At 36.8% G+C, this 57,671-nt stretch carries 49 protein-coding genes, 1 tRNA gene and 2 pseudogenes; 24 read left to right on the top strand and 28 right to left on the bottom strand.

Going from position 1 to position 57,671, the window contains the following annotated elements; all coding sequences use genetic code 11:
• Nucleotides 1–1,150: 1,150 nt before the first annotated feature.
• The 3 genes and pseudogenes from H7U22_RS18260 to H7U22_RS18250 all read left to right on the top strand — a co-directional run bounded on the left by H7U22_RS18260 (nucleotide 1,151) and on the right by H7U22_RS18250 (nucleotide 2,672).
• A complete protein-coding gene (locus H7U22_RS18260) occupies nucleotides 1,151–1,678 on the top strand; it encodes a VOC family protein (RefSeq protein ID WP_248284798.1) in 528 nt (175 codons plus the stop codon).
• A 4-nt stretch (nucleotides 1,679–1,682) separates the two neighbouring features.
• Nucleotides 1,683–2,138, top strand: a pseudogene (gene arr, locus H7U22_RS18255) (NAD(+)--rifampin ADP-ribosyltransferase).
• Between the two features lie 60 nt (nucleotides 2,139–2,198).
• Nucleotides 2,199–2,672: an SRPBCC family protein gene (locus H7U22_RS18250; protein ID WP_187072781.1), complete on the top strand. Its 474-nt coding sequence runs from the start codon at nucleotides 2,199–2,201 to the stop codon at nucleotides 2,670–2,672.
• Nucleotides 2,673–3,691: 1,019 nt separating this feature from the next.
• Here the strand turns inward: H7U22_RS18250 and H7U22_RS18245 are convergent.
• The 3 genes from H7U22_RS18245 to H7U22_RS18235 all read right to left on the bottom strand — a co-directional run bounded on the left by H7U22_RS18245 (nucleotide 3,692) and on the right by H7U22_RS18235 (nucleotide 9,955).
• Nucleotides 3,692–5,110 (bottom strand): hypothetical protein, encoded by a 1,419-nt coding sequence (locus H7U22_RS18245; RefSeq protein ID WP_187072780.1) that lies wholly within the window; start codon nucleotides 5,108–5,110, stop codon nucleotides 3,692–3,694.
• A gap of 211 nt (nucleotides 5,111–5,321) precedes the next feature.
• A complete protein-coding gene (locus tag H7U22_RS18240) occupies nucleotides 5,322–7,841 on the bottom strand; it encodes a KAP family P-loop NTPase fold protein (protein WP_187072779.1) in 2,520 nt (839 codons plus the stop codon).
• 1,337 nt (nucleotides 7,842–9,178) lie between these two features.
• Complete coding sequence (locus H7U22_RS18235) at nucleotides 9,179–9,955, bottom strand: SDR family oxidoreductase (RefSeq protein WP_187072778.1); 777 nt, start codon at nucleotides 9,953–9,955, stop codon at nucleotides 9,179–9,181.
• 121 nt (nucleotides 9,956–10,076) lie between these two features.
• Here H7U22_RS18235 and H7U22_RS18230 point away from each other — a divergent pair, with 121 nt between their 5' ends.
• The 3 genes from H7U22_RS18230 (at nucleotide 10,077) to H7U22_RS18220 (ending at nucleotide 12,675) form a co-directional block, all read left to right on the top strand.
• Complete coding sequence (locus H7U22_RS18230; protein WP_187072777.1) at nucleotides 10,077–10,412, top strand: winged helix-turn-helix transcriptional regulator; 336 nt, start codon at nucleotides 10,077–10,079, stop codon at nucleotides 10,410–10,412.
• A gap of 930 nt (nucleotides 10,413–11,342) precedes the next feature.
• Nucleotides 11,343–12,194, top strand: a complete 852-nt coding sequence (gene bla, locus H7U22_RS18225; RefSeq protein ID WP_187072776.1) for a subclass B3 metallo-beta-lactamase — start codon at nucleotides 11,343–11,345, stop codon at nucleotides 12,192–12,194.
• 256 nt (nucleotides 12,195–12,450) lie between these two features.
• Nucleotides 12,451–12,675, top strand: a complete 225-nt coding sequence (locus H7U22_RS18220; RefSeq protein WP_187072775.1) for a hypothetical protein — start codon at nucleotides 12,451–12,453, stop codon at nucleotides 12,673–12,675.
• A 3-nt stretch (nucleotides 12,676–12,678) separates the two neighbouring features.
• Here H7U22_RS18220 and H7U22_RS18215 read toward each other — a convergent pair whose 3' ends face one another.
• The 5 genes from H7U22_RS18215 to H7U22_RS18195 form a co-directional block, all read right to left on the bottom strand.
• Entirely contained in the window at nucleotides 12,679–13,905 is a 1,227-nt protein-coding gene (locus tag H7U22_RS18215) for a tyrosine-type recombinase/integrase (RefSeq protein ID WP_187072774.1), read from the bottom strand.
• Nucleotides 13,906–14,135: 230 nt separating this feature from the next.
• A tRNA-Ala gene (locus tag H7U22_RS18210) sits at nucleotides 14,136–14,209 on the bottom strand.
• Nucleotides 14,210–14,414: 205 nt separating this feature from the next.
• Nucleotides 14,415–14,621 carry a hypothetical protein gene (locus H7U22_RS18205; RefSeq protein ID WP_187072773.1) on the bottom strand — a complete coding sequence of 69 codons (207 nt, stop codon included), beginning with the start codon at nucleotides 14,619–14,621 and terminating at the stop codon, nucleotides 14,415–14,417.
• Between the two features lie 38 nt (nucleotides 14,622–14,659).
• Nucleotides 14,660–15,307, bottom strand: a complete 648-nt coding sequence (locus H7U22_RS18200; RefSeq protein ID WP_187072772.1) for a chloramphenicol acetyltransferase — start codon at nucleotides 15,305–15,307, stop codon at nucleotides 14,660–14,662.
• Nucleotides 15,304–15,999 (bottom strand): HAD family hydrolase, encoded by a 696-nt coding sequence (locus H7U22_RS18195; RefSeq protein WP_187072771.1) that lies wholly within the window; start codon nucleotides 15,997–15,999, stop codon nucleotides 15,304–15,306. The genes H7U22_RS18200 and H7U22_RS18195 overlap by 4 nt, the downstream gene beginning before the upstream one ends.
• Before the next feature lie 77 nt (nucleotides 16,000–16,076).
• On the opposite strand from H7U22_RS18195, the gene H7U22_RS18190 reads away from it, so the two are divergent.
• Nucleotides 16,077–16,697 (top strand): Crp/Fnr family transcriptional regulator, encoded by a 621-nt coding sequence (locus H7U22_RS18190; protein WP_187072770.1) that lies wholly within the window; start codon nucleotides 16,077–16,079, stop codon nucleotides 16,695–16,697.
• 18 nt (nucleotides 16,698–16,715) lie between these two features.
• Here H7U22_RS18190 and H7U22_RS18185 read toward each other — a convergent pair whose 3' ends face one another.
• From H7U22_RS18185 to hemA, 11 genes are all read right to left on the bottom strand, one after another.
• Nucleotides 16,716–17,873, bottom strand: coding sequence for a hypothetical protein (locus H7U22_RS18185; RefSeq protein WP_187072769.1), 1,158 nt, complete (start codon nucleotides 17,871–17,873; stop codon nucleotides 16,716–16,718).
• Nucleotides 17,874–18,230: 357 nt separating this feature from the next.
• Entirely contained in the window at nucleotides 18,231–18,797 is a 567-nt protein-coding gene (locus H7U22_RS18180) for a CopD family protein (RefSeq protein WP_187072768.1), read from the bottom strand.
• A 27-nt stretch (nucleotides 18,798–18,824) separates the two neighbouring features.
• A complete protein-coding gene (locus H7U22_RS18175; protein WP_187072767.1) occupies nucleotides 18,825–19,094 on the bottom strand; it encodes a hypothetical protein in 270 nt (89 codons plus the stop codon).
• An 81-nt stretch (nucleotides 19,095–19,175) separates the two neighbouring features.
• On the bottom strand, nucleotides 19,176–20,201 hold the full coding sequence (hemE, locus tag H7U22_RS18170) for a uroporphyrinogen decarboxylase (protein WP_187072766.1): 1,026 nt from the start codon (nucleotides 20,199–20,201) through the stop codon (nucleotides 19,176–19,178).
• A 206-nt stretch (nucleotides 20,202–20,407) separates the two neighbouring features.
• Nucleotides 20,408–20,923 carry a hypothetical protein gene (locus H7U22_RS18165; protein WP_187072765.1) on the bottom strand — a complete coding sequence of 172 codons (516 nt, stop codon included), beginning with the start codon at nucleotides 20,921–20,923 and terminating at the stop codon, nucleotides 20,408–20,410.
• Nucleotides 20,923–21,627, bottom strand: a complete 705-nt coding sequence (locus H7U22_RS18160; RefSeq protein WP_109926856.1) for a response regulator transcription factor — start codon at nucleotides 21,625–21,627, stop codon at nucleotides 20,923–20,925. Before H7U22_RS18160 ends, H7U22_RS18165 begins: the two co-directional genes overlap by 1 nt.
• A gap of 8 nt (nucleotides 21,628–21,635) precedes the next feature.
• Nucleotides 21,636–22,502 (bottom strand): sensor histidine kinase, encoded by an 867-nt coding sequence (locus tag H7U22_RS18155; protein WP_187072764.1) that lies wholly within the window; start codon nucleotides 22,500–22,502, stop codon nucleotides 21,636–21,638.
• A gap of 427 nt (nucleotides 22,503–22,929) precedes the next feature.
• A complete protein-coding gene (hemL, locus tag H7U22_RS18150; RefSeq protein ID WP_187072763.1) occupies nucleotides 22,930–24,303 on the bottom strand; it encodes a glutamate-1-semialdehyde 2,1-aminomutase in 1,374 nt (457 codons plus the stop codon).
• Nucleotides 24,304–24,399: 96 nt separating this feature from the next.
• Entirely contained in the window at nucleotides 24,400–25,368 is a 969-nt protein-coding gene (gene hemB, locus H7U22_RS18145; protein WP_187072762.1) for a porphobilinogen synthase, read from the bottom strand.
• 290 nt (nucleotides 25,369–25,658) lie between these two features.
• Nucleotides 25,659–27,239, bottom strand: a complete 1,581-nt coding sequence (hemC, locus tag H7U22_RS18140; RefSeq protein WP_187072761.1) for a hydroxymethylbilane synthase — start codon at nucleotides 27,237–27,239, stop codon at nucleotides 25,659–25,661.
• Nucleotides 27,240–27,663: 424 nt separating this feature from the next.
• Nucleotides 27,664–28,890 carry a glutamyl-tRNA reductase gene (hemA, locus tag H7U22_RS18135; protein ID WP_187072760.1) on the bottom strand — a complete coding sequence of 409 codons (1,227 nt, stop codon included), beginning with the start codon at nucleotides 28,888–28,890 and terminating at the stop codon, nucleotides 27,664–27,666.
• A gap of 124 nt (nucleotides 28,891–29,014) precedes the next feature.
• Here hemA and H7U22_RS18130 point away from each other — a divergent pair, with 124 nt between their 5' ends.
• Complete coding sequence (locus tag H7U22_RS18130; RefSeq protein ID WP_187072759.1) at nucleotides 29,015–29,395, top strand: DoxX family protein; 381 nt, start codon at nucleotides 29,015–29,017, stop codon at nucleotides 29,393–29,395.
• A gap of 378 nt (nucleotides 29,396–29,773) precedes the next feature.
• Nucleotides 29,774–30,601, top strand: coding sequence for an alpha/beta hydrolase family protein (locus H7U22_RS18125; RefSeq protein WP_187072758.1), 828 nt, complete (start codon nucleotides 29,774–29,776; stop codon nucleotides 30,599–30,601).
• A 152-nt stretch (nucleotides 30,602–30,753) separates the two neighbouring features.
• Here the strand turns inward: H7U22_RS18125 and H7U22_RS18120 are convergent, their stop codons facing one another.
• Together H7U22_RS18120 and ispG are read right to left on the bottom strand one after the other, a co-directional pair.
• A complete protein-coding gene (locus H7U22_RS18120) occupies nucleotides 30,754–32,028 on the bottom strand; it encodes a mechanosensitive ion channel family protein (RefSeq protein WP_187072757.1) in 1,275 nt (424 codons plus the stop codon).
• Between the two features lie 127 nt (nucleotides 32,029–32,155).
• A complete protein-coding gene (gene ispG / locus H7U22_RS18115; RefSeq protein WP_187072756.1) occupies nucleotides 32,156–34,135 on the bottom strand; it encodes a (E)-4-hydroxy-3-methylbut-2-enyl-diphosphate synthase in 1,980 nt (659 codons plus the stop codon).
• 184 nt (nucleotides 34,136–34,319) lie between these two features.
• Between ispG and H7U22_RS18110 the strand changes: the two genes are divergently transcribed.
• Entirely contained in the window at nucleotides 34,320–35,516 is a 1,197-nt protein-coding gene (locus H7U22_RS18110) for an ATP-binding protein (protein ID WP_187072755.1), read from the top strand.
• A 98-nt stretch (nucleotides 35,517–35,614) separates the two neighbouring features.
• Here the strand turns inward: H7U22_RS18110 and H7U22_RS18105 are convergent, their stop codons facing one another.
• The 4 genes from H7U22_RS18105 to H7U22_RS18090 form a co-directional block, all read right to left on the bottom strand.
• Nucleotides 35,615–36,223, bottom strand: a complete 609-nt coding sequence (locus H7U22_RS18105) for an RDD family protein (RefSeq protein ID WP_187072754.1) — start codon at nucleotides 36,221–36,223, stop codon at nucleotides 35,615–35,617.
• Between the two features lie 63 nt (nucleotides 36,224–36,286).
• Nucleotides 36,287–37,270 (bottom strand): LiaF transmembrane domain-containing protein, encoded by a 984-nt coding sequence (locus H7U22_RS18100; protein WP_187072753.1) that lies wholly within the window; start codon nucleotides 37,268–37,270, stop codon nucleotides 36,287–36,289.
• 5 nt (nucleotides 37,271–37,275) lie between these two features.
• Nucleotides 37,276–37,968 (bottom strand): PspC domain-containing protein, encoded by a 693-nt coding sequence (locus tag H7U22_RS18095; RefSeq protein WP_187072752.1) that lies wholly within the window; start codon nucleotides 37,966–37,968, stop codon nucleotides 37,276–37,278.
• Between the two features lie 40 nt (nucleotides 37,969–38,008).
• Nucleotides 38,009–38,698: an SDR family oxidoreductase gene (locus H7U22_RS18090; RefSeq protein WP_248284796.1), complete on the bottom strand. Its 690-nt coding sequence runs from the start codon at nucleotides 38,696–38,698 to the stop codon at nucleotides 38,009–38,011.
• A gap of 147 nt (nucleotides 38,699–38,845) precedes the next feature.
• Here H7U22_RS18090 and H7U22_RS18085 point away from each other — a divergent pair, with 147 nt between their 5' ends.
• The 8 genes from H7U22_RS18085 (at nucleotide 38,846) to msrA (ending at nucleotide 44,691) form a co-directional block, all read left to right on the top strand.
• Nucleotides 38,846–39,580, top strand: a complete 735-nt coding sequence (locus tag H7U22_RS18085) for an MlaE family ABC transporter permease (RefSeq protein WP_109926842.1) — start codon at nucleotides 38,846–38,848, stop codon at nucleotides 39,578–39,580.
• Nucleotides 39,580–40,332, top strand: a complete 753-nt coding sequence (locus H7U22_RS18080) for an ABC transporter ATP-binding protein (protein ID WP_187072750.1) — start codon at nucleotides 39,580–39,582, stop codon at nucleotides 40,330–40,332. The genes H7U22_RS18085 and H7U22_RS18080 overlap by 1 nt, the downstream gene beginning before the upstream one ends.
• A 20-nt stretch (nucleotides 40,333–40,352) precedes the next feature.
• A complete protein-coding gene (gene vapB / locus H7U22_RS18075) occupies nucleotides 40,353–40,595 on the top strand; it encodes a type II toxin-antitoxin system VapB family antitoxin (protein WP_187072749.1) in 243 nt (80 codons plus the stop codon).
• Nucleotides 40,595–40,978, top strand: a complete 384-nt coding sequence (locus H7U22_RS18070; RefSeq protein ID WP_187072748.1) for a type II toxin-antitoxin system VapC family toxin — start codon at nucleotides 40,595–40,597, stop codon at nucleotides 40,976–40,978. The genes vapB and H7U22_RS18070 overlap by 1 nt, the downstream gene beginning before the upstream one ends.
• 3 nt (nucleotides 40,979–40,981) lie before the next feature.
• Entirely contained in the window at nucleotides 40,982–41,863 is an 882-nt protein-coding gene (locus H7U22_RS18065) for a class I SAM-dependent methyltransferase (protein ID WP_187072747.1), read from the top strand.
• A gap of 100 nt (nucleotides 41,864–41,963) precedes the next feature.
• On the top strand, nucleotides 41,964–43,007 hold the full coding sequence (locus H7U22_RS18060; protein ID WP_187072746.1) for a hypothetical protein: 1,044 nt from the start codon (nucleotides 41,964–41,966) through the stop codon (nucleotides 43,005–43,007).
• A gap of 43 nt (nucleotides 43,008–43,050) precedes the next feature.
• On the top strand, nucleotides 43,051–44,052 hold the full coding sequence (locus H7U22_RS18055; protein ID WP_187072745.1) for a hypothetical protein: 1,002 nt from the start codon (nucleotides 43,051–43,053) through the stop codon (nucleotides 44,050–44,052).
• A 96-nt stretch (nucleotides 44,053–44,148) separates the two neighbouring features.
• Nucleotides 44,149–44,691, top strand: coding sequence for a peptide-methionine (S)-S-oxide reductase MsrA (gene msrA / locus H7U22_RS18050; RefSeq protein ID WP_187072744.1), 543 nt, complete (start codon nucleotides 44,149–44,151; stop codon nucleotides 44,689–44,691).
• Here the strand turns inward: msrA and H7U22_RS18045 are convergent, their stop codons facing one another.
• On the bottom strand, nucleotides 44,692–45,780 hold the full coding sequence (locus H7U22_RS18045; protein WP_187072743.1) for an acyl-CoA dehydrogenase family protein: 1,089 nt from the start codon (nucleotides 45,778–45,780) through the stop codon (nucleotides 44,692–44,694).
• Between the two features lie 26 nt (nucleotides 45,781–45,806).
• Complete coding sequence (gene pnuC / locus H7U22_RS18040; protein ID WP_187072742.1) at nucleotides 45,807–46,463, bottom strand: nicotinamide riboside transporter PnuC; 657 nt, start codon at nucleotides 46,461–46,463, stop codon at nucleotides 45,807–45,809.
• Between the two features lie 413 nt (nucleotides 46,464–46,876).
• On the opposite strand from pnuC, the gene H7U22_RS18035 reads away from it, so the two are divergent.
• From H7U22_RS18035 to H7U22_RS23430, 6 genes are all read left to right on the top strand, one after another.
• Nucleotides 46,877–49,933 (top strand): ligand-binding sensor domain-containing protein, encoded by a 3,057-nt coding sequence (locus H7U22_RS18035; protein ID WP_187072741.1) that lies wholly within the window; start codon nucleotides 46,877–46,879, stop codon nucleotides 49,931–49,933.
• Entirely contained in the window at nucleotides 49,926–50,576 is a 651-nt protein-coding gene (locus H7U22_RS18030) for a response regulator (RefSeq protein WP_187072740.1), read from the top strand. The genes H7U22_RS18035 and H7U22_RS18030 overlap by 8 nt, the downstream gene beginning before the upstream one ends.
• Before the next feature lie 336 nt (nucleotides 50,577–50,912).
• Nucleotides 50,913–51,404 carry a T9SS type A sorting domain-containing protein gene (locus tag H7U22_RS18025; protein WP_187072739.1) on the top strand — a complete coding sequence of 164 codons (492 nt, stop codon included), beginning with the start codon at nucleotides 50,913–50,915 and terminating at the stop codon, nucleotides 51,402–51,404.
• Between the two features lie 31 nt (nucleotides 51,405–51,435).
• Complete coding sequence (gene porV / locus H7U22_RS18020; protein WP_187072738.1) at nucleotides 51,436–52,578, top strand: type IX secretion system outer membrane channel protein PorV; 1,143 nt, start codon at nucleotides 51,436–51,438, stop codon at nucleotides 52,576–52,578.
• A gap of 34 nt (nucleotides 52,579–52,612) precedes the next feature.
• On the top strand, nucleotides 52,613–52,957 hold the full coding sequence (locus H7U22_RS18015; protein WP_187072737.1) for a hypothetical protein: 345 nt from the start codon (nucleotides 52,613–52,615) through the stop codon (nucleotides 52,955–52,957).
• A gap of 40 nt (nucleotides 52,958–52,997) precedes the next feature.
• A complete protein-coding gene (locus H7U22_RS23430; protein ID WP_222621897.1) occupies nucleotides 52,998–55,994 on the top strand; it encodes a collagen-like protein in 2,997 nt (998 codons plus the stop codon).
• A 56-nt stretch (nucleotides 55,995–56,050) separates the two neighbouring features.
• Here H7U22_RS23430 and H7U22_RS23175 read toward each other — a convergent pair.
• Nucleotides 56,051–57,671, bottom strand: a pseudogene (locus H7U22_RS23175) (DNA gyrase/topoisomerase IV subunit A); the annotation flags it as partial.

Here is a 57,671-nt window from a genome sequence, read left to right as displayed (position 1 = left end):
GAACTTGTGAAACAAATTCCTGCTAATAACGCTAAAAAAGCAATAGCATAAAAAACATATAAGGTTAAGTACTCATTATCAGTTGGGAACATAATGCATAAAAAAAGCCTTATCAGGATAATCTGATAAGGCTTTGTGGAGAATATCGGATTAAAAAATTCGCCTAATATTTCACCGTAGATGCCTTTTTGATACTCTGAGAAGGGTTTTACTTTTCTCATTTTGCTAATTTTAGGGGGTATTTGGCAGACTTTTGTCAGACTTTTTACCCTTGATTTCTACTTTAAAATTAAGAAAAAATAAGCTTTTTTGCAAGTGGAAAGCTATTAATTTATCATAACTTTTTGATACCAGAGAATTCGACTGTCAGACTGAAGGAACCACTCGCTGAACTCATTCCCTCCCTGATCCTGCTCACCTTCTTTGTTCTGTTATGGTATTTTAGGCTACAGGACAGTAATCTTAAAAAATTCGACCGAGCAAATTTAACCTACAGGAAAATGACACAAATAATTCTTGGAGAAGGGGGTGGTACATGAGATAACCGAAGATTTAAAATTAGTTTTGGTTTCCGACCAGGCGCTATTGGAGAAATGGAATAAACTCACCCCGCTATCCAGCAATGAGTGGATCTGTTGGACTACCATCGTAACAGGAAAGAACCCGGAACAGACATATCAAGCGGCTGAGCGAGCAAATCAGCGAAGGCAAGGAAAGGCCCTGCTGCTGGCCCGGTTGCCCGCGTAGGAGACAAATGCCCAGAAATGGTTCAAATGAGTAAAAACAGCCCTCAGGAGTTGCCTTGACCTGTTGAATCCTTGTTCCCTTTAGCGTCTTTATCTCAATTCTGCTACAACAATCTCCCTTAACTAAGGAAACAGTAACATGAACCACTTTGCCCTTTGATTAGCCATTTCTCAATGAGGGGCAAAATAGACAGACTTAGCCCAATAACATTTGTCATTAAGAGAACACTGAAACAGTTGGGTCAATATACCTTGGTTATAGGCACATAAAGGAGCAAAGTTTGAACTTTAATTTGAAAAGGTTACTTTAGAGAACGTTAGCGTTTCAAGTTGATAAGGAACTTAAAGAAATTTAAATGGTAATGGGGTTTTCAATGTAACCTCTTAGGAGCTATCAGTAATAGATGGAAAGAATTAATTACTTATTTACTTCAGAGACTAAAAAAAAACCAATCGAAAAATTCAATAAAAATAAGATAATGTCAAAAAACAAACTGTTAAGAATGGACAATGTCGGCATCGTTGTAGAATCACTAGATGACGCCATTGCATTTTTCTCTGTAATAGGGCTAAAGCTCGAAGGCAGAGGGAAAGTCGAAGGCGAATGGGCGTGTCGAGTTACCGGACTGAATTCCCAGAACGTGGAGATTGCAATGATGATCACCCCGGATGGCCACAGCCGAATCGAACTTTCGAAGTTCATCACACCCCCAACTGTTTCGGATCATCGGAATGCGCCTGTCAACGCCCTTGGTTACCTCCGTGCAATGTTCACGGTGGAAGACATCGACGAAATGGTATCCAGGCTTATCGAACAGGGTTCACAGCTCGTTGGAGAAATCGTTCAGTATCAGAACTCCTATCGGTTATGCTATATCAGGGGAACCGAGGGTCTTCTTGTGGGACTGGCAGAAGAAATTGGCGGGAAATAGACAGATGGAATTAAACAAAAGCGAAACCAAGGGTACTGCCAATCAGAGCCCCTTTGCCCAGACCTATTTCCACGGGACAAAGGCAGACCTGAAAATTGGAGAATTTATCCAGGCTAGCAACAGCTCGAACTTTGGTCAGAGGAAAAACGCAAAATATATTTTTCTGACACCGACATTGGATGCGGCCATCTGAGGGGCAGAACTTGCTCTGGGTGAAGGACGCGAAAGAATCTACCTGGCAGAGCCAACCGGAGAAATTGAAGACGACCCGGATTTAACAGACAGGAAATTTCCCGGCAATCCAACAAAATCCTATCGATCGGTATATCCTTTTAAAGCTGTTGGAGAAGTTACAATATGGCAGGGACACGCACCCGAACAGGTTAAGTCAATGAAAGATGGTCTACAAAGACTCAAAGAACAGGGGATCAATTCTTTAAATGACCAGCCGGTTTTTTAACTTAGATCAAATACCGAGTTCCATTCGGCAGCAACACACTACAAGATTAAAAACAGTTATATGCCACAGAATAAAATAGTAACCGTAGAAGTACAAATGCTAATCAGACAACCTGTCTCAATAGTATTTCACGCATTCACCGATCCCGAAACCACGATCAATTTTTGGTTTACAAAATCTAGCGGGCAATTGGAGGCCGGTAAAACAGTTACCTGGGAATGGAAGATGTACGGCGCTACGACCAACGTGCTGGTGAAAGATATTATTCAGAATAAAAAAATATCAACTGCGTGGGGCGACCCTGCAACCTCAGTCGACTATGAGTTTGACGCAGTGACGGAGGACACCACCTATGTTGTAATCAAGAACTACGGTTTTAAAGAAACGGGAGACAGATTGATCGAGGTAATCAAAGACAGTACAGGAGGCTTTACAACAGTGTTGGACGGCCTAAAAGCGTATCTGGAACATAACATCAACTTGAATTTGATTGGCGACAAATACCCCAAAGAGGTCAGTAAGCACGGACAGTAAATTACCGAAAACAGGCCTTGCCTATTTCCCGGTACTCTGGCCAACAGATTGAATATATGGACTTTGGCTTTTCAGAGCCGGCTTTGAAAGTTCGGAGAATGAACAACGGTTTTTAACGGCCCCGTTAAAGTATCATCCGTTAACAGGTTTGGACAAGAATATTATAAATACTAGTGGCAAAACCGAAAAAGTTGGAGCTTTTTCCAACAGTGCTTTCGAACCTCAATTTTCCGACATGTGATCAGTTATTGGTATCCACTCTATAATTCTTTCAAGCGCTGCTTTCTTTTATAAGTTGGGATAAGCGAGTAAACAGGACAGCCCCAAAATGCAGCACTTCAAAATCAGTATCATACCGTTCCCCTCAGCAAGTAAAAAATGATACCTAACCAGTTTCAAACGCTTATATATCAATTTTCTCAATTACACCGTGCATCCCGTACTCATCCTCCACAAAATCTCCAATCTCGAAAGAATCCAACTCGAGTATTGTAGAATTTAATTTAATCTTCACAATTTATCAAACGACCACTAAGTGGTTATATTTTAAATTATATGACCTATATAATAGGTTTCTACTCTAATTTGACGAAAGATTGTTTGCTGGCTGATTAAGGATTCTGGAGTTTTTTGAGTTTATTAGAAACGGAAGCCATTTTAACCTGTAAAGATAAACAGTTTATTAAAGGCATTACATAGTGGATGCAGGATTATACTTATCCGTGGCAACCTGAATCAATATACAGCTCTCGTAGAATGTATTAAGTGGAAAAACCAATCAATTTGACACCTTCTCGCCATTATACTAATACTCAGACAATCAAAAACTTACAACAAATTTATTTCCGGCGAGACGGGGTCAATCTATTCTGGTTTATCCAGTCGATGGCACTTCCTCATCGGATAAGCACTTTTACAGAAGGAAGTTGAAGCAATATGCGATCTGGACTAACAGATTAATATTAAGAATCAATGAAATGACTAATAGTTGTCTCTAAATTTCAAAGTATAAGACTATTTCATCTTAATGGCGCTATAAACTCACGCTCATATTCCTCCTCAAAGTAGTCAATGTAGGGAAAACTTTTACGGTCTTCCGTGCTGATTTCCCCCTTGTGCAATCGTCTGAAATATTCGACAAAGCCGCAACTGAACATTAGCTGAATGTCTAATTCAAGTTGATTAACAGAATATGATTTAAAAGGATATTTTTTCAAAAGAGAAGTATCTAAACCTTTCTCAATAAAAGCAGCTTCAATCCTTTCTTGGATTACTTTGTCGGTATCTGGACCTCCCGCAAACCAATCCTCAAGGGTTACTACTAGTGGCACAAACTTCTTATCGGGTACATAGGGCAAGCCGGGTATGCGGTCGTCTGAGTAATGCTGGTATACCTTGTATAGTTGCACTGCCGCGTTCACCATGTGCTGCAAATCCTCATTTAAAGTCTCCTGGTACTTCGTAAAGTTTTTAGAGCTTAGCCTGAGCTTCTTGGTCTTGCACTCTATAAAAACTATGGCTTCATCTGTTTCGATGATCCAATCCGATGATCTTAACTGCCCTTGCTTTCTATTCAGTTGATAAACAGTTTCGGGCTTGACAGAAAAATGGTATTGGGCGTTGACTTTATCTAATATGATGCCGACGTATCGTTCAAAACCATCTCCAAAAGCTTTGGCCAGCTGATGCTCATTGTTACCGATGTCAGCAAGATAATACGTGCCGGCAGTCAGCTGAAATATGAGATAGTCCGGATACATACAATATAACAAACCGCCATTTTCAAACACGGGATGGGTAACATGCGGATATCCTTGTGTGATAAAAATATCGTCGTCATAAGTTACACTTGCTTTCAAATCCGATTTCAGTTTTTCTAACGGAATAGTCAGCAATTCCAGTGTTCTGTGCATATGCACAAGCGCCATTTCGCCGCCGTGGTCTTTGCGCGTAAAATGCGTTTTTGGGTAGGTTAATTTTTCGAGAAAGACCGAGTGTAACCATAATCCGCACACGAAGTATGATTTATAACTCAATCCCAGTCGCTCTTCGATGTGCTCTGCAATTTTGGGGTCTGCGAATATGGTGTAGTATCTGAAGACCAGATTGAAATAATAGTTATGACTTGCTTTAAGCTGATTTAAGCCCATGGTGTGCATCCACCTCCAAACGTCTTTGTCGATCTGTGCAGCTGTTATTCGGTCTTTAAATTGGTATAATTCTGGTAAAATCTTATTCCAAATCTCTATTTCGTTTTTAGGCGTTATCGGAGCCTCCGCGTACATCAGGATATGAATGTACAGAAATTCAGCAGCTTCAGGTATGATAGCCAGCTTTTTTGACCTCATCGTCGAAAACAGGATATTCAGCGATGAAAATATATTCAATCGTCTTATTCTGTTACGAACCGGTTTGAAATCCTCGTAAAAATCTGTCATATATTAAAAGAGATTATTATTATTATTCACAATTCACTTTAAACAGTGTCTGCAATTTGGCACTTGACCCTGATGTTTTATCTGCATGTTCGATATTATACAATATTTCTAGTTGCTGGCTAAACAGCGTTCATATTTAGCCGTGCACGAAATACAGGTGCACCAACGTCCAGTCGCATATTTTCCGGAGCAGGCAAAAATTTCAATGGGGTCACCCACGTTCTGGTTTATGCAATTCGGTTTTCAGGTCTATTTCCGTATACTGCTGGAAATTTGTTTCCGACAGTTTGTCGAACAGTTCTAAGTATTCCTTTTGTATTTCATCATCCAGCGCCGGATTCTCCGCCACCAAACTGCGGTATTCGGATGGCGCATCAAACATCTCCATCACCTCCCTGTGTATAAAAGCCTGCGAACGATCACGCATGTCCTGTTGTATGCTGAACTTCAAAAACTCCTTCGGGTCTTTATCAGCAAGATACTGTTTCATCTTTACAGCCAATGAAGGCTCGAAACGCCATTTTTCATAATAGGCGCCTCTTTCATCAGCAGGAACACGATAATGCTCCCTGGCACCATAAAACAGCCACAGTGTGTCTTCGCTAAGGCCGTGCCCGCTACCGGCCATTTGCGTAAAATAAGAATATTGGTGAGCCGTCATTTCGCTAAGGGAAAGTACAAAACCCTCGCCCTTTTTCTTAACGTGGTAGAGAAGCTCATTTTCGAAAAGGAACGGCGCAATTGCCGCCCCGAATAGATGATCGATGAACCGTTTATATGCATCAATATCTTTTTTGTACAATTTATCGGTAGTGTGGTTGTGGTAATTATAGATCTTATCGACCAGTGCTTCATAATCAAAACTAAACTTGCTTTCCTTTTGCACGTATGTCCTTCCGAAAGCAAATATCCAGCGGATGATCTGCTCGAAATGCCGCCTGTCTTTATTAATGTCTTCCTGCATCAACCTAACCATTAATTCCTTGTGCAGACCGTGACTAGCGCAATAGTCCATATATTCCCGCATGTGTCCAGAAGCCAATGCGGCTTTAAAATCCTTATCGGAAAGGTCACGCTGGGACAGCCTGTACCGGAAATAGATCTCGAAATATAACGGATACGATATCGAGTTCTTGGAATCGGGATGATGATAAAGGCTGCCCTTGAACAACGCCATGAACAGCCCATCCAAAAGCGACACCTCTTCAGGAGATAGCCAGCCTAGTTTTTCAATATGCGTTTTAAACAAGGAAATCTCATCGGAACGCTTCGTTGATCCTTCATCCTTTACCATCACCGGGGAATAATATTGCTGGTGGCTTGAACGCAAAGGCTGTTCGTAGAGAAAGACATCATGCTGCGCATATATCAGTTCGTAAATAGCTGGAAAACGGAACTTGATCAGTTCCAATAGCACCAGACATTCAAAATCCACTTCTTCGCCGATCAGTTTGTAAATAATCTTGAACCCATTGATAAAACGCACTACATCGCGCCCCTGGCGCAACACACCGCTGTAGGCTTTTTCGTAACGACTGCGGAAACCATTAGGGATCATGATATTTTCAAAAACCGCATAGTGTTCGGGCGTTACCATTTCTTTCAGCCGTGCCTGTAGGGTGACCAGCAGGTCGTCTTCCTCGCGCTTTGGCAAAGGTATTTCTAATTGAAAAATCTTGTCGAGGTAATCCAAACTACCGGCCTCATTCAAGGCTTTGATCGCCCCCTGCACATAGCCCTTATCGTACCCGACCAGATAGAACACGTTTGAAAAATTCGCGGTATTACGGATGAGCTTCAGTACCTCCATAATTTCAACTGGGTGCAGACGGTCAAGATCATCGATCGTGATCACGATCTTGCGTCCGGTCGCCCTGAGTATTTCGTTGATCCGCTGGTACTCCCCGGAACTCTGGACAGAACCCTTGTTGCCCAAAAAGCCCAGCCAGTTCAGCCAGGAAAGCGAACGTGCATCAAAGCCCGCCAACCTGCGCCCATAGCTATAAATAAGCGACGACACGCTCAAATCAACTTCGGCAACCTTGCTGGCCAACAAATCGAAAAACTCGCGCCGTATGGTTTCAGGACTGCCGGCACTCCAGGGGTCAAAAGCAATCTTCAGCACATCATTCCCGCTCAATTCACTGTGTATGAGGTTTAAAAAAGAAGTCTTGCCACTGCCGTATTCCCCAAGAATACCTATTGCAAAGGACTTATTGTTACGGGTCAACAAAATCAGTCGTGCAATTTCCTTAGCTGCAATACTTCGCCTGAAATGATCATCCTCCACATCGGTAACTGCATTATCCTCTATAAAACCTTCATTGTTTCCTGTAGCACTATCGTTGCTTTTTTCTCTTAAAACATAACTCAACGGTACTAACAGCAACAATGTAACAGCGAACAAATCCCAATAAACAAGTTCATCAAAAGTGGACAGCCTGTAAAACACCCAATAACTATTAACGCGTTGGAACCCATAAAAGATCAGGCCATACAAAACCAACCGGTACAGAAAAGTACGTGTCTGGCTTTTCGCCGTCCAATATGCCAACACCAGTAAAACGGCATACAGGACCAGGTCAGTCCATACACCGTCTTTAACATCAGCGAACAACGGCCTCACCAGTATTATATCTAGCAGACGGCTCACCGGTAATCGGAAAAAGAACAACAAAGCTGCAAAGAGTGAAGCAACAATGACAGGTAAAGTATAGCGGTTTAATTTCAAGCTCAGATTTTTAGCTAAAGATAAAACATCCCTTCAACCTCATCTCAAAAAACTTTCCACATCAGCAGCTCTGCGGAGGAGTGCTGCATGTAAGGTAAGCGGTGCAAGGGTATCTTCCAGGCTTACGACTATCGCATAGCTATTTTCAACAAATTAAACTGCTGCTATTAGCGAATCTTCCAATTTGGCGCCGCAAGAGCCGCGCGCAAAAAAGCCCTTCCATCAGCCTGGTCGCTGATTCTTAATGAGAAATGGTTGCTCTTTTTAGAACCATCCTTTCGAAAATCGGACAAAAATCAGATACGTACACTACACCGGAATCGAACGGTGACTAAAAGATTCTAAGTCTTCTAGCCTCATCGCATTGTAATACATGAAATGCATCCCGAGTTAAGCACGGTACAATATTTCATGACCCTAAAGTTTCCACCGTTACCTATTTGTTACGGTTAGTGTTATTCTACAAGATTAAAGCTGTAATCAAATAATTAGTTTTTCAATCCTTAGATGTGTAAAAATTTAACTGTCTCAAAAAACGAAGGGATTAACTACTTCATTTTATTTTTCTTTCAGAGGTAAGTTAATGACGATTTAATAATATATCAAATTTTAAAATCTGAGATTATTTTTTCGCGCTATTTTTACCAATTTTCAAATCAGCAATTCGCATCAAATCTTCGATAAAAAAGTTCGTACCCCGTCTTGTTAGGAGCACCTCATGAGATTAATCAGTTTTCCCACTGTTTGTCTCATTTTTTATTTTACTTATCTCGTGTTAATCAATATATCAACTGCACACCTCCGTTTTCTCTAGAGTTCGATTGCTTAGCCTTGATTGTTCCCTGCTGATTTTGATTCATTTCACCTTAATTAAGCCATCCAATTGTAAATTTCTGCTGAAAGAGGCCCATGTAAGTGGATATTTGCAGCAATAATTAACCTTAGGTTATCTAGGGTAAGAAGTTAATAGTCCTTTTTGAATACGTAGTCTGGCCAATCCACTACTTCTACCTTGATCTCCTCTGCACGGATATTGTCATTTACGGCAAGCCTTTCAGCTAGATTGAGCATTCTGATTCCTACATTTCCTATACCATCGAGGTAATATCATCACCATAATACCACTCACTTCCTATATCTTATCTATTGAACATCCTACTAGTGCCAGCGGCTTTGTCTATTGTTTTATTTAAGGTTTTTGTTTGCCATCGATATTGAATGCTGCAAGGGGCATATTCCACTTGACTATTTTTATATAAAAGACATTTCTTCTTTTCTTGGTAGAAAATACAAAATGACAGCAAATCTTTATTTTAAGCGAAAGATTAATAGAATACCTAAACCACAGCCATAGAACCTCCATCAATTTGATAGATAGCTCCTGTAATATAACTTGCCTCATTGGAAACAAGAAATCTCACCAAGTCGCCAATCTCTTCAGGCTCGGCAGGCCTTCCTAGTGGAACTCCACCCAGTTTATCCATTACTGATTGTGTCGCTTGCTCCAGTGTAATATTTAATGATCTCGACATATTTTGCATAGCCTGATGCATTTGCGGAGTTTTAACTAGTCCAGGGGACACTGTATTTACCCGAATCCCTTTACTTGCCAATTCTGATGCCAAGGCTTTACTATATGCATTTAATGCTGCTTTTGCCGCAGAATACGCCATAGTCATTTCCCATATAGGTTGTATCGCAGGATTCATTGATACATTTATAATTACTCCAGTTTTCTTTTCAATCATCAAAGGAAGTAGTGCTTTATTTATACGTACAGCCGACATTAAATTCAATTGCAATTCATTATCCCAATCCTCATCTGTAAGCGATCCATACCCACCGCTTGGAGTTAGATTGGCTCCTGCATTATTCACTATAATATCTACTTTTCCATATTTTTCAATAATTTTTTCTGATATTATTTTCGCACTCTCTGCTTTTGCAAGGTCGGCCCCAATGAAGTAATGCCCGTTCGGGTTTTCTTCAGGCTTTTTACGAGCGGTGATGATAACTGTTGCGCCAGCATTACTTAATTTATCTGCAATAGCTTTGCCTATGCCTTTTGTACCGCCTGTAATCAGTGCGATCTTTCCATCTAATGAGTTGATCATAAAAATTGATTTAAGAATTATTTTCAAAATTAGTCTTAATACTTTACTTTTGAAAGTAGCTACACAAATGTGAAGTAATACCAGAAAGTAAAGCTTTGCTGAATGATAGTCAGTTATAAAGATGAATAAAATAAATAATTATGAAGAGCAGTGTGCTTTTCAGGAAATTCTGAAAATAATAGGTGGAAAATGGTCAATGTCGATCATTTATATCCTGTTTTCTGGAAAGAAACGTTTTAATGAATTGCAACGGACAGTTCCACATATTAATACAAGGATGTTGGTTAAAGAGTTGAAGAATCTCGCAGAATACAAAATTATTAGTAGAAAAGTATTTGCTACTGTTCCACCAACTGTAGAATATAGTCTAACAGAAAAAGGTAAAAAGCTAGAGCCGATAATAAATGACTTTTATAATTGGGGAGTTGATAATTTATATGAATATCCTGGCAAATAGGATCTTCTATTATTAAAACAAGTCTTTACTTGGTGTACAATCTTAATAACAGCGCCTTGCTTTCCCAATGAGAAACTTTCTTTCATTACACCTTTTAGCTATACACAAAAAGTTTTTGTACGTTTGAGCTGTTCTATTCTCATCATAACCAATCAGTATTTATTGTTTAATAATAAGATTATGAATTCAACAATTGAAGGCGTTTCCAATGCAGCTGGACCAGAATGCCCGAAATGCAAAAATAGGGAGACAGTTAGATGTCCCAGAAGCTTCCTTTTCAAAAGACTTTTGCCAATGATTCCGATCAAGCGTTTCAAATGTTATGGATGCCATAAGAAGTTTTATGTGAAGCGATAAAATTATGATGCACGAATTTCACGCTCATAGAAGTTTAAGTCTATTATTTTGACGCAGTTTGTTGATTTCCAAATATTGATATTACTGTCAATATGCTAAACATTATAAAATAGACAATCAGTAATTAAAATCAAATTTGATAGCAAGGCAAGCCTAGAATACATACATGCTTTTGATGGCCTCATTTGAAAATGATCCTTAGCAGAAATCTAAATTTAGGCTGATATACATTTAAAAATAAAAAGCATTTGATTTTAAATTTTGCTACCTAAAGATATAAAGGATAAATAACACAATTACGAGCGTAGCAAAACAAATATTAATCCTATCCGGTAATATTTACAGCATTCTTACTCAATCCTATCCAACTGTAAATTTTGGCAGGACCTGATAAAAAGTTATTATTGATACACCTGATTATCAAAATTTTATAATTTTTTCTCATAGATTTATTGCAGTTCTCCTTTCCTGAAAGAAACACAGTAGAAGTCTGGTAGATGTAGCTAGAACTAGTGCAAATGCCTATATTCGCAAATGATCCCTTTTCTAAATAAAAGTGCCGCTAAAAATTTGATGTTAGTTATCTCACTAGTCTTTTTTAGCTATTACAGTAAGGCACAGGCAGTTCAAGAACCTAAAGATACCCCTGAGGAATGGTCGAAGCCTTATCCCCCATTTCGCATAGTGGGAAATCTTTATTATGTTGGAACTTACGATCTTGCCTGTTATCTAATTGTAACACCTAAAGGCAATATTTTAATAAATACGGGACTTGCAAATTCAGGAGTTTTAATAGAAAATAGCATAAAAGCTCTAGGATTTAGATTGGCTGACACCAAAATTATACTCACTACCCAGGCCCACTATGACCATATGGGTGCGATGGCTGCTTTGAAGAATAAGACAAAGGCAAGCGTATTAATTAATAAAAATGATGAGCAGGTATTAAGGGATGGTGGCGCCTCTGATTATGCGATTGGAAATGGAAAAAGCACCTACCAGTCTTTAATCCCGGATGTGATAATTAAAGACCATGACCTAATTAGCCTTGGAGGAACCAATATAACCATGCTAGACCATCCGGGACACACTAAAGGATCCTGCAGCTTCATAATGGATGTAAAAGATGGAAAAAAGATCTACAAAGTCCTCATTGCCAACATGCCTACCATCGTAACTGAAAAAAAATTCTCCGGGGTTAGCAACTATCCAAATATTGAAAAAGATTTTGGCTATACCTTAAAGAAGATGAAATCGCTTAAATTCGACATCTGGTTAGCTTCTCATGCTAGCCAATTTAAACTTCACCAGAAGCATCAACCTGGCGACGGATATAACCCAGCGGCATTTATAGATCTGGAGGGATTTCAAAAAACTATTGCCGAGCTTCAGGTACAGTTCGATAAAAAAATTAAAAGTAAATAGTTTAATAGCTTACAAGTTTTGATAAAACATGTTAAGAAGATGACCATACCGTCATTAGCGGATCCGAATTCCTAATCAGAAATTGAATAATTGCTGGCAAATTAATTGTTTAGCTTTGCTACAAGAGGACAACTAAAATTTTTTAAAGTATTAGCATATTTAAGGGCCGCGCCTATATCAAAAACATTCGGAATGCCGTTAGGGAGGCTTAAGCTTATTCTTTCATATCACCTATTTTGGATATCAAAAAATTGTTATGAAAAATCAAACCGAAAATCAAGCGTTCGAAACGCCAGCTAAAAAACAGGAAATCGAGAATGTAAGTTATCAAGAACTATTGCATGAAATTCGGGAACTAAGCCGGAAAGTGAATGACATACATAGGTTACATTTTCCGGCCCCATATCTCAAGAAACAAAAGAACCTAAAAGAAAAATTTCTTGCAGAAATATTTGTAACTCCTGAAAGAAATAAAAAATGAAACCTATATTGCTGGTACTGCCTTGTCGGAAAAAACAACTTTCAACAACTCCTTCAAATAAGTATCGGTCTCAGAAATACTACTGTGACGATTGGCCGAGCAGATTTCTGCAATGGTCCATCCAGCCTTGAACTTTCTAACATTTGAAAGATGCTTGAACGAGTACAATGTGTATTTTTTTTCTGTTAAATTGTTTGCCTCCAGACATTTCTGAAATCGGTTGTAAGCAAAATTTTCAGCGCACATTTTATCTGACACAAAGGTAATTGGAGATCCCAATAGAAAACTTTCCTCTGGAAAATTACTGAGGTTTAGCTTCTCAAGTTCAACCTTCAAGCTGACATCGATATTAACCGGAATTGGTTTCCTGTTTTTTGACACAGTTCCAGGAATTGTAATTAGGTTTTCCTCCAGATCAATATATTTTAATTTCAAAAACCGCAATTCCTTTGGCCTGATACAGGTATAGTAAATCATCTTCACGAAGAGTTGGCAATATTTATCATGTTTATCCAGCCATTCCATAATTATCTTAAAATCACGCTCTGAAAATACCTGATGCGATTCTGTGCGCATTTTCTTACGGGTTTCAGCATCTGTAACCGGGTTTTCTGGAACATACTTGTTTACCTTCAGATAGCGGAAGAGATTGTTGAGCGCGATCCGGCAGTTATTGTAGGTTACCCCAGCCCATTTCTCTTCCCTTTCCTTGGTATTGAGAAAATCCGTAATCTCATAATCGCTTATCGTGGATACTTTTCGTTCCCCGCCATAGAATTTAACAAAGGCATTCAAAGTGGAAAGGTAGGTACTCATAGATTTTGGGCGTGTACCTTTGGCTTTATGGTAAGATTCAAAAAGAACCAGCGATTCATCCAGGTTGATCCCGATAATTTCTTTTTTAAGGCGGGCATTGGCATTTTCATCTAATGGATTCCATCCTCCCTGAAGTGCAATGTGGTAAGCCTCGCACAGATGATTGAAGTTCCGAAGTTTTTCTCTGGGATCCTTGATGCGGTTCAGGTTTCTGGTTACCCTAATCCGTTCCATTCTCTCCTTGAGAGCATTATGGAAGAAAAATTCTATATACCAGCGCTGCTTGGCAATCTCTTTTTCCAACGTTGTACCCGCAGGTATTTTGGTTATAACCCTCCCTTTAATTAATCGCGGTATTGTGTATGGCAATTCAGGAATATCCATAAAACCAAAAGTAGACCGCGAATGACGCATTTTTTGGGCTTCATGCTGGGGATCCCCATCGATTTTAGATCCATTTTTGTAGGAATATTTTTCAGATTTTACACTCTGTGTTGATTTTTTTTCAAAAACAGAATCCGTTTTTACTCGATTTGCTTTTCGAAAATTTTTGCCGTCAGATTTTTCTACTGGCAGACTTATGGCAGAGTTATCAAACTGAAAAGCAGTTAAAATACTGCTTTTCAGTGACTTAGGGTTGTCTGTGGAGAATATCGGATTCGAACCGATCACCTCTTCACTGCCAGCGAAGCGCTCTAGCCAAATGAGCTAATCCCCCAATTTTAAAAAAAAATGATCAATAACCAAAATTATAAATCACCAATGCTATTCAAAGCGACCATCCCTTTCAAGCCGAGCGAAGCGCTCTAGCTATTCCGATAGCTAATCCCCAAAATTTTAAAAAATGATCAATAAATAAATGATGATCTTTTAAAAACTTGAGGAGCAAAAATAGCAATTTGTTTTTCTAAAGCAAATGATAATTAATCTTTATGTCCAAAAGCAAGCATTGCTATTAAACAACTCATTACTATTGCCGATTGAAAAGGGTAAGTGATGAACAAAAAAAGCACAAATGTTGCAATAAGCATCGTTAACAATAGCATGGAAGCTTTAAATAACGACTTCATGTAGATCATCGCAATGATGCCTAAAATGTAAATCGGAATTATAACGAAGGCTATAAACATAACCCAAGTTAAAATGCGCCTATTAAAACATCGTTAAATTAATGTGGTATTAATTGCACCGTGCCGTTATTTAACAATTCTTGATAGGCATCTACAAATTGAGCAACATGAAAGCCATCCATTAAGGCGTGATTTACATGAACAGACAATGACATAATTTTTCTTCTGCCTTTATCCCGAAGCTGACCGAAAGAAATTTTCGGGCAACTATCATTAAAGGAATAGTTTCGTGCGTGAGATAATGATTTGAAATTTAGCCAGGGCAAGGCCGAATAATGGATTACGTTTTCGCCTGAAGAGGCTGGAATTAAGCCCATACTGTTTTCGACATTTTCTATTTCTACTTGAGCATGAGCTTTGAACTTGCTAAAATCTTCGTAAAAATCCATGTAGCTGAATCCAAAAGTACCATTACCCCTATTTATTGTTGCTGAAGCATGAACTTCATCAAACTTCCAAACCGCTCCATCAATAATTCGATATCTAAAAGGCTCTACTTTATTTGCAGCCAAAAGTGATTTGTGTAGGTAGAGCAAAAAGAACGAGACGCCCATTTCTTTTGCTTGTTTGTAGCTTGCCGTACAATCTACATCTACTGTTACGCCGAAGAAAGGTTCTTCAAATGCGCTAAAAAATTCAAAATGATCTTTTCTGATCCAAGTGTTTATATCTATTTTTTCTTTCATTCAAGTAATTTTGGTAAAATTTCAGACAGGCTTTCCATCTGATAAAAATTTTCATGTTCAATGGTATGATCAATATGTTCGTGTACCCAAGTGGTATGATAAGGAATGTGAACTGCGTGCCCGCCAATGGCAAGTACTGGCAAAATATCTGATTTCAAGGAATTACCAAGCATCAAAAATTGATCTGCTGGGCAATCGAGATGCTTTAAAAGCTTTTTATAATCTTGCTCTTGCTTGTCGCTCATAATTTCAATGTGATGAAAATAATGGTCTAAACCAGATTTAGTAAGTTTTCTTTGTTGATCTAACAAATCACCTTTGGTAGCTACAACCAACTTATATTTTCCGTGGAGTGCTTTTAAAACATCTTCTACTTCATCTAAAAGTTCAATTGGTTTGTTCAGCATTTCCTGTCCCAATTGGATGGCTCGATTTATAATTTCTGGATTTGCTTTGCCTTCGGTAATTCTTAAAACGGTTTCAATCATGCTCAACATAAAGCCCTTAATTCCATAACCATAAAGTGGTAAATTGGAAATTTCAGTTTTATAAAGTTCTGCAACGATGCTATGGTGTGGAAGAAAATCTTCTAATAAACCAGCAAATTGTTTTTCAGTTTCACGGAAATAAGGTTCGTTTACCCAGAGTGTGTCATCAGCATCAAAAGCGATTACGGTAATTTGATTTCTCATTGTTATGCTTACTTTTAATGCGACAAAAGTAAATCAACCCGATTGAATACGAAAGGACAATTGTCTAGCAAAAAAATATGTTAAGAACAAACCTTGCTTTTTTATCTTTTATAGAAGGATTTTATCAAGAAAAAGATTTCGCTAAAAACATTACCCTAAAGTCTTTTCCGGCAGGATTTAGATTTATAGAGCAGGGAGAAAAAATTAGAAACATCTACATTGTTAAAGATGGAATTACAAAATGCTTTATTTCTGAAGAGAACGGAAAAGATTTTATTATAGAATTTTTGGGTAAGGGAGAAGTTGTTGGCGAATTGGAAGCCTTAAAAAAGATAAATTGCCTTTGTAATGTCGAGGCCATTAGCGAAGTTACGGCCTATGCAATACCAGATCATTTTTTCTTTAAACTGATTGAAGAAAATCAAGAATTTACCAAAATTTTACTTCAAGAATTATCGACTAGAATTATACAAACCAGCAGAAGGGCATCGTTTCAACAACTTTATACTTTGGAATATGGCTTAATTAAATTATTGAAACTGCAAACGGAAGAACAGATCTCTATTTCAAAAGAAGATATGGCCGCTTATTTAGGTATTTCCGTAAGAAGCTTTAATAGAACCTTGCAACAACTCAAAGTAAAAAATTCATTTGGTGAGGATGATAATCTCGAGAATTTGCTCGCGAGATTATCATAATATTAAATTCAAAAGAATTTATTCTGCTTGTTTTTTAACCTTGAATGACTTGAAGTCCTGTTTGTAAGTCAAGAAAAATGAATGGTTAAACTGAAGTTGTTTATCCGTATTATCTAAATCGATATGTGGTTCGAAACGAACATCAAGATACAAATGCGGAATTAATTCTTTTTGATAAGCATAGCGTAATGAAACAATATTTCTATTGCTCTGCTTTAAACCCGGACTATATAAATTATCTGAAACAGATTCATATAAAGGCATCCCTTTTATAGAAATAAAGTTATTTCCTTTCCAGTAAGAGGCAACTAAACTTCCCCATTTACTTTCTACACCGGCGTTTAACCAAAGTCCAAAACCACCTTGAAAAGCTCTTCTTTTATCAGGAGATAAATCTTTGTAAACTGCGATGTAATTATCGGTATAAACCTGTTTAATTTTTGTGCCCATCTCCTTATGCAATTTCAATCCGGTTGCACCATTTAGCATAGTCGTAATTGGGATTTCCTTTAACACATCAATTTGTCCACCTTGGTGGAAAGCCAAAAACTGGGCAGGAAAACTAAATTTCCAACCGTTGTTTTCGGCTATTGTAGTTTCTGTAGATAATCCACCGATTATTTCTTCTTTAGCAGGATCGCCTTTATAGATCATTTTTTGCCATGCAATCCAGGCATCTAAAGTAAATTTTTTGCGCTCTACCAATAACTGCGTTCCATATTCAATTGGCGTAGTAATTGTTCTTTCGAAATCGTAAAGTGGCTCGATATATTTATGTTGAATTCCGCCTTCTAAACTTCCAAAGATTAAGGTTAAGTTTCTTTTGTGGTATTTTAAGCTGAACAAAGGTTTTGCATCAGAAATTCCGTTTCTACCAAAGTCTTTCCTAATAAAAGCACCTGCAGTTATGGCTAAATTTGGATGCGCATAGAAAACAATTTGCGGTTGCAGTTGCGTTCCGTATAAAGTATAACCATCGTGAAAATCGTTGGTGTATTCGTAGTTACGTACGTAATTTAAGTTGTAAAAATTGAAGTGAACTTCGTTGGTTAAACTACTATCTGGGCGAATTCTATTTTCAAAAGCCGATTGGTTGAATTGAGCAGAGGATACGTAAGAAGTTAAAATAAAAGTTATTAAGAGTAAAGTCTTTTTCAGACCCGTGGTTATAAACATGTGCTTGGTTTTTATTGCCCAAATTTAGGATAGTTTTTTCGTAAAGTATAAAGTAGCGAGTATCAAGTATCAAGAAATTAATACAAGTTTACGCAAAGGAAACAATGAAGCCCCAACTTTACCTAAAAGGACAATGTATTAATGGTTAAGGGAATTCGTCATTGCGAGGCTTTATTTCAAAGCCAAAGCAATCTACTTTTTAGGTCGGTATTCGTTATTTTTTACCCTGCCCACTTAGGCAGATTGCTTCGTGCCTCGCAATGACGACCGCCTTAAAAGCTTGACTTAATGATGCCCAAAAAGTAGGGAATACAAAACGGTTATGCAATATGCTCATTAATCTTTGGTCTTTCTCCTTTAGTCTTTGAGCTTATTCTTAAGACGATAATTCTTATACAACTTAACTGCAATCATAATCACCAGTGCAACGCCCATGATACCGATTAAACCATAAACCCAATTAATTGCATTTTTTAGAATCACCACAAAAACAATTGCAATCATAAAAATTGTCGCCAATTCTCGCCACAAACGAAGCTGAAAACTACTTAATTTAAATTGATTGTTTTTAAGCTGTTTTACAATGTTTTGGCAAATGAAATGGTAGATGAGTAAACCAATTACAAAGCCTAATTTAACATGCATCCAAGGCATTTGCAAAAGCACAGGATGTAAAGTAAGCATGGAAACACCTGCCAATACTGTAATTACCATTGCAGGCATTGCTATGATTTTCCATAGCGTTGCCTCCATTTTAACAAACTGGTTAATTAGAATACTTTTTTCCGGCTCAGGCTTTTCGTTTGCCTCTGTATGATAAATAAAAAGACTTAAAATATAGAACAGTCCAGCCATCCAGCTAATTACAAACACGATGTGTACCGCAAGAAAATAGTAATAATATGGCTGTAGGGTTTCTATCATTAATGTTGTTTTAGGTCGAGCTACAAATTAATCGAGTTTATAAATTCCTAGAAAGTGACTTATATCTTTAATAGGTTTCCCTAAACCCACACCCTTTTGTGCATCATCCATGGTCTTAATTGTTGTGGCATTAAAAATCTTTTTTCTAGCCTCACTCTCTGAATAAATATCACTCTTTTTAATCTGATTTAATCCTATTTCTATCTTTTGAACTAATAAAATTTTCTCGATTATTTCTTCTGCAGAAGATTCATCAGGCATATCTTTTAGGATATAAATGACTTCGGATTTTTTCATATAGTTTTAAATAGTAGAAAATGTTACTAATCTAACGATTTACGCTCGCTATTAAAAGTCCCCTTTAGGGGATTTAGGGGTTTAATACCTAAACTCCTTAACCACTTCAATTGCATATTTTACATTATCAAAAGGAATATCTGGCATAATACCATGACCCAAATTGAAGATAAATCCTTCTGTTCCACGCATACGTTCGAACAACTTATGAATTTGTGCTTTAATTACAGGTTTATCTGCGTATAAAATATGTGGATCTAAATTACCCTGAACAGCAATCCCTGCTGGCAATGCATTTTTAATGTTCAGTAAATCAGCATTCCAGTCTACAGAAATCACATCAGGCTTTGCCTCTGCCATAATTGGCGCAAAAACCGAACTTCCTTTACAGAAAGAAATTACAGGAATATCTTTTCTATTTAAGTTAGCGATGATTTCTTGAATGTAACGATGAGAAAATTCTTGATAATCGCTCCAAGATAAAGCAAGTGCCCAGCTATCAAAAATCTGAACAGCATTTACACCAGCGGCAATCTGAAGATTTAAATAATCAGCAGTTACCTTTGCAATTTTAGCCAAAAGCTTATGCGCCAATTCAGGATGATTGTGTAACATCAACTTCGTTAACTTGAAATCTTTAGAGGAACCACCCTCAACTAAATAACTCATTACCGTAAAAGGTGCACCAGCAAAGCCAATTAAAGGAATGTTGCCGTCCAAACGTTGTTGAATTACTTTAATCGCATCGGCTACATATTGCAACTCATCTAAACAATCAACATTCAGGTTTTCTACATCTTGTGCGGTGCGAACAGGATTTGCAAACTTCGGACCAATGCCTTGAGTAAAGCTCAAATCGCCACCCATCGCCTCGCCAGTTACTAAAATATCACAGAATAAAATCGCTGCATCAATTCCCAATAAATCAACAGGCAACATGGTCACATCAGCTGCAATTTCTGGGGTTTTGCACATCTCTAAAAAAGAGTATTTGTTTTTTATCTCCCAATATTGTGGCATAAAACGACCAGCTTGGCGCATCATCCATACTGGTGGGCGTTCGGTTTGTTTTGAAAATGCAGCGTCTAAAAATAAATTATTCTTCATGATTTGTAGTTGTGTCGCCTTGTCGTCACCCTAAATTTATTTCAGGTCTTAATAGCAAGAAAGATGCTGAAATAACTCCGATAATTATCGGGGCAGCATGACGATTGAGCAAAATTTTAATTCCGCAAATGTATAAATAAAAAAAAAACGAAGTACCATTTTATTCCTAAAGCGGTTCCTCGTTCTTCAAAATGACAATATTAGTATTATAATTTGTCTATTTCTTTTTCTAACTTGATAATAATATCCTTCGATCTTGATGATTCTGCAAGTTCTGTTGCCAATTTTAAATAAGCCTCAGCCCTATTTTTATCTTTTTTGCGCAAAGCGATGGTTGTTAAATGAATCAATACATAAGATTTTTGATTCTTACCGCCAACAGGAAAACGACTCGCCAACTGAAAATGATATTCAGCTTTGTCGTAATCTTCCTCTTTCAAGGCCATATTTCCTTGCATAAATTCGTAGTAACCTCTGCGACTTTTTGCCAATCGCTCAGGATTTCCTACTTCAGCCAATAGAACTTTAGTTTTTCCGAATTCGTTATTCTTAAAATGTTTCGAAGCCATTAACACAGAACTGTGCTTAAAATGGCTCCAAACAACAAAAGCAAATAGAATTAATGAAACAGCTGCTAACTGATATTGATTGTAAAAAACACAAACCAACCCAGCCAGTACGAATACTGCCATTAAAGCATACCTGCCTTTATTATTGTACATTAATGAATATCAGTGAATTTATAGCCTACGCCACGAATAGAGTGGAAATAAACAGGGTTTTTCTGGTCTGGCTCGAAATACTTACGGAACGTTAGAATAAAGTTATCAATCGTTCTTGTAGATGGATAAACATCGTAATTCCAAACCGTTTCTAAAATCTGCTCGCGAGAAACCGCATCGTTTTTACGCTCGATTAATAGTTTCAACAACATCGTTTCTTTTTTGGTTAACGGTGTTATTGTTCCATCATCGTGTTTCAATTCGAAAGAGTTAAAGTAGATTGTTTTATCACCGATTTTGTAAGAATTTAATTCTTTTAAATCATCAGATTTTAAACTGCGTTTAACCAAAATACCAACGCGAAGAATCAATTCTTCCAAGTTGAAAGGCTTAACTAAATAATCGTCAGCTCCTTTTTTCAAACCTAAAACACGGTCTTCCGAAGTGTTTTTAGCAGTTAAAAACATAATCGGAACTTCTGCATTCTCTAAACGAATTGTTTCGCAAACTTGGAAACCATCCATTTCAGGCAACATAACATCTAAAATAATTAGATTGAAGCGTTCTTCTTTGAATATTTTAAGAGCGGTTTTGCCATCTTTAACGGCGTGAACTTTATAACCCTCAAGTTCGAGGTTTAATTTGATAGCATCTAACAAGTGATCCTCGTCTTCTACCAATAGAATTCTTAATTTTTGTGACATAATTGAGATTAACTAAATGTTACTTCAAAAATACTTCCTTGAGGCAAATTGTCTTTTACTGTAATATCTGCATCATGGTATTGTAAAACCTCTTTCACAATAAACAAGCCTAAACCTGTTCCTTTCGCTTTCCTGACATTCTCATTACCAACGCGGTAAAACTTATCAAATATCAACATTTTTTCGGCATCTGAAATACCTGGACCTTTATCCGTTACACTTAATCTTAAATGACCGTCTATCTTATCTAAAGCCACATTTATCTCATCACAAGGACTCGAATATTTCACTGCATTTTCTATTAAATTGGTAACAACTGACGATAAGGCAAACTTGTCACCCATTAACTGCAAATTTGGCTGAATTTGAGCATTTATCAGCTGTTCGTTCCCACAAGAGTGAACCTGCAATCTATCAGTAATTTTATAAACCAGTTCTGAGAAGTTAAATTCTTCTTTCGGAAAGGTATAAGAACGGTTTTCAATTTTAGTTGCCAACAACATATTCTCGACCAAATCATCCAAACGTTCAATATCCTTTAACGAATTATTGAGTAAAGATGTCTGCCTAGCTTTATCTAAATCTCTTTTAACAATAGTCTGTATGGAAAGTTTTATTGCTGCCAAAGGCGATTTCAATTCATGCGTAATCGACATCAGGAAATTCTGCTGTTGTTCTCTTAATTTATCTTCACGCTTTAAAGATTGATGCAGAAAATAACCGCCGATGCAAAGTAAGAACAGAAAAACTGAACCCTCGCCCATAATCATCGTCATTCGACTCGGTTGCAAACGCACTACCAAAGTTCCCCAAGAAATGAGCTGGATTAGTGCGTAAAGCAGTAATGCGTAAAATATGATAATGGATTTCTTCATACCCCAACCCCTAAAAGGGCTTTAATTTATTAATTATGACCATGGTTCGTGTCCTCACGAAACATTAATTTTATGTAATACTGAGCTTAGTCGATTATGAAAAGCAAATTCCTGTTTTCTTTGGTTATTTCAGTCCCGCTTTTCGTTGCAATCTTTTTCAAACCTCGTAGGTTTTAAAAACCTACGAGGTTTCATCAAAAGTATTTCCACTTCAATCGGGTTTAGATAACTTTGGGTTTGTGCATCAAACTTAAAGCCACCCCCTACCCCTCCTTGAAAATAAGGAGGGGAGTTGCCCCTCAAAGTTTTATAACCACCATGAGCTTATATTTTCTTATGTGTCTTACATGGTTAAAAAACCTCTTTGCTCTCTGTGAAAACCTCCGTTTCCTCGGTGGTTAAAACCTATTAGCCGCAAGGGCCGATATTACGACGACCTAAAAACCAAATCCAACGCCTCAAAAATCGCTCTCTTCGCTTTCTCTAACTCTATCTTCGTATGCGCTGAAGATACGAAACCAACTTCATATCCCGATGGACCTAAATAAATTCCACGGTTCAACAACTCACGGTGCATGATTTTGAATTTCTCCATGCTACTTGCATCGATATCATCAGCAGATTGAATTTTTTCTTTTTCGGTAAATGCAAACCAAAAAATAGAACCCACCGTAAACACTTTAAATTTATAGTTTCTAGCGGTGGCAAAACGCTGAATACTCGCTACGAAATCCTGCGTTTTATTATTCAAATCTTTATAGAAACCCGATTTATTCAACTCGGTTAAAGTCGCAATACCAGCCGCCATTGCCACCGGATTACCTGATAAGGTACCTGCTTGGTAAACGCCACCATCAGGTGAAATGTGCGCCATAATTGCATTCGATGCCCCATACATGCCAACAGGCAAACCGCCACCGATTATTTTTCCGTAGGTAACAATATCAGGTTTGACACCGTAATGCGCAGCTGCTCCCTCAAAACCAACTCTGAAACCAGTAATTACTTCATCGAAAATTAAAAGCGAATTGTTCTCTGTACAGATCTTGCGCAAGAAATGAATATACTCTTCATCCTGGATAATTAAACCATTATTGGCAGGAATACCCTCAATAATTACGGCGGCAATTTGATCTTTAAACTGCGCAAAAGCTTGCTCAATAGCGGTTGTATCGTTCAAAGGAATTACAATGGTTTCTTCAGCAAAAGATTTTGGAACGCCAGCAGATGAAGTTTCGCCGAAAGTAACCAAGCCAGAACCAGCTTTAACCAAAAGCGAATCGCTATGCCCGTGGTAACAACCCTCAAACTTCAAAATTTTATCTCTACCTGTAAAACCTCTAGCCAGTCGAATAGCCGACATTACTGCCTCCGTTCCCGAGCTTGTAAAACGAATTTTCTCAACATAACGATTGTTCTTAATAATCAGTTCTGCCAATTCATTTTCCAAAGCTGTTGGTGCACCAAAACTCATTCCGTTTTGCATTACTTCGGTCACTTTCTCACGGATTTTAGGATTGTTATGTCCCAAAATTAACGGACCCCAACTTCCACAGAAATCAATGAATTGGTTTCCATCAGCATCCCAGATGTAGCAACCATCGCCCTTTTCGATAAAAAGTGGTGTTCCGTAAACAGATTTAAACGCTCTAACAGGCGAATTTACACCACCGGGAAAATAAGTTTTTGATTTCTCGTACAACTCTGCAGATTTTACCCTCGAAATATCAGGTTTACTCCCTGTGTTTAATGGAACATCGGCCTCGTTGCCTGAAAACATTTTCTTTAATGAATCTAACATTTTTATTAAGCTAAAAGCTGAAAGACTAAAACTTAAAGCGAAAAGTAAAGCGTTATAAAATGGCTTTGGTCTTTCGGCTTTAAGCTTTCAGCTTATCTACATCCAATCGTTATTTAAAATATCTTTAATGTGGTAAGTGGTAATAATACTTGCTCCAGCTCTTGCGAAAGCATGCATGGTTTCCATTACAATTTTTTGTTCATCAACCCAGCCACGTTCTGCCGCTGCTTTAACCATCGAATATTCTCCAGAAACATTATAAACTGCGATAGGCAAATTGGTATCCTGTTTCAGCCTTTGGATAATATCTAAATAAGCCAATCCAGGTTTAACCATCAAAACATCAGCGCCCTCTTGTTCATCTAATTGTGCTTCACGAAGTGCCTCTAAAGGGTTTCTAAAATCCATTTGATAAGCTTTTCTATCGCCTTTGCTTGGCGCACAATCGGCGGCCTCCCTAAATGGACCGTAATAAGCAGATGCAAATTTTGTTGCATGACTCATTATAGCCGCATTTACAAAACCGTTTTCATCTAACAAATTCCGCATCGCTTCAATTCTGCCATCCATCATATCCGATGGGGCGAACATATCAGCACCTGCTTCAGCATGGGTCAAAGCCATTTTGGCAATCACTTCAACTGTTTTATCATTTTGAACGTAATCATTTTCTAAAATACCGCAATGACCGTGAGTGGTATAAGAACAAACGCAAACATCGGTGATCACATATAAATCTTCGCCAAATTGTTTCTTCAATTCACGCACCGCCGTTGGTACTAACGAATGGTCGTGGTAAGCAGATTTTGCATCGGCAGATTTTTCATCGCCTACACCAAAAAGCATGATTTTATTCAAACCTTTCTTCATTCCAGCCTCAACATCCTTAACCAAAGTATCAACCGAATAATGGTTTACACCTGGCATGGCATCAATCGCATGGGTAACATTCGTTCCTGGCACCACAAAATAAGGGTACACAAACATATCTTTCGATAGTCGGGTTTCGGCTACCATCTCTCTAACCAACGGGTTTTTCCTCAATCTTCGCGGACGATGTAACATATTATTAGTATTAAAGCCCCACCCAACCCTCCCCAAAGGGGAGGACTTAGCGAGTGTATTAGTAATTAGTATCAAGTATCGAGACTTGAGTATTATTTTTCCTTCGGGATGATTACACGAATTAAAGTGATTTCACCGATTCGTATTTTTTATTTGCGGTCGTCATTGCGAGGCACGAAGCAATCTTACAACAATCGCTACTCTAAGCCCATCGCATTAAGATTGCTTCGTACCTCGCAATGACGAAGTGGCTATTCTTTTCGCTTTAGTCTTCGGACTTCCCGACTTCCTTATTTTATCTCTATCCCAAAAACAGCTTCGGCTAAACCAATTTCATCTGGAGAATACGGCAATGCATAAGTCACACCCATTTCATCAAATTTCTTTCCGGTAGAATTTCCTATTGCAATTACTTGCTGACCAGGTTCCAATAAATTATCAGCAAAGTAAGCATCAACGTTTGATGGACTAGTGAAAATCAAAACATCGGCATAACTCTGGTCGATATCTTCTTCGATTACTGTTTCGTAAATAGGCAAATCGATAATTTTCGCATCAACGGGTAAAGATTTCTGAATGGATTGTAAAGAATCCTGTGCCCGTGGAAACAACACATGCTTACCTGAAACCAATTTCGCAAAATCTTCAGCTACTTCTGTAATATCGCCACTCGTACCTACGAAATCTGCAAAGTGGTTAAACTTTCTCAAAGCATCTTCCGAACCTCTTCCAACTACACCAAACTGTGTTTTCTTCGGTAATTGCGGTTTTAGGTTGAAGAAATACTCCACACTATTTCTACTGCTGAAGAAAATCCAATCGATATTTTTTAGAATAAACTGGTCTAGAACAGTAACAATCGGGAACGTCCGAATTAACGAGCGACCCTCAATTTCTATATTATTATTTTCTAAAGCTTTGCGGAAATAGCTGTGTTCGCCAATCTCACGAGAGATGAAAACTTTAGCAGGTTTCTTTCGTGCCTTATCAAATTTTGCAACGATTTTTTCTGCCAAACCGGCTGTAGTTTCAGAACGCAGGAATAAACGTTCTGGGAAATCATCAGCAGTTTCGGCTTTAGATGTCCACACTTCGAAAGCGCCATCTTCTTTTTTGCAATAACAACCTAAAGGCATGTGACAACCGCCCTCAAATATATTTAAAACTTTACGTTCTACACCAACCTCTTCAGCTGTTGCTGGGTCGTGTAATGTTTGAAGTGCCTCAAAAAGTTCAGTATCATTTTCCCTTATTTGAATTGCTAAAGCACCTTGAGCTGGTGCAGGAACAAATTCGGTCGGTTCTAATTCTTCCACATGAAATTCACTAACATCTAAACCTAAACGTTTTATACCTGCCTTGGCCAACATAATGGCATCGTAATCTTCATCACGAAGTTTTTGAATACGAGTTGGAACGTTTCCGCGTAAATCTTCAATTTCCAAATCCGAGCGTAAACCCAAAAGTTGGGCTTTTCTTCTGTTTGATGAAGTACCCACCATCGCTCCTTTTTTCAGAGAGAGTTTTTGCGAAACATCTACGCAATCTTTTAAAATCAAAAGATATTCGGTTGCTTCTTCACGAGGCGGAATTGCGGCAATAGTTAAACCCGCAGGATGATTGGTTGGCAAATCTTTAAGGCAATGAACTGCCAAATCGATTGTTCCACCCAAAAGCTCTTCTTCCAATTCTTTGGTAAAAAAACCTTTTCCTTCTAATTTATCTAATCTTAAATTCAGGATTTTATCGCCCTGCGTTTTAATGATTTTAATTTCAGCTTCTATTCCGATTGCAGCCAATTCATCTTTAATATGATTAGCCTGCCATAAAGCAAGGTCGCTACCGCGTGTTCCGATGGTTAATTTCTTCACTGTTTTGTTAAATGATTTGCAAATCTAACTAAATACGGCTTTATCTTGTAAAATGTTTAAAAATGCGACAGTGAGGTTACAGAATTATATGTTTTTGGGTTTTTGTTGACATATTGTATTCGCACTTTGAGGGATAATTCCCCTCCTTTGGAGGGGTGCCCACCGGGCGGGGTGGTTATTTCTTTCTTGCACAGTCTTAAATTCTTTAAACCCGATTGAAGTGAAAATACTTTTGATTAAACCTATAAGGTTTTGAAAACCTTATAGGTTTGAAAAAGATTGTAACGAAAAGCGGGACTGAAATAGCCGAAAAGCACAGAAACCCGCTTTTCTAATTATGTTTATAACTTAAGAAATGTAAGAAAATATAAGGTTTATCTTGGCGTTCTTTACGCCTTAACTTTGTGAACTTTGCGGTTAAATGCTACGATTGATTTACCAAAATTTCCTTAGCCATAATCATCGGAACAGAAATACATTTCTTTTCCATGTAGTTCATTACGCGTTCCAAAACCTCGCGAGAAGTTTCATCCATCTGACTAATTTCTTCTGCAAAAATACCATTCATCGCTGTATTCTTGATTTCCTTAATCTTTCTAGGCACATCTTGCATAGCCAATTCGATTCGGCGTTGCTTTAATACAGTAAAAAATTCGGTAATATTTGCACTGATGATATCTTCGGCGTGAACCAGTTCGTTGTAACGTTCCTGAATATTTTTGCGGGCAACTTCTTTTAAAGATTCTACCTCGATGTAGTGAATTGGGTGGTTGTGAACAACTGCCGGCGCAACATCGTTCGGAATTGCTAAATCAACAATTACTTTTTTGCCAGTATCTCCATTGAGTAATTTGGCATAAAGTTCTTCGGTAATAATCGGCTCAGTAGAGCCTGTACAAGTGATAATTACATCGAAACCATCCGTAAAATTTTCTAAAGCGTCTAATTGATAAGCCTTACCGTTTAACTCTTCGGCCAAAGTTTCGGCTTTGGAAAGTGTGCGGTTGAAAACAGAAAAATTTGAGTATTTATGCTTATTAAGGTATTTTGCAATATTCTGATTGGTATCTCCAGCGCCGATAATTAAAACGCGTGAATTGCCACACATGTTTAATTCTTTCAGTTTGCGATAAGCCAGAGAAACAACAGAAACCGGATTTTTTGAAATATTGGTGTGCGTATAAACTTCTTTCGCCGTTTTAACAACCCGCTCCATAATCATGCGCATATAATCGCCAGTAAAACCAGCATCTCTGCAACTTTCGTAAGCTTTACGGATTTGTGCAAGAATTTCCTTTTCGCCAACAACCAAACTTTCTAAAGAGCACGATGTTCTTAAAAGATGATTAAAAGCTTCTTCGTTTTCGAAAACGGTAACATTATCCAAAAAACGCTCCATAAATTCTGGAGGCAAACCCATATCCAAAACGGTAAGAAATTTGGTTACAAATTCTTTATCGGTTTTTTCTTTAGTAAGGAAAACGAATTCTACACGATTACAAGTACCGATGTAAAAAATCTCGCTAACGGGAAGTTCCGTTTGAATATTCTTCAACCTGTTATCCAGACTTTCATCACAAATAACTAACTTTCCTAAAGATTTTAGGTCAATGTGGTGATGCGTAAAAGCGATTACTTTTAAATATTCCAAGTGCTTCCGTTATTAACTATTATCGGGATACAAAAGTAACACGGTTAATGTATGCGACCGTCATTAATCTGTAATTTACATCAATTTAGAACGGTTTTAAATAAACAGAAAAAGATTACAAATTATGATTCGATATAAAATTTTCCTGTGGATTTATGCCGTTTCCTATATCCTTGCGGGCTGTAATCACTTTATCTCCACTGACGGTTATTACGCAATAATGCCGAAATGGTTGCCCGCCCATGGATTTTTAATTTACCTCTCGGGTGTAATCGAAATTATTCTCGGCGTATTATTGCTCTTTTCAAGAACCCGAAAACTAGCTTCTTTATTAATTATTTTGATGCTTCTTGCCTTTATGCCTGCTCATATTTACATGATTCAAATTGCGCCATTTATGCTCGGGAAAATTTTGGTTACACCATTTATCGCCTGGATAAGATTGCCTTTTCAATTGCTATTTATTGGCTGGGCTTGGTATTATTTTAGAAATCCCGGCAAATAGTAAATACAGTAAGTTCTAAAACCAGGTTATGAGGCATTAGCTTATATTTTCTTACATTCCTTACTTGGTGAAATATTAATTCAATTGAAATGATTAGAAAAGCAAGGTTCTGTTTTTCATTTGTAGGTTAGCCCCGCTATTCGTTCCAATCTTTTTACGATTGTCAGTCTGAGCCCGTCGAAGACCTGCAACAAAAAGTATTTCCACTTCTATCGGGTTTAAAGAATGTGGGTAAGTGCTAGGAATTTAGAAACACCCCACCCTGCGGGCACCCCTCTAAAAGAGGGGAATATCCCTCAAAGTTGTTCAAAAATCTACTCAGGTATTTACAACAAATTTCGTTTTCGTAGGTTTATAAATTATATCAATTCCTTAAATATGATTACACAAAGCGATTTCAGCCTCAGCGGTGCAGATGGAAAATTAATCATTGGCGACATTACTTTCGATGATAAAAACCCAAATACACCAATTGTACTTTTCGTTCATGGCTTTAAAGGTTTTAAAGATTGGGGCGCTCATAATTTAGTTGCAAGGTATTTTGCAAGCAATGGCTATCGCTATATCAAGTTTAATTTATCACATAGCGGTGTTCCTGCGGATAACCCGATAGATGTTACCGACATGGAAACTTTCGCAAACAATACCGTTTCAAAAGAACTTTTCGACATCAATGCAGTGCTCGATTTCATAGAAAAAGCCTACGGAAAAGGAACTGAAATAAATCTAATTGGCCATAGTCGCGGTGGTGGTTTGGCGATAATCGAGGCATCAAATGATTTGCGTATCAATAAATTAATTACTTGGAGTGCCATTTCGAGTTTCAATAGTCTATGGAAAAAGGAACAAGAAAGCGAGTGGAAAAAGACTGGCAAAATCTTCGTAGTTAATGCCAGAACGAAAGAGCAAATGCCCTTGAATGTTACTTTATTAGAAGATTTCGAAGAAAACGATGAAACATTTAATATCCTCAATGCTTCAAAACGGATTAACATTCCATGGTTAATTGTTCAGGGCGATGATGATGTAAATGTTCCTTTTGAACATGCACAGAAACTTGCTGATGCAAATCCAAATAGCAGATTGGTTAAAATTGAGGGGGCAAACCATGTTTATGGCGCAACGCAACCTTATGAAAATGAAACTTTACCGCCACTTTTATTTAAAGTTTGCGAAAAGTGTTTGGTATTTTTGGGGGGAGAATAAGACCTGCTGTCATTCTGAGTTCCGAAGAATCTGCAGGCTATGAAACACAATCATAAATTAACCCACAGCCCACAAAAATGGAAGTGCTGTGTTTTAGTGCAGAGCCAATAGGTTAGGGATTCTTCACTGCGTTCAGAATGACAGCAACAAAGTTAATCATTTCCTCGCCTAACAAAACCACGCATATCGCTTCCACTCGGGCTTTGGAAAATTTCCAAGTCAAAATACGGAACCGCAGCCAACAGGTGGTCGAAAATATCTGCAGCGACTTCTTCGAATTTCTTTAAACCTTTCTCCTTTGAGAAAACATAAATTTCTATCGGAAGTCCGTTTTCTGTGGCCTGCAACTGGCGGACCATAAACGTTAAATCGGTATTAATGTAAGGATTGCTTTCCAGATATTTTTCTGCATAAACCCTAAAAGTTCCAATGTTAGTCATGTGGCGGCCGTTAACCAAATTGTTAGGATTTACCGTGTTTTCTGCGTTGAACGTTTCGATTTGCAGTTGAGTTTCTTTCAGATAATCCTTTAAAAAATCGATGCTTTTCAGTCGATTTATCAATTCTTCATCACAAAATTTGATACTCGAAATTTTAATATTAATGTGACGTTTAATTCTTCTACCTTCACTTTCTTCCATCGCCCGCCAATTTTTAAACGACTCGCTCACAATGGCATAACTCGGAACAATGGTTACGGTTTTATCCCAATTTCGAACTTTAATTGTTGTTAAATTAATTTCAGTTACTTCGCCATCGGCACCATATTTTTCTACGGTAATCCAATCGCCAACCCGCACCAAATCAATGGCACTCATTTGAACAGACGCTACAAAACCCAAAATCGGGTCGCGAAAAACCAAAATAAATACCGCGGTTACGGCTCCAAATCCACCGAAAATATACACAGGAGATTCATTCAGAATGATAGAAAGGATCAGTACAAAACCAACAATATAAAAAACTATTTTAGCAACTTGTTTATAGCTTCTTATGGGCTTATCAGCATATTTTCTGGAGGCTTCCATGATGGAAACCAATGCATTAAGGAATGCATTTATTGCAAACATTACAGCCAAGACAATGTAGATTTTAGCAAAAATTAATGCGTAAAAAAGCCAGTTTTTAAAATCTATAAAAACAAACGGAACCGCATTGTAAATTATATAGGCGCCAAAAATTAATGCAAATGCTCTAAAAACCCTGAATTCGAACAATGCCCTTTGCCAATTGGATTTCGTTTTTGCTCCTTTTACTGCACCTATAAAAACTTGTCTGGTTAAGAATATGGTAATGAAGAGGAATAACGTTACGCCAATTAATCCAATAAAGAAATAAGAATAAATAAGTTCGTTACCCGCCAGGCCTTTAGCGACAAGCCAGTTTCTAAGCTCATTAAATATGGATTGGAACTCTGGGATTTTCATTGAGGTAATTTAGGGTTTATTGGTTAGCTACTATGGCTTATTAAAGTAATGATTTGTGAGGACACAGACTAAGAAAAAAATGTGGATTATTAGATAGATTGCCTCGTACCTCGCAATGACGATTTTTTTAAGCTTTCTCTACCCAATTTCCATCACCTTTTATAATATCAATTAACTCATCTAAAGCAAAAGCAGTATTTACATTCTTTTTCACCACTTCCTGACCGCGATATAAAGTTATCTTATCTGGGCCAGTGCCTACATAACCATAATCAGCATCGGCCATTTCGCCTGGGCCATTTACAATGCACCCCATAATCCCGATTTTAAGTCCTTTTAAATGATCGGTACGGGAGCGAATAAGCTGGGTAGTTTCTTGTAAATCGAAAAGTGTTCTGCCACAACTCGGACAAGAAATATATTCTGTTTTACTAATTCTGGTTCTGGTTGCCTGTAAAATACCAAAGCTGGTCGAATTTAATAAAGACAAATTCTGACCAGGAGCATCAATCCAAATCCCATCTCCAAAACCATCGGTAAATAAAGCACCAATATCTGTTGCAGCGTAAAGCATCAAATTATCAGCATCTAAATCCTTATAAGTCCTTTTGATAATCACTGGAATTTGAATGTTTTTTTCCTGCAAGGCCACAAAAAACGCTCTTTGTTCAGCCATTCCATGTAGAGCGGTGGTTTCTAAAAATAAGACAACATTGTTCAATTGCTCAATTGTTTTATGGTTCGATTGTTCTATTGTTAAATTGTTCAATTGTTTGGCGTCAATTTGAACGAAGTTTAGAAATTCATCTTTAACCTCAGCATTGCTGTATTCTTCAAAAGTAAATAACGGGTGACAATTATTTTTATCCTTTAACCCTAGCCAAGTTTTAGCATTATAAATCTGCTTTAAATTCCCGGGGAAAGAAAAAGATGGCAGATTATCACCCAAATAAACTAAATCACAAGCTTGGTCGGCAAGGTTATATTTATCTAATCCGGCGCTGTAATTGTATCCTACAGAACTTAAAAAATATGGGTCTTTGAGATTTTCTTTGGAAACATCAATCATCACAACTGGGTGGTGATGTCCGCCAATATGCTGAACGGTTTCTGTAATTCTACGGGAATAGGAATAAGGAGAATAACCCCCTAACCCCCTAAAGGGGGAACTGGTATGAAGCTCCTCCTTTATGATGCGGGGGAGGTATCTATCAGCCAAAGCTTTTGCCACAGGCGCTTCAAATTCCGGGTCTTCGGTTAAGGAAACACGAATAGTGTCGCCTAACCCATCTTCCAATAAAGTTCCAATACCAACGGCAGATTTTATTCGTCCATCTTCGCCATCACCTGCTTCTGTAACACCCAAATGTAGCGGATAATTCATCCCCTCTTTAGCCATGGTTTCGACTAATAAACGGTAAGCTTGAACCATAACCTGCGTATTGCTGGCTTTCATGGAGATAACCAAATTATAGTAATTTTGATCTTCGCACATGCGGATAAATTCCATCGCCGATTCTACCATTCCTCGTGGTGTATCGCCGTAATGGCTCATAATCCTGTCAGAAAGAGAGCCGTGATTGGTTCCAATCCGCATGGCTGTGCCATATTCTTTACAGATTTTTACCAGCGGAATAAATTTTTTGTAAATTCTTGATAGTTCTGCATCATATGTATCTTGAGTATATTCTATGTTTTCAAATTTCTTTTTATCGGCATAGTTACCCGGATTTACACGAACCTTTTCTACAATTCTTGCGGCCATTTCAGCTGCATTTGGTGTAAAATGGATATCGGCGATCAAAGGAACATTGTATCCTCGGTAGCGTAATTCTTTTTTGATATTGGCCAGATTTTCAGCTTCTTTAATGCTTGGCGCAGTAATACGAACGTATTCACTACCAGATTCTACCATGCGGATAGTTTGCTCTACGGTTGCCAACGTATTCATGGTATCGGTGGTCGTCATCGATTGGATACGAATAGGATTGTGACCGCCCAAAGCGATATCTCCAATATTTACTTCGCGGGTTAAATACCTCGAATAAGTGGTTAAACTATTACAGTAACCACCTTCTAATGGCTTAGGTTTAATAAGTTCTTGCATTACCCTACAAAGATAGATTTTATAGTTGAAATGTTGTAAAGTCGAAATGTTTGAACGTTGTAAGTTTATTGCTTACACAAATAGAGTCTTGAATATAATTATGCTTTTTATAGTAGCAAATATATGTAATTTTGCTATAAATTTATATCAATTTACGTTATATTTGCTCATAATATAGAGCAAAATGGAAAATTTAAAGCTGAAATCGAACTTAATTGTACAACAACAAGCTATGGATATTATTAGGCCTTTGGCAAAAGCCATAGACTGGAATGATAGGTTAATTAGCATTTTGGGAGCAAGGGGAACAGGCAAAACAACTTTAATTTTGCAGCATATTAAGGCTAATTATGGCTTAAATTCAGAAGCTTTATACATTACAATGGATGATATTTATTTTACAGATAATTTGCTTTCGGACTTTGCACAAGAATTTAGGCAAAATGGCGGTAAAGCATTATTTATAGATGAAGTGCATAAATACCCCAGCTGGGCAAAAGAAATAAAAAACATATACGATTTTTATAAAGACTTAAAAATAGTGTTCACTGGCTCATCGATTATAAATATTTCAAGGCAAAATACAGATTTAAGCCGTAGGGCAGTACAATATGAATTAACAGGCTTATCTTATAGAGAATTTTTAAGCTTTACTGGCATTGCCAATTTGCAAGCAATTGTTTTGGAAGATTTGCTTAAGCATCATGTTGAAATTGCTCATGATTTAATTTCAAAATTTAAACCTCTACAATACTTTAATGATTATTTAAAAAATGGTTACTACCCCTTTTTTCTAGAAAACATTAACACCTATCATTTAAAATTAGAAAAAGTGGTTCGGCTAATAATTGAAGAAGATTTACAGTTTATAGCAGGTTTTAACCCACATCATTCTCGCAAAATTTATCAGTTACTTTATATCCTATCAACCAATGTGCCATTTAAACCCAATATCAGTAACTTGAGTGAAAAAACTGGTATTAGCCGAAATATGATTGTAGAGTATCTATACTACCTTAACAATGCCAAGTTAATAAATTCGCTTTCAGCAGCCGGCAAGAGCATCAGCACCTTACAAAAGCCAGATAAAATATTTTTAGAAAATACCAATCTATCTTTTGCGTTAAGTCCAAACAATACCGATAAAGGTTCGTTACGAGAGGCTTTTTTTATGAATCAGCTTAAAAATACTGGGCATGAAGTTAGCTTGCCATTAAAAGGGGATTTTTTAGTTGATGATAAATTTACTTTCGAAATTGGGGGAAAAGGGAAATCTGCCAAGCAATTAACAGGTATAGAAAACTCTTTTACAGCAGTCGATGACATGGAAGCTGGTGTGGGCAATAAAATTCCGTTGTGGATGTTTGGGTTGCTTTATTGATTTTAAAGATGATTATTAGTTAAGCTATCAAGCGTTCAAATACAATTGATGTAAGAAAACCTTTGAATCTCTATTTTAAAGTTTTCGCTTAATAAAACCTATATCAACCTATCTTTTATCACTAAAGTATTTGCGGCTATATCATGCCAACACTGATGTTTTTTATTTAAGAAGCTATATAGATATCCAAAGAAAACTGGAATAACCGATAAAATTTTAGAAAAATTCCTAATGGCAGAAGTTCCAAAAGAAATCCTACTGCCTTCCAAATCGCTTACTTTTATATTGATTAAACGTTTGCCTATAGTCGCCTGTTTTATAGAAGCCTCAGCAAATGTTCCGTAAATTAATTTAATTATAAAAATTGAGGGGAACGGAATTAGGAAGGCCATAATTCTTTGGTCTTTCCCTTCGATAAAAACAAAACTGATTAAAATTAGTAAGATATAAATTCCGAAGATCAAAAAATGATCGATTACTGAAGCCAGTAATCGCTGATCGAAAGCAGCAAAATATTGTGGCGCCGTTTTCTGAAAGCTAAAACCCAAAAGCTCACGCAATTCGGGAATTGCATGAGCTTCTTTATAATCGTCCATTCCAGGCTTGCGTATAAATGTATTCAGCGTGATGTTTAAATCACCAAGCTCGGATAAATTATAGGGCCCTTGTGGCTTACCATTAATAACTACTGTATACTCAGAATTCATTGGGTTTTAAGATTAAAGTCCGAACGTTAAGCTTTAGTCTTTAAGCTTTCACCTTTGAACTTACTAGTATCTGCTCACCTCAAAGTTACTCAATCCACCATCCAAATTAATAAAGATTTTTTTGGCTGATGTTTTATAATTTGAAGTTTCGTAAACGCCATCGCTTATTTTTTCAAAACCTTCGAAATCTTTTGCTGATAAACCTGTTTTTGTATTGATTCTGCAACCCGAATTTGTTGGTACTTTTATTTTAACATCGGCTACGCCAGATTTTACAATTACATCGGTAATCGGCAATAAATCTCCAAATTTAATATCTAAAGATGCTGCACCGCCCTCGAAACGGAAAGTACGAACCTTGTACTCTGCAAAATCAAAATCAGCCTCGCCTGCACCCAATTTCATTAGAACATCCCAGTTTGGGGCTTTGTTCAGTTTAAAATTAACATCATTGCCACCATCACCAAAATTCCATTTGTTTTTCTTGTCATCCATTTTAAAAGTTAAAACGGTAGCACTATCAGAAACAACTTTGTTCAGTGAAAAATTTCCATGTCTTTTTTTAACATCCGCATTAATTAGCTCATTTGTTTCACCATCTAAGTTGAAAGAAATCCCACCTCCAGATATATTCAAAACAGTTTTTTTGGCATTTTCTGTCGCGACAAATGGTTGGGTAAGATTTAAACTGCTGTAAGCGGTATCGCGATCATTGTCGTCGTTATCGTTGTCATCGTCATCATCACTAATATTTATGTCAGCACCTTTTTTAAAATGATTTCCCCACCATGAAGAATGTTCAGGAGGTTGTTGGCCTCGATAAAAAAGGAATGATAAACCAACTACCAAAACAGCAATGGAGATCATGCTTCCAGTTTGAGAATTGTTTCTGTTGAACAGGATATTTAAACCAAAAATGATGAGCAAAAGAGGCCAAAAGCTCCATACATTGCGCCAATAAAAATCTATAACGCCAAAGTTTTCTAGTAAGAGTACACCGCCAATAAAGAGCAGGATGATACCCCAAATTAATCTATCTAATTTCATAATATTTATACTTGAGGGTTTGTAGGTGTTGAATTGTTTTCGCCTCTAGGTGCTTCTTTTTCTTCTACAACAATTGCTTCAGAGAAATCTGCCGGTTTTTTCGGATCTTCTTCAGCTGTTGCCTGTTGATTTTGAAAAGCGTTCCATTCGTTTTTTCTCTTCGATTTAGCAATTATGCTTACACCCAAAGCGATAAACACCAATGGCCACATAAACTTAAATAAGTTTCTAAAGCTGAACCAATCTGGAATAAAATCCATTTCACGCATTAAAAAGAAACATCCTATTACTAAAAGCAATAAACCTCCAACTGTACGGCCAGTATCGTTTGGTTTGTTAAACTTGCTAAAATCGGGTTGCGTTTCGAAAGGTTTTTTTGTTGCACCTTCATTAATTGGCTGATTCCAGTTTGCATTTGCAGAGGCAAATGGATCAGCGGTTCCAAACGGTGGGGTGTTTGGGTTGTTTTTGTTAAAGTAATCGTTAAATTTTGAGAATCTTGATGCCGGATCATTATTTACTGGAACAATAATCCACATAATTATATAGGCCAATAAGCCACCTCCAGCCATAAAAATAGCCGATAATGCAAACAATAATCTAATTATGGTAACCTCTACTTGCATATAATCTGCAAGGCCTGAAGCTACACCGGCAATCATCTTATCGTGTTCGTTTCTAAAAAGCTTCCTTTCCATAATCTTATTCATTTTGTACCAAAGGGATGCTTTGGTTTGTTTAAAAATCTAGCGGAGTGATTAAAACCTCATCAATATTTACCCCTTTACTTAAGTTTAAAATGGTAAACAAAGTTTCTGCAATATCTTCGGGCTGTACAAATTTTTCATCGGGAATTGTTGTTCCTTCCCAGGATGAAGTTTTGGTTGAACCCGGCAAAAAAGCAGTTACTTTAACGTTGTGTGGAGCTAACTCTTGCCGCAATACATGATTAAGACTTAGCATCGCTGCTTTTGTTACACTATAACTGCCACCATTTTTTACAGGTGCTTTACTGGCAACAGAACAGATGTTGAAGATGTGCCCATGCTTTTCCGAACGCATTTTTTTACCATAAAACTTACTGATGTAATACCCCGCGTTAACATTTATATTTTGCTGCTTTTCAAAGGTCTCATCTTCTTCATCAAGCATAGATCCTGGCAAGAAAGCACCAACATTATTCACCAATACATCTATATTGCCGAACTCCTTATCAGCTGTATTTAAAAATTTGTACACTTCTTCTTTTATGGAACAATCAACCGAATAAATTAAAACTGTTCTTCCAGTTAAAAATAATTCATCCCGAAATTTCTCAAGTTCAGGTAAACTTCTGGCAACAAGCGCTAGGTGATAACCCTCATTCCAAAGTTTAATTGCTATAGCTCTGCCAATTCCTTTTGTTGCTCCTGTTATTACCGCTTTCATGTTTTGTGGTTTAATTTTTGTAAGCAAAAAACCATATTTATATTTAAAACCACGAATATTTCTGTAATTAACCAAAGCCTACAACTTTTTTATCGTTTCTTTGTAGTATTATAGAATGATCATTTAAATTAAGCAAAAACATACGGAATGAATTTTACCAATTTCGGCAGATACATCCTGCTACTCAAATCTGTATTTAGAAGGCCGGAAAAACTAAAGATATATCTTAAGGAAATAGCCAAACAGATGGATTATGTAGGTGTAGGCTCTTTAGGTCTTATTGCAATTATCTCCACCTTTATTGGTGCGGTAATGACGCTACAAATTGCTTTCCAGCTGGTTAGTGATTTTATCCCAAAAACAATTATCGGTTCAGTAAACCGAGATTCGAGTATTTTAGAACTTAGTCCAACCATTAGCGCAATTGTACTGGCTGGTAAAATCGGTTCGGCAATTTCTTCGGAAATCGGCTCTATGCGGGTTACTGAGCAAATTGATGCTTTGGAAATTATGGGGATAAATGCTCCCGGATATTTAATCCTACCTAAAATTATTTCGGGCATAACTATGGTACCAATGTTGGTTATCATTTCTATGTTCTTAAGCATTACTGGTGGTTACATTGGTGGTTCTATCTCTGGCGCAGTTACTCCAGCAGAATACATTCAAGGGATTACAACTGATTTTAACCCATATACCATTACGGTTGCTTTGGTTAAAGCTTTTGTTTTTGGTTTCATTATCACATCTGTACCAGCTTACGAAGGTTTCTACGTTAAAGGTGGTGCATTAGAAGTTTCACTTGCAAGTACAAGAGCAGTTGTAATAAGCTGTATTTCTATTCTTGTTTGCGATTATTTGGTTACTCAACTATTATTGTAATGATTGAAATAAAAGATATTTATAAATCGTTTTCTGGAAATGATGTTTTAAAAGGCATTTCAGGAGTATTTCAAGAAGGTGTAACCAATTTAATTATTGGAGGTTCTGGATCAGGAAAAACCACTTTATTGAAATGTATGGTTGGTTTGCATCAGCCAGATTCTGGCTCTGTACTTTACGATGGAAGAGATTTTACACCGATGAGCTACGAACAGCGGATTGATGTACGTAAGGAAATTGGGATGCTTTTTCAGGGATCAGCACTTTTTGATAGTATGACGGTTGAAGAAAACATTATGTTTCCTTTAAATATGTTTACAACCCAATCTAGAAGTGAAAAACTTGATCGTGTAAACTTCTGTTTGGAGCGGGTTAACCTGGAAGGAAAAAACAAATTATTTCCATCTGAATTATCAGGAGGAATGAAAAAGAGAGTTGGTATTGCTCGTGCAATTGCGATGAATCCTAAATATTTGTTTTGCGATGAACCCAACTCTGGATTAGACCCGAAAACATCCATCGTTATTGATGAATTAATTAAGGAACTTACTGAAGAATATAAAACAACTACCATCGTGGTAACTCACGATATGAACTCTGTAATGGGAATTGGCGATTATATTTTATTTTTGCATGAAGGAAAAAAATTCTGGGAAGGCAGTAATAAGGAAATCGCTCATACCGATATTCAAGAGCTTAACGACTTTGTATTTGCCAGCCGTTTTATGAAAGCCGCAAAAGATAAGTTTTAAGAAATTTATTATATTTGAATATGACTACTGCAACTAAAAATATCATTCACAAGTTAGAGACCTTACCAGAAAGCATGGTAAACGAGGTTGAAGATTTTATTGATTTTTTGAAAGCAAAGCATTCTAAAAGTTTCTTCAAATCAACAGATGAGAAAAAGGACTTAGTCGAAGAACCAAAGAGTTTATATGGTGCTGCAAAGGGATTATTTATTATTCCTAAAGATTTTAACGAGCCATTAGACGATTTGAAAGACTACATGTAATGCGATATTTAATTGATACGCATATATTTATTTCCTTAATAAATAAAGATGATACTTTTATCAATAAGTCAATAAAATCTATCGAGGATGTAAATAATGATATATTTCTAAGCATTGCCAGTATCTGGGAAATAGTTATTAAAATTAATATCGGAAAATTAACCTTAACCAGAAATCTTCAAGAAATGTATAATTTAATTGAAAATTTAAATATATCAGTATTAAACATACAAAAACTACATCTTGACACCTATTTAACTCTGCCTATTATTCACAGGGATCCTTTTGATAGGATAATCATTTCGCAAGCAATTGCAGATGATTTAACACTAATAACTGATGACCAACACATCAGAAATTATCCAAATTTAAAGTTACTTTAATAAATGATACAATTACTTGCCCCAACACACTGGAAAGATTACGAACTGATTGATTGCGGGGACTTTGAAAAATTAGAACGTTTTGGAAATGTTATCCTAATTAGACCTGAACCACAGGCGGTATGGAAAAAAACATTATCAGAACAAGAATGGAAAAAAACAGCTACGATAACCTTTAGAGGTCGTTCGGCAACATCTGGCGAATGGGTTAAAAAAAACCCTGCGTTGCCAGATCGTTGGCATGTAGAATATAAAAATGATGAGGTTGCCATCAAACTTCGCTTGGGTTTAACCTCATTTAAACACGTGGGTGTTTTTCCAGAGCAAGCTGTTAACTGGGATTTTATTTCATCCTCTATCAAAAAATTTAAAACGCCTCAGCCAAAAGTATTAAACCTTTTTGCTTACACAGGCGCAGCTTCCTTAATTGCTAATGCAGCTGGCGCAGAAACTACTCACGTAGATTCTATTAAGCAGGTAGTTACCTGGGCAAACGAAAACCAAGAACTTTCTGGATTGAAAAATACCCGTTGGATGGTTGAAGATGCCTTGAAGTTTGTTAAAAAGGAATTAAAAAGAGGCAAAAAATACAACGGAATTATTTTGGATCCTCCCGCTTATGGTCATGGTCCAAATGGCGAAAAATGGAAGCTTGAAGATCACATTCAGGAAATGATGCATGATGTAGTTCAGCTTTTAGATGAAAAAGAACATTTTTTAATTCTTAATACTTATTCTTTGGGATTTTCTTCCGTTATTGTAGAGAATTTAATTCGCACATCCTTCCCTAGCGTTAAAAATTTAGAAACTGGTGAATTGTATTTACAGGCAACTGCAGGCATAAAACTTCCTTTAGGAGTTTTTGGCAAGTTCTGCAATGTTTAAATGTTGAATACTTTATTTTGCACTCCCGGTTTTCCATCCTACTTTCATGAAATACAGATTCGGAAAAACTGATTAAACATTAAAAATCTATAATAAATCTATGAAATTACCTCAATTAGCGGGCACACTAATGCTTGGTTTTGCCGCGATCAGCTTATTTGCCAACTGCAATTCAGATGGCAAAGGTGGCGTAAGCAAAATCTTCTCTTCGGATACAACAAAAAAGAAAACAGATTCTACAGTAAATGTGATGAAACCTGTTGATCCGAAACTTTACGATTCTTTAGTGCGCAAATTGGCTAACGGAGATACTACTGGAAAATGGCCAGTAAAAAAACAGCCTTATCCACTTGCTGGAGCTATTTTACCCTTTAAACGTATTGTAGTTTATTATGGAAACCTTCACTCAAAAAAAATGGGTGCACTTGGCGAATATGCGCCAAAAGAAATGTGGCAACGTTTAAATGCTGAAGTTAAACGGTGGGAAAAGGCAGATCCTTCTACGCCTGTTCAACCTGGTTTACACTATATCGCTGCTGTAGCTAGTGGAACTCCCGGAAAGGATGGTAAATACATCAACAGAATGGGTAATAAACAAATCGACTCTGTTTTAACGATCGCCAAAATGCAACCTGGAACAATCGTATTTTTAGATTTACAAGTTGCCTTAAGTACGATAAAAGCAGAATTACCGCACATTGAAAAATATTTACAGTTGCCTTATGTACATTTAGGGATCGATCCTGAATTTTCTATGAAAGATGGATCTCTTCCTGGAAAAAAAATTGGAACTTATGATGCTGCCGATATTAACTATGTAACTGGTTACTTAGCAGATCTTGTTAAAAAATATAACATCCCTCCAAAAGTTTTCACTCTTCACCGATTTACCAAGAAAATGGTTACCAATTATCAAAATATTAAGTTACGTCCTGAAGTTCAGATTGTGATGCATATGGATGGTTGGGGTGAACCTGAACTGAAAAAAGGAACTTATCGTCATTTTATATACGGCGAACCCGTTCAGTTTACAGGATTTAAATTATTTTACAAAAACGATTTAAAGAAAGAGCCAAAGCGTTTAATGACTCCAGAGGAATTGTTAAAACTGACTCCAAAACCGATTTATATTCAATACCAATAATATCAAAGCCCGTAATGAATACGGGCTTTTTTTATGTTCATTTATGTCTAAACGCTCACAAATTTCTATAACGAAGTTTTCCTTTTCATTGCTGATAATACTCTTTTCCAGTTTTTCTTCTTTTGCTCAAGAAATTGGCATCCTTTCTACAGAGAAACCAATTTATGAAATAGAAAAAAATTACCTTGAAAACAAAACTGATAATATAGCATTAAGGAAATACATTGATGCTAGGCAAAAAGCAGGGATTTATAATAATGCAGAATTGATTGAAGATTATGTTAGTTTGCTCACCATAGATGATTTTAATAATTACCAAACTGTGCTTTTTATACTTGAAGCCGGTCCCTTTACTTATGGAAATGCATATAAATTAGCCTACTCGAATCCCAAGATAGTTGATAGCATATATAAAACAGAGCCATTAAGTAGGCGAATAAAATTAAATATTTCTATTACAAACAATACAATGACTGAAGCTATTAATACCAAAGATATTTATAAAGCGATGTCTGCAGCAGATTTTACAAGAAGAACTTACGGCAACGATTCTTATAATGCTGAGGGTGTTTATATGTATGAAATGTTAAAATACTACCGTGGCGTTCAAGATTCTAGTAATTATCTCAGAAATGCACCCAATTATTATGACCAATATTTAATGAAAATTAGTGTAGATAGCATTAAAAAAATTGAATCTATAAACAATACTAATTTTAACAATAACACAAAAAAATATTTAGAAAACTCGATATCAAATACTTATGCTCTACATCTAAATAATGCTGCGTGGAATTTTTACGAGACTAAAACAAGTAATATAAGTTATTTAACAAAAGCTATTGAGTGGAGCAAAAGGGCGATAGAATTAAAGCCGTTTGCAATCTATTATGATACTTTAGCTCACCTACTTTATAAACTAGGAAAATTTGATGAAGCAATTAAAGCTCAAGAGACAGCATTAAAAAGCCCTTACGAGCCTAAGGATACCAGCATTGAATATTTAAGCGGAGAACTAAAAAAAATAAAAGAAAGAAAACTCTAGGCCTATCATTATCATTACCTCGTAAATTAAATTTTACGAGGTTTTTTTATGCCCTTTAAAAAATCTGAAATGGCATGGTTTTCGTTAACTTAGTATATGCAAAAAGCAATATTTGGGGGTGGGTGCTTTTGGTGCACCGAGGCCGTTTTCCAAACACTTAAAGGGGTAAATAAAGTTATTTCTGGTTATATGGGTGGTACTTTAAAACATCCAACTTATATGGAAATCTGTAATGGCGATACCGGCCATGCTGAAGTTATTCAAATTGATTTCGATGAAAACGTAATTACATTTGATGAATTGTTGCTGATTTTTTTTAAAACACATACTCCTACAACCTTAAATCGCCAGGGCAATGATACGGGCACTCAGTATCGCTCTGTTATTTTTTATGCAAATCTAGACCAAAAAGAACAAGCAGAACAAATGATTGATGATTTAACGAAACAACAGGTTTTCGACAAACCAATTATTACAGAAATTAGTCCTATCTCTGATTTTTACGAAGCAGAAGATTATCACCAAAATTATTTTAATCAAAACCAAGGAAAGCCATATTGTGCATTCGTAATCCAACCTAAGCTGAATAAATTTGCTTCAGATTTTAAAGACAAAATTAAACCCGGACTCTTAGAATAACTAATCTTCGAAAGTAAGTAGAGCATGCTGACTTGAAGTATGTAAATCTCTCCAAACTCTATTAATCTCCGTTTCTTTCCTTGCTGCTTCCAATCCGCAGTAAATAAATAAAGTATCTGCAATTTTTCTAGAAGTATGCGCTAGTTTTCTACTCAAAATACTCACCTCTTTTAGTTTGCTTTCAGAGATAATTCTATTAGTAATGACTTCATCCCACGATTCATCGAAAGCTTTATAAAATTCAGCTTTAATTGATGCTAAATTATTTTTACTCGAATTTAACTCTGTATCAAAAAAAGCAATTTGTTCATCAGTGTATCTCTTTAATCCAGATCTAGAATAAAATGAATTTTCAACGAGTTTAACAAAGTGATTCGCCATTCCTAGATTATTAACCGCCAACGTAGTTTCTGCCAATTGCAAAAATGGATAATCAAAACCCTCATCCGCAATTTCAATTGTATTGTTTATTTTAAATGTTCTATTGCTCGGAACTTCAACATTTATAACATCAAAAGCATGGCTTCCTGTTGCTATTAGACCGAAGTATGACCAACCTGGCAAAATATTTACCTCACTTTTTTTTAGGATAAAGGATTTAACTTCAGGCATTCTTTCCTCATCTAAAATATCCGATCCATCTTCGTTTTTTAAAATGCAGTTGGCGGTAAAAATAGTTGCATGTAAAGCGCCACTTGCGTATTTCCAGTGGCCATTAATTAAATATCCGTTTGCAGTTTTAGTTGCTGTACCGCCAACGGCTCCGCTACCGGCAAAGCAAACTGCTCTATCGGCAAAAATTTCTTTAGCCAATTCCGGATCTAAAAATCCGGCAAACCACCCTGCCCCGGCACATAAGGTCACAGTCCATCCTAAACTTCCATCGGCTTCTGCCAATTCTTCCTCAAGTCTTAAAATTTCTGGGAGCTTTTTTCCTGGGCCACCGTAAATCTTCGGAACGAACAATTTAAACCATTGCTCTTTGTAAGCCAGCTCTAAAATTGCGGGATGAAGTTGTCCCATTTCTTCAGAGGAACCTGCAAATTCGTTTACCTTTTCTTGCCAAGGTTGTATTAATGTCTCTTGCATACTTTTCGCTTTGGGATGATTTTTAATTAACTAATGGCTATTTTCTTATTGATTATTTTTTTCCAATCGAGGTATCCAAAAATGGCAACGACAAACAAAAAGGTAGTTAGGCAACTCATCATGATATATTTTTTATGAATCAACAATGGTATGGCAACAATATTGGAAATGTTCAAGAAGATCCAATTTTCGATTTTTCGTTTCGCTAAAAGCCACATTCCAGCCCAAGCAAAAGCTGAAACGAAAGCATCTGCAAATGGAACATCAGATTTTATAAAATAAATATCGGTTCCATTAATCACAAAATGTTCGGGCAGATTAATTAACGAAACATAAAACACTCCAAATCCAAGAACAGAGATTAATATCGCTATAATCAATTCTTTTTTTGTAGACCAATACACCTCTCTATGGTGGTGATTCTCTTTGTTTTTCCAAATCATCCACCCATATACACTCATAATGAGATAATAGAAGTTAAGAATAATTTCTGCATATAAATTTGCCTTAAAAAGCAAAAACATACCTAGCAAAATGGATACAATTCCTGTTGGATATAACCAGATGTTGTTTTTTTTAGCCAATAAAACTTCGGATACTCCGAAGCCAACGGCAAGCCATTCTATAATGGAAGTGTTTAAAATTTGCTCTTGAAAAAGCCTGAACCAATCTTGAAAATTCATTTACAATCGTTTTGCTTAAAGCGAATAAAATAACTGAAAACTGCTTTCAGGGCGAAACAGTATTGTAAAATCAACCTCTTCCCTACGTCGGCATTATCCGAATCAGGTGCATACTTTAAGAAATTCCAACAACCAGCATTTAAAATTGATACTCTGTATTGGTCATTCCTCAAGGTAATGGGTATAATCTCAGCCAGTTTATTGCAACAGAAATTGCAAATTAACAAGCACCCCTTTGAGTAAGGCAAATATAGAACTATTTTATGTTGCTCGTCTTTTAAAATATCAATGTTATTTATACACGCTACAAAAACCTGTAAATCAGTCGACAGCAAATTGTTAATTGGTATAATTTTCTATATTTAAATTCGAAAAGCAAACAAACTTGAGTCCATACGCTACATTTTATCGATATGATAAAGAAGAAAACCTTAACCTTTATTATTTACACAAAATTTTTGGTCGTATTCTTATGCGTCTTCACTTTAAAATCTATCGCTCAGAATAACCAAACTTTACTCTTTAATCATTTAACACAAGAAGATGGGCTTAGCGATCCAACGGTTAGAGCCTTGCACACTGATCAGGATAATTTTTTGTGGATTGGTACCGAAAATGGTTTGAATAGGTTTGATGGAACTTCATGTATTATTTATAAAGAATCTGCAAGAAACAGATCTAGCTTTCCCGGAAGCTACATTACTAAAATTATTGAAGATAGGAAAGGCGATTTGATTATAGGCTCTCAAAGTAATCTCGTTAAATACAATAAAGCTCAAGATAATTTCAGCTTATACAGTTTCCCAAAAACGGCAGATTTTAAATCCAATTATTATTCATTTCCATTTTATATTGATGCTGAAGAAAATTTATGGGTTTATTTAGCTGGCAATGTGTATAAGTATATTGAGAAACAAAAGAAGCTAAATTATGTAACTACCTATTCTAACGGTTATATTTTTGCACCCATCCCCTACTATAAAAAGCTAAATTGGTTTGTAAGCAGGGGCGTAAAAGGAATTTACATAAATAAAGCTGATGATGTAAAAGAACAAAATGTAAAGGAGTTCTTTATGAATGGGCAAAGTTTAGTAAGCCATATTGAAGACGTTTATATTGCTAATGATAGTTTATTTTGGTTGGCCGGCGAGAAGGGATTGATTAAGCTAAATCCCAAATCAAAAAAATATGAAACCTTTAATACCTATCTCAAAACTAAAAATATTGTTTGTACAGCCTTGGCAAAATATCCGGGTAAACCTTGGCTTTTTGTGGGCACTCGAAATAACGGATTAATGGTTTTTGATTTAGAAACTGAGAAATTCATTAATCAATATGTCCATCAACCTAACAATCCTTTTAGTCTTTCGGCAAATTATGTTAGGCGTATTTATATTGATAAAAAACAAAATCTATTTGTTGCAATAGATGGATATGGCTTAGATTATACAAATTTAAACAAGGTAATTTTCCCAAGATATTTGGGTAAAGAGGAAGCAAAAAACTCGAGCTTTGATAACGACATTAGTTTCATTTTAAAAGATAAGTATGGAAAAATATGGTGTGGCACTAAAACTTCGGGCTTATTAGTTTATAATCAAAACTTAAATAAATCAGTTAGGCATGAGTTCTCAAAAATGGGAATCAGCAAATTGATTGAATTAAACAACAGTGATCTTTTAATCGAACTTGCCACGGGTGCTTTCTTTATTTACAATCAATCGCAAGACAAATTCTTTCCATTAAAAACAATCTTTTCTAAAAATTATGATGGAAAAGTTCAGATTAATCAGATCACAAAAATTGGAAATGATTTTTATGCAGCTACAGAATATGGCGTTGCAAAAGTTGAAATCAGAAATCACAACCAATTAGTTTTTAATATGATTGATGAAATCAATCAATTGCTGAGTTGGCCAAATATTCAACGACTTATTCAAATTTCTGCAACCAAAATATTGGTCCAAACTTTTTATACCAGTATGTATCTGTATAGCCTAAATAATGGAAAATTTAAGTTTGAAAAAGAAATTGGAAGATCGCCATACGCCACAAATGGGAATGTGACCATTGGAGACAAGATTTTTCTAGCCACAACTTCTGGGCTCATAAAGTTTAACATTGCAACCAACAGATTAGATAACCTAAGCATATTTGATGGGAACTGTACAAGTATTTTGGCCGATGGAAATAAAAACTTATGGGTTGGAACGAACAATGGGTTGTATTTCTATGACAACAAAAAGCAAAGCAAAATTCGCTATACTATATCGGATGGTTTACAAAGCATGGTTTTTAACACCAATAGTATTGCGTTAATTGATACAAACCAGATTGCAATTGGTGGAATTAATGGAATAAACATCTTCAATCCGAGCAAGACTAATATTTACAAAAGTGTTGCTCAACCGAAAATTACCGAAATTTTAATAAACGATCAACCTTATACGGCGATAGGAAATCCAATTACAGTAAATAACTTAATATTAAAACACAACCAAAATACCTTAACATTTGCTTTCAGTTCTATGGATTACATCAATCCTAAGCAACGGAAAATTGTTTATAGAATGGTTGGCTACGACAATAAGGAAATTACCGTTTTAGGCAGTAATCGAATTAGGTTCCCGAGCATGCCATCGGGAAATTTCAAACTAGAGTTGTTAGATGTACAGAGCAATTTAAAAACAACGCTCTCCATTACAATCGGATCTCCTTTTTGGAAAAAATGGTGGTTTATTTCTGCAATGGTTATTAGCCTTATTTTGTTATCGGCCTTGATTTTATTTTTGTATTTAAGGTGGATTAAACATCAACAACTTTTACAGTTAAGGCAGATGATTAATTTTCAAAAGGCAGATAGAAAAAGAATTGCAGATGATTTACATGATGATTTGGGGCTGAAACTATCATCATTAAAACATTATTTACTCGCAGGCGATATTAATAAAATGATTGATAGTGGCGAGCTAAGACGGTTATCATCAGAATATATTGATGAAGCTGTTAACGTTTTACGAACTACCTTGATTAATTTAAGCCCGAAAACACTTGATGAAAATGGCCTAATTATCGCCCTGCAGGATTTAACAGAAAACATTAGTAGATTAGAAATTGTAATTATTCATTTTGATCATTCTGGATTTACAACCATTTTAAAAAGCACACAACAGTATGCGCTTTACAGAATTTGCCAAGAGCTAATTAACAACACAATAAAACACTCGGAAGCAAAGAATATTTATATTTCGATTATAAATCGCGATGAAAAGTTAATATTGCTTTATGAAGATGACGGAAAGGGATTTGATTACGAACTGATAAAACGAGGTTATGGGCTATCCAATATAGAAGCACATATTAAGGCTATAAAAGCCGATATTGAAATAGATACTGAAATTGGAAAAGGCGTAGCGGTTACCGTCACCATCAATTTACGGCACAATACAAAATCTAAAATAGATGATTAAAATACTTATTGCGGATGACCATAATATGCTGATTAACGGCCTAAAATTAATTTTAGCCGTACGAAAGGATTTTAATGTCATCGCCTCCGCAAACAATGGAATTGAGGTTATCGAACTGGTTAAAAAGGAAAAACCTGATCTTATTTTATTAGATATTAATATGCCGATGTTAAACGGCTACCAAACCATTAGACTGCTAAAATCAGACTTTCCAGAAATAAATGTGATTGTTTTATCCATGTTAAACGATAAAAGAAGCGTTTGGAATATGCTGGAAGCTGGAGCAAAAGGTTATCTTTTTAAAAACACTGATGATAAGAATCTTTTCAAAGCTATTGATGAAGTAAGCAATGGCAGATATTATGTTACCGAAGATATAGAATCCATTTTAGAAGAATTTTTGCAGAATAACAAAAACCCCGATAAAGGCAATAAACCACAGTTGCTTTCTTCTAGAGAAATAGAGATTGTTAGGTTAATTGTAGACGGCAACACCAATGCACAAATAGCTGATATGCTTTATTTAAGCATTAGAACGGTAGATACGCATCGTAAAAATATCTTCCATAAGTTAAACCTAAACAATGCTGCATCTTTAGTTAAATATGCCTTGGAAAATAAAATTTTCTTGGGATTGGATTAACCAACTAAGAGACTGTAAAGTTCAAAAAATGAAATTGATTTAGTTCATAGAGACACGAACCAAAGCACCAAGTCAACCGTAGTAAGTGTCTTAATGTATAACCTTAAGTAAAATAACGAAGTATTTCTTTTACCAAAAAGAATCTATTTAAGGCTACAAACCTGTAAAATACCGTAAAAAGCGTATTGAAATAACAAATTGCTTTATGTCAATTTGTGTAGATCAATTATCAAAAACATCTTTATTTTTTACCGGATAAGGATAGAGAACTTGATCTAGGAATTAATTGTTACATCGCACATTAATTCCTTTTTAACTAATCAATTTCAACGCTCTATGAAAAAGGTAATTTTACTCTCATTATTTTGTTGGCTCTATTCAACAAAAATTAATGCTCAAACTACACTAACCAGAAGTGTTGTAGGCAGTACCGGCGGTAGCGCACAAGCTGGCAACACACTCATTCAATTCACGGTTGGAGAAGTTGCTGTACTTACACAACAGAGTTCTGCCGTTTTACTTACGCAGGGTTTTCAGCAACCAGAATTTACAATCTCTTCTTTAACTATACCAGCAGTTGGTAATATGCGGGTATATCCAAATCCGGCAGTTGGCAAAACCAAGGTCGATTTCGATTTGCTTACAGATGCAAAAGTTTTAATCAACTTGGTAAATAATGCGGGGCAAATTGTGCATTCTAGTACAGTTACAAGCCTTGCAGGCAAAATAGAATATGTTATCCCTTTGAACGGACTTGCATCAGGCATGTATCACGTTGTGCTCTATGTTAATTTCCGAACATTCTCTGAAAAGTTGGTCATTCAATAAAAGTTAAATTTTACCTACTTAAAATATTTTCATGAAAACGCTTATCAAAATCACATATGCTGTGTTTGTATTGCTTTGCTTTACATTTTACAGTCGGGCTCAAGTTCAAAATCAATATAATACTGTAACCACAGGAGCCTCCTTTTTACTCATCAGCCCTGATGCCCGCAATACAGGCGTTGCAGAAGCTGGAACGGGATTAATGAGTGATGCAAATTCCGGATTTATTAATGGAGCTAAGCTTTCCTTTGCTGATAAAACAGGCCTTAGTGTTTCTTATGTTCCTTGGTTAAGAGAAATCGACAAAAATTTACACTTAGGGAATTTAAGTGCATATCATCAATTTGGAGATCGAGAAACCATCGGATTATCCCTAAAATATCTAGACTTGGGAAGTATTAATTTTAGAGATGAAAGTGGTGGCTTATTACAGCAATATCAGGCAAGCGAATTCTCGATAGATGGAACTTATTCTAGAAAATTTGGTGATGCACTTGCTATCGCCTTAACAGGTAGATACATTAGAAGCGACCTTGGAATGGGCACGTTCAATGGCATGGAAGTAAGTGCGGTTAATGGCTATGCCGCAGATATTAGTGTGTATTCTGAAAAAACTTTAACCAATTCAAGGTACGCATGGGGAGTAAGTTTAACCAATATTGGCACTAAACTTAAATACTCATCTACTCCTGGCGGAGAATCTTTTTTACCCATGAATCTCCGGATTGGTGGTGGCTTTACCCTGCTCAAAAACAAATCAAACAGCTTAACTTTTTTGCTCGATGTAAATAAACTGATGGTGCCTACCCCACCAAGATACAAGTTGGATCCAAATGGCATTACCACAACAGAAATCGAAAAAGGAAAAGATCCAAACAGAAGTGTTCCAAACGCATTATTTTCTTCACTTTTTGATGCACCAGGTGGTTTCAGAGAAGAAATATCAGAATTTACAATTGCCGGTGGTTTAGAGTTCTCCTACCAAAATCAATTTTTTATCCGTTCGGGATATTTTTATGAAGATCCAGAAAAAGGCAACAGACAACATTTCGCAGCGGGGATTGGCTTAAAGTTAAAGCCTTTTCAATTTGATATGAGTTACATCGCTCCTACTTCCAAAAGATATGTACTTAGAAACGGCATCAAGTTCACCTTAAGTTATTCCATTGATTAAAAATATTATACAACCTAATAAACCATCTAAAAAAATGAAAAAATTATTTTTCTTGCTGATGCTGGCAATAGCTGGCATCGCAAACGCGAAGGCTCAGAAATCTACTATTAGCACTTTATTCCCTAATAAAGCAACAGAACTTAAGGTACAAAAACCTAAGGCGCAATCTGTTTCTAAAGACGTTAGTGCGCCTACAAAACAGAGATTGTTTCAAAACTATACGCCACCCGTTCAAAAATCAAATGTTAGCGTAGCTAGAAAAAGTGCTCAAAGCGCAGATAAAATGGCATCGGATCTTGAGCAAAAAACTGATAAAAAAGAGGCTAAAACTGAAGTTAAAATGCCTCCAATGCAACAGGAAGCTAGCAGTAAGCAATAAAATAATTGAACGAATACCTCAACAATTAAAATAATTTAACATGAAAAAGTTTACTTACATACTTACGCTCGCATTCGCATTGTTCTTTGGCAATACCTATGCACAAAGTGGACTAACAGGAATAAACTACCAAGCAGTTGCTCGTAATAACGATGGAACTGTGCTGGCTAAGCAAAATGTAAAAGTTAGAATTTCCATTTTAGGAAGTACAGCTAATGGCCCTGTTCAATATCAAGAAACCCATGATTTGACGACAAATAACTTAGGCCTTTTTACTTTACAAATCGGAAAAGGAAGTCCATCTACAGGTATATTGGCAGGAGTTCCATGGCAAAATGCAAACCAGTTTTTAAAAATTGAATTGGCTATTGGCGGTGGAAGCTTTGCTGATCTTGGTACTACACAACTTATGAGTGTTCCATTTGCACTTTATGCAGCAAATGGAAATCCTGGCCCAATTGGTCCTGCCGGCCCTACGGGACCAGCTGGCGCAATGGGAGTTCAAGGACCTACAGGAGCAACGGGACCTGCAGGGATTCAAGGACCCATAGGCGTAACTGGTCCGGCAGGACCAATTGGCGCTACTGGAGCCGTTGGTCCATTAGGACCCGTAGGGCCAATTGGTGCTACAGGAGTTGCAGGACCCATCGGACCAATTGGGCCCAGTGGTGCACAAGGAACCCAAGGCCCTGTCGGAGCAACCGGCCCAGCAGGACCGATTGGGCCAGTTGGCCCAGCGGGAGCTTTAACAGGGGTTGCTGGTGGAGATTTAACCGGAAACTATCCAAATCCAAATGTAAAAGGCATTCAAAATGTAGCTATTTCAGCAACAGCACCTACTGCAGGTCAGGTTTTAAAATACAACGGAACAACTTGGGCACCAGGATTAGATGCTGGAGGATCTTTAACGCTACCTTACTCAGCAACTGAGAATTTAGCGGGAACACTATTTTCTATTACCAATAATGGCGATGGAACATCCATAGAAGGTGTGAGCAATAGTACCTCAAGCAGTATTGCAGCATTAAGAGGGATAGTTACTTCAACTGCTCCAGGTGGGTTTTCATCCGCCGTGCGAGGAATAAATAGTGGTACAGGTGGTTTGGGTATTGGAGTTTATGGTAGCCAAGGCGGAAGCGGTTGGGGTGTTTATGGAGTTACACCAACAGGCCTTGGCGTTTATGGAAATTCTAGTGGTGCGGGCTATGGTGTGTACGCCAATAGCAATACCGGAACCGGATTAAGTGCAACTTCTACAAATGGCAATGCAGCAAATATATCTATATCAAACAACTCCAATGCAAACGATGTTTTAACTGTAAGCACTTTAGGTAATGGTACTGTAGTTAATGTTTCAACAACAGGTACTGGAGACGGGATATCGTCATCAAGTGGAACAGGTATGGCCGTAAGGGCTACGGCATCGGCTCAGACCTCTGCAGCTGTTTTGGGAACCAATACTGGCGGTGGAGAATCGGTTGTGGGTATTGCTACGAGCGATATTGCTGGTGCTGTAGTTGGGCGTAATAATGGTGGTGGATACGGCGTTCGAGGTTTTATAGCAACAAATACAACAGGAACTGGAGCCGGTATTAGAGGTGAAGTGGGCAACAATAATAGTAAAGGTAAGGCAGGTAGCTTCATTAATACAAATGCAGATAATACTGATGTTAATGTATTAGAAGTACAATCTAATGGTAAGGGAAATATTCCAGATAACACAATTGGAAATGCTGCTTCTTTTGTAATCAATAACACAAATGGTGTTGGCTCGGCTGTTCGTGGCGAGGTAAATTCAATTTTTGGAAACTTTGGAACCGCAGGTATTTTTGGTGTATCATCTGGAACAGGTGGAAGAGCAGGGTTATTTTATGCATCCAATCCTTCAGGAAATGGGGCAGCACTTGTTGCCATAACGGATGGAAATGGTAATGCGATTAATGCAAATGCGGGGAAAAATGGCAACGCTGTTGAAGCGAATGTTGATGGAACCGGAGATGCAGTTTATGGATGGATCCCATCATTCGGTACAGGCCGTGCAGGTCACTTTGAGAACTTTAATATAGATAATGAAACTGAAGCATTAAATGTTTCTACTGTTGGAGATGGTATTGCGGGCAATTTTAAGGTAGATAGAACAACGGGCACTTCTGCTGCGGTAAAAGGTGAAGTAAATTCAATGTTTGCCAATTTTGGCACTGCTGGAATTTATGGGCTTTCATCTGGAACAGGTGGTTTTGGTGGGTTATTTTATTCTTCAAATGCCTCAGGAACAGGACCAGCATTAATTGCCTTAACAGAAGGAAACGGAAATGGTATCACAGCCAATGCTGGTAAAAACGGAAATGGCGTTGAAGCCAATTGTGATGGAACAGGAAATGCAATTTATGGCTGGACACCTAATTTTGGTGGTGGTAAAGCCGCACGTTTTGCCAATTTTAATACAGCCAATGGAAACCCTACAGTTCATGTTACTACTGTTGGTACTGGTAATGCCCTACTAATTAATCATTCTGGAGCATCGGGCAATCTATTTGTTGGCCAGGATAATGGTACTAGTGTCGCTAGAATTAATCTTGCTGGAAAAGGATTTTTTAATGGGGGCACTCAAGCAAGTGGGGCCGACGTTGCCGAGGCATTTGATGTACATGGCGAAGCTAAAGACTTTGAACCAGGAGATATTTTAGTAATCTCCACAGAAAAAGATAGAGCAGTAGAAAAATCTACAGGTGCTTATTCTAACCTTGTGGCAGGTGTTTATGCAACTAAGCCAGGTCTTTTATTAACGGAGGAAAACATAGATTCTGAGCTTTTGGGCAAAGTGCCAATGGGTGTTATCGGCGTTATTCCTACCAAAGTCTGTTTGGAAGGTGGCGCAATTAAACGAGGTGATATGCTGGTTACTTCTTCGCAAAGCGGAGTAGCCATGAAAGCCGATTTGAATAAAGTTAAAGTTGGCCAAGTTTTGGGAAAAGCATTACAAGATTTTGATCTACCAACCGTAGCAAAAATAAATGTTTTAGTTAGCGTAAAATAGTATTTGCTCTATAAACAAAAATGCTGCTTAAAATAATTTTAAGCAGCATTTTTGTTTTAGAACAATCCTAATTGCCCTTTATCGTCTATATCAATATCATCGGGATTGGTAATTTCAAAATCGACCTTTTTAATTGGTTTTTCTTCCTGTTTTGGCTTATCTATTTTTTCCGGTTTTGGTTCTTCTTTCTTAATTGGTTTAGAAGTTTGTTTTTCCTCAATAGGTTTTTCTGCAACTGCTTCAATAGTTTTTTCGGATTCGGCAACAGGCTTGATTACAACCTGATCAACTTTAACTTCTGGTTGTTTAACTACCGATTCTTTTACAACCTCTTCCGATTTTGTAATCTCCTTTGGTTCTTCTTCTGCACTTACATCTGCTTCGTTGGTATCATCTCCACCCTCTTCTGTTAGATCTGATTCTTCTTCCAATTCAGTTTCCTGAGTTTCTTCCACTTCTTCTACAGGTTCCTCTAAAACTACCTTCTGAACATCATGAGGAGACAAACGATTGCCATTTGCCTTTAAACCTTTAACATCAATCAACTCAGTCAAAATTAAATCTAGTGTTTCTGGAATTTGAGTTTTCCCTTTTAAAACATCTACAATAACTTTTGCACTTGGATTTGCCGTTAGATACAATAATCTAGATTTAGGCTCTTCACTAATAAAGATAACTTTCCGTCCAACGGATTGTTGTTCAAATACAAAACGTTTAATAAAGTAATTCTGTGCTTTGCCATCAAAATGAACCGCTGCAAAAACCTTTTCTGGATCAAACTTTTGAATTAAAATCAAGCCATCATCAAAGTGATTACTTAATTCGAAAGAACTTAGTTCGTAATATCCATCTTTATGAACTTGCAAAATCCGATCATCGCCGTCAAACTCACCCAAATACTTCCCTCTTCCATCAACGTTTAGGCGTTTAAGTAAATCATCGTACCAAATTTTTAATCCTGATAAGGTAGAAACACCTTTACTTTTAAGGATGATTTTCTTGACTGGATATTTGGAAATAATATTCCCCTGAGATCCACGACCCTTAATTGCAACTTCAGCAAAATCCTGATCAAACTGCAACTTACGCAATTTAGAATGAGGTTTTAACGAGACATTTACAATTTCAGCCTCACCATTCGGGTTGGCAGTAAAATATAAAATCTTCGACCCTTTTGATCCTTTAGTTAAATCATATTCCTTATCTCGAGTAACGCCTACAACCGCAAAACGCTTGATGTAAGACGTACCGCTAGTACCATCTTTGTACACCAAATTGTAGATTGTACGTTCGTCGTTTTTCTTAAAAACTTGGGCATGGATAATTCCTTTGCCAACAAAAGTTTTATCTGCAACCTTTGTAATGATGCATTTTCCATCTTCACGGAAAACAATAATTTCATCAATATCGGAGCAATCTGCAACAAACTCATCTTTACGTAAACCCGAACCGATAAAACCATCTTCCCGGTTCATGTACAATTTAACGTTAGCCAATGCTACTTTAGAAGCTTCAACACGATCAAACAAACGGATTTCGGTTTTGCGCTCGCGACCTTTGCTGTACTTATCTTTCAATCGCTGAAACCATGCCGTTGCATATTCTGTTAAATGTCTTAGGTGATTTTTAACCACCTTGATTTCATCTTCCAAGTTTTTCATTTGTTCATCGGCCTTT

This window comes from Pedobacter fastidiosus (genome assembly GCF_014306625.1).
In the GTDB taxonomy this organism is placed as follows: domain Bacteria; phylum Bacteroidota; class Bacteroidia; order Sphingobacteriales; family Sphingobacteriaceae; genus Pedobacter; species Pedobacter fastidiosus.
Note: the sequence above shows the minus strand (reverse complement) of the source record. Positions and strands in the feature narration are given on the sequence as shown.

Coding starts and splice junctions, on each gene's coding strand:
- H7U22_RS18045 (WP_187072743.1), bottom strand. CDS start 45,780: ATGCAAGAGACATTAATACAACCTTGGCAAGAAAAGGTAAACGAATTT.
- H7U22_RS18035 (WP_187072741.1), top strand. CDS start 46,877: ATGATAAAGAAGAAAACCTTAACCTTTATTATTTACACAAAATTTTTG.
- H7U22_RS18110 (WP_187072755.1), top strand. CDS start 34,320: ATGGAAAATTTAAAGCTGAAATCGAACTTAATTGTACAACAACAAGCT.
- H7U22_RS18220 (WP_187072775.1), top strand. CDS start 12,451: ATGAAAAATCAAACCGAAAATCAAGCGTTCGAAACGCCAGCTAAAAAA.
- H7U22_RS18180 (WP_187072768.1), bottom strand. CDS start 18,797: ATGATAGAAACCCTACAGCCATATTATTACTATTTTCTTGCGGTACAC.
- H7U22_RS18250 (WP_187072781.1), top strand. CDS start 2,199: ATGCCACAGAATAAAATAGTAACCGTAGAAGTACAAATGCTAATCAGA.
- H7U22_RS18125 (WP_187072758.1), top strand. CDS start 29,774: ATGATTACACAAAGCGATTTCAGCCTCAGCGGTGCAGATGGAAAATTA.
- H7U22_RS18015 (WP_187072737.1), top strand. CDS start 52,613: ATGAAAAAATTATTTTTCTTGCTGATGCTGGCAATAGCTGGCATCGCA.
- H7U22_RS18245 (WP_187072780.1), bottom strand. CDS start 5,110: ATGACAGATTTTTACGAGGATTTCAAACCGGTTCGTAACAGAATAAGA.
- H7U22_RS18155 (WP_187072764.1), bottom strand. CDS start 22,502: ATGAAGAAATCCATTATCATATTTTACGCATTACTGCTTTACGCACTA.
- hemL (WP_187072763.1), bottom strand. CDS start 24,303: ATGTTAGATTCATTAAAGAAAATGTTTTCAGGCAACGAGGCCGATGTT.
- H7U22_RS18160 (WP_109926856.1), bottom strand. CDS start 21,627: ATGTCACAAAAATTAAGAATTCTATTGGTAGAAGACGAGGATCACTTG.
- H7U22_RS18100 (WP_187072753.1), bottom strand. CDS start 37,270: ATGAAATTAGATAGATTAATTTGGGGTATCATCCTGCTCTTTATTGGC.
- H7U22_RS18095 (WP_187072752.1), bottom strand. CDS start 37,968: ATGGAAAGGAAGCTTTTTAGAAACGAACACGATAAGATGATTGCCGGT.
- H7U22_RS18200 (WP_187072772.1), bottom strand. CDS start 15,307: ATGAAAGAAAAAATAGATATAAACACTTGGATCAGAAAAGATCATTTT.
- H7U22_RS18235 (WP_187072778.1), bottom strand. CDS start 9,955: ATGATCAACTCATTAGATGGAAAGATCGCACTGATTACAGGCGGTACA.
- H7U22_RS18105 (WP_187072754.1), bottom strand. CDS start 36,223: ATGAATTCTGAGTATACAGTAGTTATTAATGGTAAGCCACAAGGGCCC.
- porV (WP_187072738.1), top strand. CDS start 51,436: ATGAAAACGCTTATCAAAATCACATATGCTGTGTTTGTATTGCTTTGC.
- H7U22_RS18090 (WP_248284796.1), bottom strand. CDS start 38,698: ATGAAAGCGGTAATAACAGGAGCAACAAAAGGAATTGGCAGAGCTATA.
- H7U22_RS18120 (WP_187072757.1), bottom strand. CDS start 32,028: ATGAAAATCCCAGAGTTCCAATCCATATTTAATGAGCTTAGAAACTGG.
- ispG (WP_187072756.1), bottom strand. CDS start 34,135: ATGCAAGAACTTATTAAACCTAAGCCATTAGAAGGTGGTTACTGTAAT.
- H7U22_RS18230 (WP_187072777.1), top strand. CDS start 10,077: ATGAATAAAATAAATAATTATGAAGAGCAGTGTGCTTTTCAGGAAATT.
- H7U22_RS18190 (WP_187072770.1), top strand. CDS start 16,077: ATGTTAAGAACAAACCTTGCTTTTTTATCTTTTATAGAAGGATTTTAT.
- H7U22_RS18205 (WP_187072773.1), bottom strand. CDS start 14,621: ATGTTTATAGCCTTCGTTATAATTCCGATTTACATTTTAGGCATCATT.
- H7U22_RS18175 (WP_187072767.1), bottom strand. CDS start 19,094: ATGAAAAAATCCGAAGTCATTTATATCCTAAAAGATATGCCTGATGAA.
- H7U22_RS18080 (WP_187072750.1), top strand. CDS start 39,580: ATGATTGAAATAAAAGATATTTATAAATCGTTTTCTGGAAATGATGTT.
- H7U22_RS18060 (WP_187072746.1), top strand. CDS start 41,964: ATGAAATTACCTCAATTAGCGGGCACACTAATGCTTGGTTTTGCCGCG.
- H7U22_RS18025 (WP_187072739.1), top strand. CDS start 50,913: ATGAAAAAGGTAATTTTACTCTCATTATTTTGTTGGCTCTATTCAACA.
- msrA (WP_187072744.1), top strand. CDS start 44,149: ATGCAAAAAGCAATATTTGGGGGTGGGTGCTTTTGGTGCACCGAGGCC.
- H7U22_RS18165 (WP_187072765.1), bottom strand. CDS start 20,923: ATGTACAATAATAAAGGCAGGTATGCTTTAATGGCAGTATTCGTACTG.
- H7U22_RS18085 (WP_109926842.1), top strand. CDS start 38,846: ATGAATTTTACCAATTTCGGCAGATACATCCTGCTACTCAAATCTGTA.
- vapB (WP_187072749.1), top strand. CDS start 40,353: ATGACTACTGCAACTAAAAATATCATTCACAAGTTAGAGACCTTACCA.
- H7U22_RS18260 (WP_248284798.1), top strand. CDS start 1,151: ATGGAAAGAATTAATTACTTATTTACTTCAGAGACTAAAAAAAAACCA.
- H7U22_RS18055 (WP_187072745.1), top strand. CDS start 43,051: ATGTCTAAACGCTCACAAATTTCTATAACGAAGTTTTCCTTTTCATTG.
- hemB (WP_187072762.1), bottom strand. CDS start 25,368: ATGTTACATCGTCCGCGAAGATTGAGGAAAAACCCGTTGGTTAGAGAG.
- H7U22_RS23430 (WP_222621897.1), top strand. CDS start 52,998: ATGAAAAAGTTTACTTACATACTTACGCTCGCATTCGCATTGTTCTTT.
- H7U22_RS18070 (WP_187072748.1), top strand. CDS start 40,595: ATGCGATATTTAATTGATACGCATATATTTATTTCCTTAATAAATAAA.
- hemE (WP_187072766.1), bottom strand. CDS start 20,201: ATGAAGAATAATTTATTTTTAGACGCTGCATTTTCAAAACAAACCGAA.
- H7U22_RS18185 (WP_187072769.1), bottom strand. CDS start 17,873: ATGTTTATAACCACGGGTCTGAAAAAGACTTTACTCTTAATAACTTTT.
- H7U22_RS18130 (WP_187072759.1), top strand. CDS start 29,015: ATGATTCGATATAAAATTTTCCTGTGGATTTATGCCGTTTCCTATATC.
- H7U22_RS18195 (WP_187072771.1), bottom strand. CDS start 15,999: ATGAGAAATCAAATTACCGTAATCGCTTTTGATGCTGATGACACACTC.
- bla (WP_187072776.1), top strand. CDS start 11,343: ATGTTAGTTATCTCACTAGTCTTTTTTAGCTATTACAGTAAGGCACAG.
- H7U22_RS18030 (WP_187072740.1), top strand. CDS start 49,926: ATGATTAAAATACTTATTGCGGATGACCATAATATGCTGATTAACGGC.
- pnuC (WP_187072742.1), bottom strand. CDS start 46,463: ATGAATTTTCAAGATTGGTTCAGGCTTTTTCAAGAGCAAATTTTAAAC.
- H7U22_RS18215 (WP_187072774.1), bottom strand. CDS start 13,905: ATGCGTCATTCGCGGTCTACTTTTGGTTTTATGGATATTCCTGAATTG.
- H7U22_RS18065 (WP_187072747.1), top strand. CDS start 40,982: ATGATACAATTACTTGCCCCAACACACTGGAAAGATTACGAACTGATT.